Below are 57671 nucleotides of genomic sequence, written 5' to 3'. Positions count from 1 at the left end.
CGATCCTCTATGTAGTCAAGGATATCGCGCAGGTCATCAATAGCCCGACTGTCCCACCGAATGCGCATCAGGAATGCTTGTCTGCAAAACGTTGCTCAAAAGTGGCAAGCACATCTTCATGATCAATCAATGTTGCGCGACCCTCGGCAATGCTGCGCGCACGATCCGCAATCAGGTTCACTTGCCATTCCTGATGATCGGCGTATTGCCGAAGAGCATCATTGATGATGCTTGAACGTGTCTGCCCGAATGCATCAGCAAGCTTATCAAGCCGCTTGCGCAAATCTGCATCAACACGCACCGCCATTGTATCTTTGCTCATGACCGACCTTCCGATTGCGATGTAATACAACGTATTCTATCGCAATCGGAAGCAAATAAAAACCCCGCCAGCGAACTGGCGGGGTTTGGATCGAACCTGATCGGACGAGTGATCAGATATCGAATTTGATGCCCTGAGCCAGCGGCAGCTCGCGGGAATAGTTGATCGTGTTGGTCGCACGACGCATGTAACCTTTCCAGGCATCCGAACCCGATTCACGACCGCCACCGGTTTCTTTCTCGCCACCGAACGCACCGCCGATTTCTGCACCCGACGGGCCGATATTGACGTTGGCAATACCGCAATCGGAACCAACTGCCGACAGGAACAGTTCGGTTTCACGAACATCGGTCGAGAAGATGCAAGATGACAGGCCCTGCGGCACACCGTTCTGAAGCGCGATGGCTTCTTCCAGGGTTTCATAGGTCATGACATAAAGGATCGGAGCAAAGGTCTCGTTACGGACCGTCTCGGTCTGAGCCGGCATTTCAACCACAGACGGGCTGACATAGAAGGCGTTCGGATATTCAGATTCCAGCACGCGTTCGCCACCATGCACAACGCCACCATCTTTCTTGGCATTGGCAAGGGCAGTCTGCATGTTGTTGAAGCTGTCTTCATCGATCAGCGGACCAACAAGGGTGCCATCGGCAAGCGGATCACCGATTTTGACCGACTTGTAGGCAGCAACGATTTTCGGAAGCAGCTGATCCTTGATGTCCTTGTGAACGATCAGACGACGAAGCGAGGTGCAACGCTGACCACAGGTACCAACAGCCGAGAACACAACCGCGCGAACGGTCATATCAAGATCGGCCGACGGGGTTACGATCATGGCGTTGTTGCCGCCAAGTTCCAGAATGGTGCGGCCAAAACGTTCGGCAACACGCGGGGCAACTTCGCGGCCCATGCGGGTCGAACCGGTTGCCGAAACCAGTGCCACGTCGTGGCTGTCGGTCATGGCTTCGCCGATCTTGCGATCACCGATGACGATCTGATGCAGGCCTTCGGGCGCATCACCGAATTTCGCCAGTGCCTTTTCAAAGATTTTCTGGCAGGCAAGGGCGGTCAGCGGGGTCTTTTCCGACGGTTTCCAGATCACGGCGTTACCGCAAACCAGCGCAAGCGCGGTGTTCCAGGACCAGACCGCAACCGGGAAGTTGAACGCCGAAATCACGCCAACGACACCCAGCGGATGCCAGGTTTCCATCATTTTGTGGCCCGGACGTTCGGATGCGATGGTCAGACCATAAAGCTGACGCGACAGACCGACTGCGAAATCGCAGATATCGATCATTTCCTGAACTTCACCAAGACCTTCCTGATAGATCTTGCCGCATTCAAGCGACACCAGACGGCCCAGCGGTTCCTTGGCAGCGCGCAGTTCTTCGCCCAGAAGACGGGCCAGTTCACCGCGACGCGGACCCGGAACCTGACGCCATGCACCGAATGCCTTTTTGGCATTGCTGATGATGTCGGTCATCTCGGCCGGATCGGTTTCAGCAACAACCGCAATCTCGGACCCGTCAACCGGGGTCTGGACCTTAAGGGTGCCATTGGCGATCTCGGCGTCAGTCAGACCAAGCTCGGTCAGGATGGATTTGAAACTCACAGTAAAACTCCCTTCTTTTTAAACTTTCCGGTGATCACCACCGGCCATTCCGTTTGATATCGTTCCGCGATCTATGCGACTTGCGCCACCTTGGGCAGAAGCTTGGCGATGATGGCAAAGGCCTCATCAACCTGATCGAACGGAATGGTCAAAGGTGCCAGCAGGCGCACCACATTGGCGTGTTCACCACTTGGCATTAACAATAGCCCGCTTTCACGCGCCAGTTGCAACAGGCTTTGCAGACGATTGGGCGACGGTTTGCCATCATCTGCAATCATCTCGAAGGCGCGCATTGCGCCAATTCCGCGCATATTGCCGATCACATGCCCGCCGGGCAGATCGCGCAACCATGCGATATGGGTCGCGTATTTTTCGCCAAGCTGCTTGGCACGACCCAGAATGTTTTCAGCTTCGAGCACCTCGAACACACCGGTTGCAGCCGCGCAGGCAACCGGGTTACCCGAATATGTCCCGCCAAGACCGCCCGGTGCGAGTGCGTTCATCACATCCTCGGCCCCGGTGATCGCGGCCAGCGGGAAACCACCGCCAATCCCCTTGCCCATGACAAGGATATCGGGGGCCACACCGGCATGCTCGATGGCAAACATCTTGCCCGTGCGCGCAAACCCAGACTGGATTTCATCGGCAATCAGAACCATGCCGTTTTCATCACACAGACGACGCAACGCCACAAGGAATTCGCCGTCACAGGCGCGGAAACCGCCCTCACCCTGAACCGGTTCGATGACGATGGCCCCGACCGATTTGGGATCGGCAGAAACCGCAAACAGTTTGGCGATGGCATTCATCGCATCCTCAACCGATACACCGGTTTCCGGGCAAGGATATGGCAGATGCCAGACCGGCCCCGGAAGCGGCCCAAGACCGGTTTTATAGGGCTTTGTCTTGCCGGTCAGTGCAAGGGTCGCAAGGGTTCTGCCATGAAACGCCCCTTCAAAGGCGATCACCCCGGTCCGGCCGGTAAAGGCACGGGCCAGTTTCAGGGCGTTTTCCATGGCCTCGGCCCCGGAATTGGTCAGCATCGACTTTGCCGGGCCTTCAATCGGGCAGTTTTTCGCCAGCCAGTCGGTGACCGCGACATAGGGTTCATGGGGCAGCGCGTTAAAGCAGCTATGGGTAAAACGGTCGCACTGGGCGATCACACGATCCATCACAACCGGGTTGCGATGGCCAACAGTCAAAACACCGATCCCGCCAACGAAATCGATATAGCGATTGCCTTCGCTATCCCAGGCTTCAGCATTCAGTGCGCAGTCAAGATAGACAGGATGCACATTACGCACCCCGCTCGAAACCGAGACGGTCTGACGATCACGAATGGAAGCGCCAAGAGTTCCAGCAGTTTTGTTAGCATCATCACGGGGCATTGGGGCCTGCTCCGACCATTGGTTTAAGTATCTGATTTCGCATATTCGTTACGAAATCGAATTAAATAACGTTAAGTTCGAGAACCGGGGCATTATCCCGGATACGCTCATAGCCGAAGACCGACAGATCAAGGGTCTGATAGCCGCCCGTGGTGACGAGCTCGGCAATCCCGCGACCAACCGCCGGGCTTTGCTGCAACCCGTGGCCCGAGAAACCATTGGCAAAGACAAAGTTCTTCACATCGGTATGACGGCCAAGGATCGCGTTCTGATCAAGCAGGTTATAGGAATAGTGACCGGCCCAGGCATTGACGACCTTGATCGCCTCAAACCGTTCACAACGCTCATACAGGCCCGGCCAGATGATGTCGTCAAACAGGCTGTGATCGACTTCGAAATCCCAGCATTCCGGATCACGATCCTTGGGCGGGGCGATCCCGGTGATGAAAAACTCACCTTCAGGACGGACATAAAGCCCGCTCGGATCGATCAGCATCGGACAGGTCGCGGTAATGTCGGCAGCATCGCGGCAGTTAAATACGAAAATGCAGCGTTTGCGCGGTTCGACCGGAATTTCAAGACCAGCCATTTTTGCAACCCTGGACCCGCCGGTTCCGGCCGCATTGATCAGGGTGCCACAGCCAAACCGACGCCCGTCTTTCAGGACAACACCGGTAATCTGATCGCCTTCGCGGGTGACTTCAACGACTTCGCCGTCGATATATTCGGCACCGCGACTGCGGGCCTGTTTGCGGAAAGACTGCATCAGGGAATAGGCATCAAACCAGCCTTCGCCCGTGCGGCCCCAGCAGCCAGCCGACAGATCGGATGTATTCATCCACGGATATTTGGCGGCCAGTTCATCGGGTTCCATCCAGACGATATCAGCACCAAATTCGGTCTGGGTCGCGTGGTTCTGCTTGAGGATGTCACGGCCCTGATCGGTTGCCAGAATAAGATAGCCTTTTTCATGCAGGGCAATGTCGACTTCGGGATCAAGGTCGCGCTTCAGATTGCGCAAGAACTCGATGCCATAAGCCGACATTTCGATATTGACCGGGGTCGAAAATTGCTGACGGATCGACGCCGCCGAAAGGGTCGTCGAACAGAATTCGTAATTGGGATCTTTTTCGATCACCAGAACCCGGCCCTTGAAATCATCCCGGCCGGTCAAATGCCATGCGATGGAGCTGCCAATAACCGCACCACCGACAATGATCACATCATAATTTGCGTCAACAGAACCCATTCTCGCCTTCTACCCGATAAATTGTTGAAGCCTTCCGGCCACTTTCATCCCGGACATTTTATGGTTGGTGCGCTGGATGCGATCCCTGTCCGGAACGGGGAGACATCCTTCCGAAACATTACAAACTGATCACATTCCAGCGCGATGGCCCTTGGCCTGAACGCTTCATATGGTGGCGCGAGGAGGCTTGGAACCGTTTAAAACGTTACGCCTTGGCTGAACAGCAAACAAACGATATATTCGCACCATATCATTCCATTTTGTTATGAACCGGAATTTCCATGCGCCGCTTCCTGCCGTCCCTGACTGCCTTGCAATTCTTTGAAAGTTCGGCCCGTCATCTATCCTTTACCCGGGCGGCCGAGGAACTTAACGTCACGCAAAGCGCGATCAGCCGTCAGATCAGAACGCTTGAGGAATATCTGGGACGCGATCTGTTTCGCCGGGTCAAAAAACGCCTGAAACTGACTGCTGCGGGCGAAGCCTATGCAGCACAGGTGCGCGATCTTCTGGACCGGGCAGAGGCCGCAACGCTTCAGGTCATGGCCTATTCCGATGCGGGCGGGATGCTCAATGTCGGGACGTTGCCAACATTTGGTGCGCGCTGGCTTGTGCCACGTCTTGGCGATTTCAAGGCAACCTGGCCGGATATCCAGCTTAATCTGATCACCCAGACGCGCGAGTTCAATTTCGACCGCGAAGGCATCGATATCGCGATCCATTTCGGCGATGACAATCTGCCCGGATGCGTGTTTCACCGCCTGATGGGTGAAACCCTGATTGCGGTTTGCGCGCCCAAACTGCTTAAGGAAAATGATGATCTGCCGATTGCGCGCGAACGCGTGCGCAACTGCACACTTTTGCAACATTCCACCCGTCCACGCGCCTGGCAGGACTGGCTGGCAGCAACCGGCGTTGCCGTGGTCGACGAGCTTGCCGGACCAAGGTTTGAACATTTCCACATGGTCATTCAGGCCGCCGTTGCCGGGCTTGGATTGGCGCTATTGCCGGAATTTCTGGTGCGCGAAGAGCTTGAAAACGGGCGGCTCGTTGCCCCCTTTGATGTCTCGATCCCCAATCATCACGCCTATTACGTTGTCTATCCCAAGGAAAAGGAAAACAACTTTGCCGTCCGCGCCTTTCGCGACTGGCTGGTTGCGACCTGCAAGGCCGAACAGGAAGAACGCGGATCATCATCAGGCAACGCCGCCTGATCAGACCGCCTGACTGACCAGAACATGTCCGCCCTTGGGATCATCAATCGCGCGGATCGGACTTTTGAACACCGCTGACAGCAAGTCGGGCTGCATGACGTCTGCAACTTCTCCCTGTGCCACGATCTCGCCGGACTGCAAAACAGCGACCCGGTCGGCATAGGCCGTGACCTGATTGAAATCATGCAGGATCATCAAGACCCCGACATTGTTGTCGTGGGCTTCACGTCGTGCAACGGCCAGCAATGCGTGTTGATGGGAAACATCAAGCCCCGCTGTGGGCTCATCAAGCAAAAGGAACCGGTCAGAACCACACTGCGGGTCATGCACGGCATCTGATGTCACATCAAATCCACCCATTCCCCAGATTTGCACCAGGGCACGGGCCAGATGGACCCGCTGTTTTTCCCCGCCGGACAAGGCCGGATAGGGCCGATCTGCAAGATGATTGATATCGGCAACAGCAATCGCACGGGCCACCAGTTTCTGATCAAGCTGGCGCGTCGAGATTTTTCGAAACGGCGCACGGCCCAAGGCAACCACATCACGCACACCGAACGGAAATGTCATTGAGGCGGCTTGCGGCATCACCGCCCGCCTTTGCGCAAGGTTCAGGGCCGACAAGCTGGATATATCCTGCCCATTTTGCATGACGCACCCTTTGGCTGGTTGGTATTCACCTGCCAGCACACGCAGCAATGTGGATTTCCCGGCACCATTGGGGCCCAGAATTGCCAATACTTCCCCCGGCGCCAAAGCCAGCGAAATATCACGCAGCAAATGGCGGCCACGCGCCACAAAGCTCACGTCCTTTGCCATCAGGCTCATAATCTGCGCCTTTTCTTTTCACGCATCAGCAATCCAAGGAAGAACGGCCCGCCAACGATCCCCGTTACCAGACCAATCGGCAATTCTGCCGGCAATACAATGATACGGGCCACAGCATCCGCCCCGGTCAGCATGATCGCCCCGCAAATTGCAGATGCAGGCAACACATACCGGTTATCCGGCCCGGTCACTAGCCGCACCAGATGCGGGGCCACCAACCCGACAAACCCGATAATGCCCGACACAGCAACCGCTGCACCCACAACCAATGCCGTGGCAACGGTTGCCCGGCGTTTAAGATGTTCGACCTCGACACCAAGATGGCGTGCCTCGGCCTCGCCCAGCAAAAACAGATTAAGCGGTGTTCCCAGCGTCAGCAAATAAACGATGCCCAGGGTCATAATGATCATGGCGGGCATATCGGTCGGGCCGTTTCCGGCAAGCGCCCCCATCTGCCAGAATGTCAGACTGCGCAACTGCGCATCATCGGCCATATAGGTAAAGACACCAACACCGGCAAATGCCATGGCATTGATCGCCACCCCGATCAGCAACATGATTGCGGCATCGGTTTGTCCATCCTGGCGGGACAGAACCCGAATAACCGCCGTTGCAATGACCGCACCGCCAAATGCGGCAACCGGCACACCATAAGGCCCGATCACCGTATAGAAACTGCCCAAAATGATGTGACCGGCAACAATCATGGCCACCGCCCCCAAAGCAGCGCTGGCAGACACCCCGATGATACCCGGATCGGCAATGGGATTGCGAAACAGGCTTTGCATCACCGCCCCGGCAAGACCAAGCCCCCCGCCAATCACAATGGCCCGCAGAATACGGGGCAAGCGCAAGGTATCAAGAACACGGGCATCAAATGCATCAATACCAATGCCGGAAATACCGATGCGATGGGCCAGATGCGCAAGCACATCGCCCGACGCGATCGGCGCACCACCAATCCCGAGTGAAATCAGGACCACACTTGCCAGCACCAACATCATGAGGACAAGAACCACCACAGGTCGACGAACCGGCCCGAACTGCCGCAGCGATGATGCCATCAGCTTCACCGTTTTCATCGACCTTGTTCTTGCTTGTGCAGAAATGCCGCCACATCGCGGATTTCAGACGCGGATTCAGGCCCGAACCCGAGTATCGTTGACGATGAAACTGTCAGAACCCTGCCATTTGCCACGGCCTTGTTCAGCCCCAGAACCGGATCGGTTTTAAGGCCTTCGAAGCCGCCATATTGATCAACGGTTGATTGCGGCAGCAATACATAATCAGACTGATCTGCGGCGATGACTTCGGCTGATACCGGTTTGAAACCGTCAAACTCTGCCATCGGATTTCGACCGCCAACCAGATCAATGATTTCTGCAGCTGTCGTATGGTTCCCGGCCGAAAGCGGCTTACCATGACCAACAGCCATCAGGAATATGATACTTGGGCGGTTCGGCTCGACTACGGCCCCCAGATCGGCAATATCGGCACGAATCTTTTGTGCAAGTGTTTGCGCCTCGACAACACGCCCCAGTGCCGCGCCCGCAATGGCAATCGCATCGGGCAGATTTTTCATCTCGTCGAGTGATGGCAGTTTGACAATCGGTATCCCCAGATCACCCAGTTCCTGCAACACATTTTCCGGACCTGATTTCTCAACAGCGACAATCAGATCGGGCTTCAGGCTGATGATCCCCTCGGACGCCAGTTGGCGCATATAACCAACCTTTGGCAGGGCTTCGACCACCTCCGGTCGGGTACTGGTGGTATCGGTTGCAATAACGCTGTCACCGGCACCAAGCGCAAAGACAATTTCGGTCGCCGGGGCCCCGACCGTGATTACACGGCCGGGACGCTCGGTGCCATTGGCATTCGCACCAAGCATGGTGAAGCTGAAAATGGCACATAGAATTGTGGTAAATCTGCGCATCATCTACCCCGCGAGAGCATGCTCTTTGGCGTTAAAACGCGGCAGATCTTCTGCAAGCTTCTGCCATTCCGGATTCTCGGGATCCTTGGGTGCACGTTCGCCGCAGAAGATCGCAAAGTTGTTGAGATCTGCGTCATAAAGCTCGACCGTGGTGATCACACCTTCACGGACAGGTTTACGGACAATCCATGCCTCGGCAATCATGTCCATACGCAGATGCAGGGTGAAACGCGGGTCCATGACATTGATCCAGTCCCCCATCTCGCGGATGGTTTTGACCGGACCGGTATGGATCTGTATGGCACCGGCATTGCCAACAAACACCATGATCGGCAAACCGCTTTCCGATGCTGATTCCAGCATGGTCTTAAGCGCATCATTGCTCAGCCGTTCGGCAAATTCTGTCCCGACAAGACGCAGTCCCTGCTGTCGTCCGACATTGAAATCTTTCAGCAACCCGTGGAACTGATGCACATCGGTCATCTTGCGCCAATGGGCACGAAGATTATCCACATCGACCTCTTCATCCTTGCGCGTCACGGCTTTGGGCAACGGCGCCAGGGTTTCGATCCCCGGTTCCTGATTTTCCGCTCGGAATTCATCTACCAGCGCATCATATCCGGCTTCGTTCGATTTGGCGGTCAGGAAGATCTTGTGAATCGCCTGGCCTTCATGATCAAAAAACTGCAGGCTGCGACGGCGTCCTGCGCGCGGATTGTTGGTTTCTACCGCAAATCCATGGCCCCAACGCCCCAGAAACAGGCGAAGGTCTACATCACCATTCAGCACCAGTCCCATTTCACCATTGATGCTGACCGCCCCGAACGTTCCGATCTTTTCATGAACCACACTTGGATTGCGGGTCAGAATCTTGACCTCGCCCAGTTCTTCAAGACGTTTGATCAGGTCACCCCAATCCACATCCAGACGAATAACGTTTTTCCCGGTACCGGCTGCAACCAGTTCACCCTCGGTCAAACCAAGTTCTGATGCGATATCGACGGCATATCCTTTGGCTTCTCCGGCAGAAAAGGCCGCCCAGGCTTCCTGTGGTGTTTTGAAATTGTTTTCATTCATGGCGTTTTTATACCTCCTGAAAGATCAGACGATGCAAGACACGCATCGTCTGATCCTCGTGCGTTAGAATTTCATGCTTGCGGAAATTTTGAAGTTGCGGCCCGGCTCATAAAGCCCCTGATCAGCAACCTGATAATTGTGATCAAACAGGTTATCGATCCCGGCATTGACCGTCAGACCCGGAACGGTTTCGCTTGCATCCCAGCGGGCAAACAGATCGAAGGTTGCATAACCGGGAACTTCGCTGCCCGAAGCAATGCGGGTCAGGCGATCAACCATATTGGCGCGGCCGCCAAGTTCGACACCGTAATCCTCGAAGCGATACCCGCCCGATACAGCAACCTTGTCGGCCGGAATATTGGCAAGATTTTCACCGGTACGGGTGTTTTCCCCACGCAAACGCGATGCGGCCAAACCGGCAAAGACAACACCGGTGTCATAACTTAGCTCTGCTTCGAAACCTTTGATTTCAGCTTCGGGAACGTTGACACTTTTGGTTTCGGAACTACCGAAAGTCGCACCTTGCTGTTCGATGTAGTCTTCGATTTCGTTATGGAAATAGGCAACTTTGGCGCGGAAAGCGTCGCCCGCCGTCAGAAGGTTGTCAGACTTGAAGTTTGTCCCGAATTCCCAGGTCTTGGCCTTTTCAGCTTCCAGATCGGGGTTGGCGACAAAATTGTTGCCCGGGAAGTGATAACCGCTGGCATACATTTCGGTCATGGCCGGAGCACGGAACGCTTCGGCATAACTGACATAGGGCTGCATCCAGGACGTCACACGGTAGCTTGCCGAGAAGCGCGGGGAAATCGCGCTGTCCTCACGCGACCGCTGACCTTCCGCCGACAGGTCATAGGAGTCAAACCGCACACCTGCGGTCAGATCAAGCGCGTCGGTAACTGCAAAGGCATTATCGACATAAACGCCATAGATAGTCATTTCCGCATCGGGAAACAGGTTGGCTACAGCAACGCCGTTACGACGGCCTTCCTGTGAATCCTGATAAAGCTCCCCGCCAACCGTTACTGCCAGTTCACGACCGGCCAGATCAAAGCGCGACGTGTTGTTGCCATCAATGCCGATGGTATCAAGTGTGCGTTCATCATGACGACCGTCGCTGACACGCTTTTCATCCAGATCCGTACGCATGCCATAGGCATTTACGTTTGCATCAATCCAGTCGTTACCCAAATCGTGATAGCTGTATCCCAGGACCAGCGAGGATTCTTCGCTTTCGCGATCCACAAGATAGTTGCTGGTGCTGTTTACAGCTGCACCACTATCCGGGGCAGCAGGCAACTGGTGATCATCGCTATAGCGCTGAACGCTCAGCGTCAGACGGCTCGCATCATTGATGTCGATCCCGCCCTTGAACATGCCATTGATGTAATCATCATCGGTATATTGCTGCTTTACGCCATCACCGGATTCAAAATTACCCGTGCTTTCGCGGGTGACGCTGACCAGAATGTCGGTATTGTCGGTCGGGCGACCATAGGCCATGCCATTTGTCGTCAAACCGTGATCAACAGACGCATATCCAACCTTGACCCGCGCACCAATTTTCTGGCCCGGATCAAGCAGATCATTGGCGTCCTTGGTAGTGAGTGCAATGACACCCCCCAATGCACCGGTGCCCTGCATGGTCGATGCCGCACCACGATAGACTTCAACCGATTTAAGAACTTCCGGATCGAAGAAGAAACGACCTTTGTGGCCAACACTCATATTGGCGCGGGCACCGTCAACACGCACAACCACACGGTCACCGGTCAAACCGCGAATGATCGGCTCCTGAACCGTGCTGCGCGGGCCACCATAAATCTCGACACCGGGCATTCCGCGCAAGATGTCGCTCAGATCGGATGGCTGACGTCGTTCCAGTTCTTCTTCATCGACAACCGAAATTGATGCCGGTGCGTCGATGACCGATGTTTCAAGCTTGTTGGCGGTAATCGTGATTGCATCAAGTGCAATGCTGTTTTCGGCAATCAGGACCGGTTGGTCGGTGGTTGCAGATACATCTGCGGCATCGGTGCCCGATATATTCGTAGCATCTTGCGCATATGCAGCAGTGCCAAGCGCAAATGTTGATACTGTCGCCATAAGCAAGCGCACAGACTTGTTGAAAGCCATAATTTTCCCCTGTAAGGCAGCTTTGGTACCGATTTCGGCTGGCTGGCTGGCTTGTGCGGGGCACTGGCGCGCTGGCTGGCAAATCTGGTCAGATTTGATTGTGTGGCGTTAGTTAGACGCCTTATTTCGTCAGGATTAGCTTGTTGTTCGACGTCATACGAAGGCGGTATTCGTCTCCCTGATGGATAATAATGACCTCGCGGTCAGTTCCCATCAGTTCTTCCACCTGAATATGTTTCGCCTGAGCTGGGACGCCCGTTTTTTCAATCCTGCCTGTGATGTCAGGCATCACAAACTCCTTGTTTATGCACCGACTATATTAATAATGATTTGCATTCCTATATTCAATTGCGAATGAAAGTCAACTGCGCAGTTGCGCCAAAACATGAATGCGGGTCAATTACCGTCCCATTATGTGACAAAGGCCACATTTCCGGGTTGGAAATATGGCCTTTTGCATAAGGACCCTGAACTGATGGCGGTGAGGGAATACTACCTAGTTGCTGACGCCGATCTTCTCGGACGAACCGGCACGCATTGCAGCGACAAGCTGCACTGCAACCATGATGAACAGGAAATAAAGCGCGACCTGCCAGTCGCCCAGAAGATCATGAAGGGCGCCAAACAATACCGGACCAATCGCCGCAAACAGATAGCCGACGGATTGCGCCATCCCTGAAAGACGGGCGGAAGTTTGCGGATCAGCCCCGCGCATCCCCACCAGCGTCAAGGCAATGCTGATCATGCTGCCCTGACCCAGACCAAGGCATACCGCCCAAAGATAGGGAAGCTCGGTCGTGGCAAACACAAAGCCCGGAATCGCAATGATCAGCGGGATATGCAGCACCAGCATCGCCAGTTTCTTGTTGGCAATTTTCGAATAGATCAGCGGTGCCGCAAAGGCTGCAGGAATACCAAAGACGTTAAAGATCGACAAAAGTGTTGCGGCCTCGGCCTCGGTAATGCCGTGATCGATGAAAACCTTCGCAAGCCAGGCAACCCCTGTGTAAAACATCAGCGACTGACAGCCAAAGAACAGCGCCAGCCACCATGCTTCGGTATTTTTCCAAAGCGATATTTTGGCATTCATCGCCGGTGCCGGGGCCTTGTGGCGATAGCGCAGCATCGGCAACCAGCAGACAAAGGCAATGGCTGCAAATACCGCCCACACACCCAGTGACCAGCGCCAGTCCCCATCTGCGGCATTTCGTATCGGAATAGAAATGAATGCGGCAATGGTCGCGCCACTCGACATGGTAAAGGTGTAAAGGGCGGTCACAAAGGCAACATGGGTCGGGAAGCTGCGCCGCACCAGCGACGGAGTCAGCACATTCATCACTGCAATCGCAGCACCCAGAATGATCGTCCCTATCACCATGATGTCATAGGCTCCGCTGGCACGAAGCCCCTGCCCAAGGGCAATAAACAGCAACATCGTAAGAAGCGTTGCCTCAAGCCCGAATTTTTGTCCCAGTCGCGGTGCAAAAATCGACAGAACCCCGAAACTCAGAACCGGCAATGTGGTCAAAAGACCAAGCTGGGTTCCCGACAGCGACAAATCCGTTCCGATGATCTCAGCCAACGGACCAAGCCCGACAATACTGCCACGCATATTTGCGGCCAGAAGCAAAATGGCAAACAAAAAGCCGATATGCGCGCCAAGCCGGTGAAATCCGCGCCCGGCGTCGCTGTTCTGGTCGGTTGATGGGGCCGTCTTGTCAGTCATCGGAAAACTCCGTCTGGATCAGTCATGATCCGGGTTACGTCGTGATGGTAGCACGATCAGAATACGTAAATTCAGGAATGCATCAGACCGCCCTTATACAAAAGCGGTCACCCCCCACAGAACCCGAAGGGCAATCAGAACAAACAGAATGGCAATGATACGCTCGATCCAGGACGCGTGATCGCGCAACCAGGGCAAGACCGCCCCGTGCGATAACCCGATCGCCACAAGGCAATACCACGCCGCATCAATTGCTGCGGCGGTAAAGGCCAGAATGAACTTGCCGCTCCATTCAAATTCAGGCGACACGAACTGGCTGAACAGCGCAAGAAAGAACAGGGCAATCTTGGGATTAAGGAAGGCGATCATAAAGCCGTCACGTGCAGCCTGCCCGACCGAGCCGGAAAGCGCACCGGCACCCTCGACATTGAACTTCTCGCCCGATCCCGCTGCCCGCCATGCCTTGATCGCAAGCCAGATCAGATAAAGCGCGCCAAGAATACTGACCGCATTGTGAAAGACCGGCACTGTCTGAAACAGGATGCCAAGGCCGGTCATGGTGATCACGGCATAAAAGCCGATGCCCAGTCCATGTGCCAATGCACAGGCAAAACCCGCCTGACGCGATTGCCCGACAGAATAGCGCAGAACAACTGCCAGGCTTGGACCCGGCGTCATCGCACCCAGAACACAAATGGTTGCAACAGACAACCAGGCGGCAAAGCTCATGACGTTTCCCTTTGGTGGCGCAGGTTTCAAACCCGCCTCGTTTAGCTGCAAAGCTAGCGGCTTGCCAGAACCGTTTCAACGGAAATGAACTATCGCTATGATGGCGCCCTGCGTCACCTCGCATATGGTTGAACAATTCCCGCAAATCACGGTTTTAAATGATGTTTCTGCTGCTCAAGAACGCCAATGTTTTCGCCCCTGCCCCGATGGGCATCAATGATATCCTGATCTGTAACGATAAAATCATCGCCATCGCCCCGGATCTGGTTGTGTCGGTTCCGGGCGAAATCAAAACCATTGATCTTGGCGGCAAGCTAACAGTTCCGGGCTTTATTGACGGTCACGCCCATCTGATCGGGGGTGGCGGCGAAGGCGGATTTGCGACCAGAACCCCCGAAGTCGCGATTGGCAACCTGATCGAAGCGGGCATTACATCAATCTGTGGCCTGCTGGGCACTGATGCCGCCACCCGCCATATCGCATCGCTTTATGCCAAAACCAAAGCCCTTCGAACCGAGGGTATCTCGGCTTGGTTCTTTACCGGGGGCTATCGGGTGCCGTCCCCGACCCTGACCGGGAATATCGGCGATGACGTGACTTTCCTTGATGCCTGTATCGGCCTTAAGACGGCAATTTCCGATCATCGCAGCAGCCAAAGCACCATCAAGGAGCTTGCCCGGATCGCATCACAGTCGCGCATCGGCGGCATGACGTCGGGCAAGGCCGGGTCGGTTGTGGTCCATCTTGGCGATGGTGACGGGCATTTTGATCCTTTGATTGGCGTGATTGAAGATACTGAAATCCCGATTGCCCAGTTCATCCCGACCCATGTCAACCGCAAGCGCGCCTTGCTTGATGCCGCCAGGGACTGGGCAAAGCGGGGTGGCAACATCGATTTCACCACCGGGATTGATGCCGAACCCGATCCTGCCGGATCCGTTAAAACATCGACCGGCATTGCCGAGTGCCTTGCCGATGGCGTGCCCCTTGATCGCATTTCGATGACCTCGGATGGCAATGGATCGCTTCCCGATTTTGATGCGCAAGGCAATATGATCGGCCTGACCGTTGCCGGATTTGATACCATACCGCGCGAATTTGCCGATCTTGTCGAACGCGAAAAGCTTGATATCACCACCGCACTTGCACCGATCACGCTCAATCCAGCCCGCATGCTGGGGCTCGATGGCTTCAAGGGACAGCTCAAGACCGGCTTTGATGCCGACATTCTTGTTCTCGACGATGCCCTGGCACCTGAGACGGTGATTGCACGTGGCAAACCAGCAATGATCAGCAAGGAACGCCTGATCAAGGGCACGTTCGAGGCTTAAACACTGATATTTCATTGAATTTGACTGTAAAAAGGCATCGAAACCGGCATATCCCCCCCGGAGCGGTGCCTTTTTCTTGTCATATATGCCCGAATTAACGCGCAATAAGGTCAAACCCCGCTCGTATTTACCCGTCAAGCTTTTGCCAAGACACAGGCAAACCAATGACCTGTGCCAAAATGACGGAAAGGACACGAGAGATGCGACAGACAGCCGTTACTCTGGCCGTTGCAAGCGCATTGGGGCTTTCAGCTTGTAGCGGATTGAATGACCGTAATCAGAAGATGCTCAGCGGTGCTGCAATTGGCGCCGGTGTTGGTGCTGTTGGCACCGTCATTACAGGTGGCTGCGTCACCTGTGGTGCCGTGATCGGCGGTGCCATCGGCACAGGTGCCGGTTACATCATGCATGAAAACGAGCAGGCCCGAAAATGATCAGAAAAATTATCCTTTTGACCGCAGCGCTCGGTCTTGCAGCGCCAATCGGCATTTCCACCCCGGCAAAGGCCGATCCACCACCATGGGCACCAGCCCATGGCTATCGCGCCAAGCAACATAAACACCATGGCGACAAGCACCGCTATAACTACCGGCCACGCGAAGATATCTTTGTCTCGAATGGAAGCTTCCTGCGCTGCAACCGTGACACAATCGGCGCACTGATCGGTGCCGGATCGGGTGCTGCACTCGGTTCGACCATCGGCAAAGGTGATGGACGGACTGCGGCGATGATCGGTGGTGCCATTCTGGGCATGCTGGGTGGCTATAGTATCGGCCAAAGCCTTGATCAAAGTGATCTGGCCTGTACCGGTTATACCTTGCAAAATGTACCGGACGGACGGTCTGTGCGCTGGATCAATCCGGATTCGGGCAACAGCTATAATGTTATGCCCACCCGCAGCTGGCAAAACACCAGCGGACGCTATTGCCGTGAATATAGCGCAACCGCCGATATCGGCGGAAGACAGCGCGAAACATACGGCACCGCATGCCGTCAGCCCGATGGATCCTGGCAAATTGTGTCATAAAGACGCGTCTTTACGTCGATAGATCAATTGGGAATTTCTCCCGTGAAAGCCCGGCACAGCCGGGCTTTTTTCATACTTTTCATCCAATTTTTGCATCTTAAAGTCACTTGAAATCAATGCCTTATTCGTCGCGCATATACCCTTTTCGTAATTTGATTTACGTTAACGTCACTTTGTATTACAGTCAGACAACAAACATAAAAAAATACAATCAAATATGAGGGAGGCGTTCGTGGATGACATCCTCGACACCGTAAAGGAAAAGCTGCCACAGCTGCGCGGTCTTAATGCCGTTGTTGCGTTTGACTGCGGCGATGACGGACATATCGTTGTCGATGCCACCGGTGATGAGCCGGTGATCAGCGACGATGATCTGTCGGATGCGGACTGCATTCTGAAAATCAAGAAAGCCAACCTCGAAAAACTGATCGCCGGAAAACTCGATCCGATGCTTGCCTTCACTTTGGGCAAACTCAAGATCAAGGGATCCATGGGAGTAGCGGCAAAACTGTCATCCATGCTGGACTGACAAGGGCCGAAACGATCCGTTCTGCGGGGGAAACATGCGGCAACGCATCTGGAAACGTAGCGTATCAGCTTTGATCACGGGTATTTTCACCCAATGTGCCGTTCTTTCGATGGCATCTGCGGGGGAAGTCCTGAATTTCCGCGTTCTCAAGGACGGGGAACCCATCGGCTATGAAAAAGTCGAAATCACGCCGACAGCATCTGGTCGCACCGTCAGGGTTGAGACTCTGACCGACGTCAGCGTGCTGTTTCTGAAATTCCATTATGACCACCAGCGCACCGAGCAATGGCACGATGACAAGCTGGTTTCGGTCGAAATCACCACCAATGATGACGGCACACACTACACCTGGCAGGCAAGCTATGATGAAGACTGCTATCAGCTCGCTGGCAAAGGTGTCGGGAAACGGAATGCCTGTGATGGTGCCTGGCCACTCAGCCTGTGGTCCGAGGACATCACGGTAAAAACCGATCTCTATAGCGTCATCAATGCCGAACCTTACGGGGTTCAAACCCGAAAGGTCGGTACAGAAAATGTGACGGTCGAAAACCGGGAAACACCGGCGACCCATTACATCATGTCGGGCGATATCGAGCGTGACCTTTGGTATGGTCCCGACGGGAAACTTCTGAAAACAAGCTTTAAAAGAAAGGGTTACGACATCGACTTTATCCGGGTTGATGCGATGACCCTTCAACAATAAAAGCGGGCGTTTTGAATCAAGAATTTGAAGCGTTAAAAGATTAAGGGAGAAACAAATGTCTAAGCTCAAGATGAGCTGCCTTGCGGGGGCAGCTTCGGGTACAGCAATTCTTTGTGCACTGGCGACCATCGGTACTGCACATGCATCGGGTTTTCAGGTCCGCGAAACCAGCGGCACCCTGCAAGGCTCAAGCTTTGCAGGCATGACAACCCTGTCAACCGATGCCTCGACCATGTCCTACAATCCCGGCACCGTCGGCCAGTATGATGAAACGACCTATAGCGCCGGTGTCACGGTTATCCGCCCGGTTGCCAAGGCGAAAAACACCCTTGCAACTGACGGGTCAAGAACAAGCATTGCCCAGACAGGTGGCGGCTACAAGGATATGGCACAGGATGCCGCAGTGCCAAACGCACATGCCGTCTGGAAACTGAATGAGAATATCAATCTTGGTGTTTCCATTACCTCTCCCTGGGGGTTGGTCACTGACAACGATTCCGATTTCAGCGGACGTTTCTTTGGGACAACTTCGAAGATCAAGACCGTCAATATCAAGCCCGTCGTCGCATACCGGTTTGACAATGGCCTGAGCATCGGTGCCGGTCCGCAAATCCAGCGTTTCGAAGCCCGTTTGGACAAGGCTGTTGCCTCACTTGCTGGTGCAAAAACAGAAGGCAACTCATCACTTAAGGGCGATGATGTCGGCTATGGCTGGACAGCTGGTTTGAACTGGGAACTGACCGAAGCCACCCGTCTTGGCCTGTCCTATAACTCCGAGGTCGAGCACAAGCTTGAAGGCACGATCAAGTTTGACAGTGCCGCCAAGGGTCTTTTGACCCCCTATACGGACCGTAATGCCACAGCCAAAATCACAACCCCGGAAGCCGTCGCATTCGGGATGTCTCACGATCTCAATGATCAGTGGACTTTGATGGGTGATGTACAATGGACCAACTGGAACTCGGTCGGCGAACTGGTGTTCAACTATGATGGTCTGATCAACAGCAACCTCGCCACAAGCGGCAGCACCACCGAATATTACAACTGGGGTACGTCCTGGTTCGGGGCACTTGGTGCGCGGTACCAGTATGATGAAAACTGGGCCTTTACCGGCGGTGTTGCCTATGACGAAACCCCGATCAAGACCCGCAACCGCAATGTGCGCCTGCCGGATTCCAATCGCTACTGGGTATCGTTTGGCACCAGCTACAAGGTTGCTGACTGGGTCGCTTTCAATCTTGGCTACACGCATATCTTCGCTGATACGGCACGCGTCGATCATACCTCGGCAGCACTTGGTAATTATGCGGCCGATTACGAGGCCAGCGTCGATATCATCGCTCTGCAGGCGAATTTCAAATTCTGATCTGCTATAATGCTTGGCACGGGGTGGCAGTTGCCACCCCGACCGGGCTGCTTTTTTTTGCCCGCAAAGTGACGTTAACGTAATGGAGTTAACGCAAGTGAACAAAGTAAACGTCCAAGAAGCTCCCATCCTGATGAATGGCGTTGATATCAGCACGCCAGTTCACACACGTCGGGTCCACGAAATTTTTGATAGTGCCGCGGCGCGTTTTCCGCTGCGGCCCTGCCTGGATTTTCTGGGCCGGATTTATGATTACAAAACCATCGCCGATCAGATCGATCGCGCTGCCGAAGGTTTCAAGCAGCTCGGCGTGCGCAAGGGGGACAAGGTTGGTCTTTGTCTGCCCAACACGCCTTATTATGTCGTGTGTTATTATGCGATCCTGAAATGCGGCGGCGTGGTGGTAAATTTCAATCCGCTTTATGCCAAACGCGAGATTGCCTATCAGATCGAGGATTCCGGCTGTCGCCTGATGGTAACGCTGAACCTTAAACAGATCTATCCCAAGGTCGCGGCATGCCTTGATGAAACCTGCCTCAAACGCATCGTTGTTTGCGAAATGAGCAGCATCCTGCCACCGGTTAAAAGCGTTCTGTTTTCGCTGTTCAAACGCAGTGAACTGGCCGACGTACCGACCGACTTGCGTCACATCCCCTATGACCGGGTGATTGGCTGCAAGCCGATTGATACGGTGGTTGACGTCGCAGTCAATGACCTGGCTGTTCTGCAATATACCGGCGGCACCACCGGACGCCCCAAGGGCGCGATGCTGACCCACGCCAATCTCAGTGCCAATGTCGATCAGCTGACACGCTGGATGCCGGACGCCAATCCGGGACATGAAGTCACCCTGTGTGTTTTGCCGTTCTTCCATGTTTTTGCCATGACCGTGGCGCTGAATACATCAATCAATCTGGGGGCAGAGCTTGTTCTGCATCCCCGGTTTGAACTGGGAGCCCTTCTGAAATCGCTTGATAAAAAAAGAGCGACAATCTTTCCCGGCGTGCCAACCATCTATACCGCGATCAATAATTCGCCCGAGACCCCAAAGCACGATCTGTCTCATATTCGTTGTTGTATCTCAGGGGGTGCGCCCCTTCCGGTCGAGGTCAAACACCGGTTTGAAGAAATCACCGGGTCAAAGGTGGTCGAGGGATATGGCCTGTCTGAAGCAAGCCCGGTTTGCACCTGTAACCCGGTCAAAGGGGAAAACAAGGAAGGCTCTATCGGGCTTCCAATGCCCTGCACCGAGATCGAAATCCGTTCTCTTGCCAGCCCGGAACTGGCCATGCCTTTTGGTGAAAAAGGCGAGGTTTGCATCCGCGGACCACAGGTCATGCCCGGTTACTGGCAAAACGAAACAGCAACCCGTGAAACCTTTATCGATGGCTGGTTGCGGACCGGTGATGTCGGTTATCAGGATGATCAGGGATATACATTCCTTGTTGATCGCCTGAAGGATGTCATTCTGTGCAGCGGATACAATGTCTATCCGCGCGCCATCGAAGAAGCACTTTATCTGCATGACCAGATTGCCGAAGTCACCTGCATCGGCGTGCCGGACAAATATCGCGGACAAGCCCCCAAGGCTTTTGTTCGCCTGAAAGACGGTGTCACCGGGATTACCCCCGATGATCTCCGCGCGTTTCTGGACGACAAGATTTCAAGAATCGAAATGCCACGCGAAATCGAAATTCGCGAAGAGCTTCCAAAAACCATGGTCGGCAAACTGTCGAAAAAGGAACTGGTCGAAGAAGAACGTCTGAAGAGAGAGGGGAAAACGTCTTGAAAACAATGCGTTAACGTCGCATCACACACAACGGAAAAAATCCATGTGACGTTAACGTAAACTAATTGACGTTAAGATAAAAATATATACGATAAGGGGCGAAAGATGACCAAACTTGATGACCGGTTTTATACCGTTCCCGAACTGGCGAAGGATTTGGGGATTACGCCGCGCACCATCCGGTTTTACGAGCAAAAAGGCCTTGTAAATCCGCAACGTGCAGGTGCCACCCGGATCTATACCCGCCAGGACCGCGCAAAACTGTTGATCATTCTGCGTGGCAAGCGACTGGGCTTCAGCCTCAATGAGATCGCTGATTACCTTGATCTCTATGGGGCAGACCCGACACAGGCAGAACAGATCAAAATGCTGCTTGGGCGCGTCCGGGAACGGATTTCTGATCTGGAAGAACAACGCCAGGCACTGGACATCACGTTGGATGAATTGCGCGATATCGAACAACAATCGATTGATGCGCTTGAAGAAAAAGGAATCGATCCGGTTTCGTAACAAGTTCCCCGGATCAGAGGACAGCTCAGGAAGGAAGACATAGCCATGACCAACGCCGTTATTGCCGGATATGTCCGGTCGCCCTTTACCCCGGCCCGCAAAGGGGCCCTTGCCAAGGTTCGTCCCGATGATCTGGCGGCACAGGTCGTTAAAGGTCTGGTGGAAAAGACCGGCATTGATCCCAATGCCATTGAGGACCTTATTCTTGGCTGTGCTTTTCCCGAAGGCGAACAGGGTTTCAACGTTGCCCGCCTGATTACCTTTATTGCCGGTCTTCCGCGCTCGGTCGCGGGTGTCACCGTCAACCGTTTCTGCGGGTCATCCATGCAGTCGATCCATCAGGCCGCCGGTGCAATCGCCATCGGTGCCGGTGATGCATTTATCTGTGCCGGTGTCGAAAGCATGACACGCGTTCCGATGATGGGCTTCAACCCGCTGCCGAACCCTGAACTTTATAAAGCCATGCCAGAAGCCTATATGGGCATGGGCGATACGGCTGAAAATGTCGCGGCAAAATACAGCCTGACACGCGCCGATCAGGAAGCCTTCGCCGTTGAAAGCCACAAGCGCGCCGCAGCGGCACAGGCTACTGGCAAGTTCGTTGATGAAATCATCCCGATTCAGACCAGAGACGGTGTTGTCTCCGAAGACGGCTGTATTCGTGGTGAAACCACCGCCGAAAGCCTTGCCGAACTCAAACCGGCCTTCCGTGCCGATGGTATCGTCACTGCGGGCACATCTTCGCCGCTAACCGATGGCGCATCTGCGGTGCTGGTATGCTCCGAAGAATTCGCTGCCAAAAACGGCCTGACCCCGATTGCACGTATCAAATCGGTTGCCGTTGACGGCTGCCTGCCAGAAATCATGGGCATTGGTCCGGTGGGGGCCTCGAAAAAGGCGCTGGCCCGTGCAGGCCTGACCTCTGCTGATATCGACGTGACCGAACTGAACGAAGCGTTCTCATCGCAGGCAATAGCAAGCATTTCCGATCTCGGTCTTGATGCTGCCAAGGTCAATATTGATGGCGGTGCGCTGGCCATCGGTCATCCGCTGGGTGCTACCGGTGCACGTATTGTCGGCAAGGCCGCAGCCATCCTGAAACGTGATGGCGGCAAATATGCGCTGGCCTCGCAATGCATTGGCGGGGGTCAGGGGATCGCGACCATTCTGGAGGCGATGTAATGACCACCATCAAACAGGTCGCCGTTATCGGCGCCGGCGTGATGGGCGCGGGGATCGCTGCCCATATCGCCAATTCAGGGACTCCTGTCCTGTTGCTTGATATCGTTCCCGAAGGTGCCAAAAACCGCAATGCGGTTGCCGAGGGTGCGGTTGCCAAGATGCTTAAAACCGACCCGGCACCGTTCATGTCGAAACGGATCGCCAAGCTGATCACCTGCGGCAATATCGAGGATGACCTTGATAAGATCGCCAAATGTGACTGGATCATCGAAGCCGTCATCGAACGCCTTGATATCAAGCAGGACCTTTATCGCAAGATTGATGCGGTCCGTGCCCGTGGATCGGTTGTGTCGTCGAACACCTCGACCATTCCGCTGGCCACCCTGATTGGCGGCATGGATGACAGCTTTGCGCAGGATTTCATCATCACCCATTTCTTCAACCCGCCGCGCTATATGCGTCTGCTGGAACTGGTTGGATCGGGTGTCACCCGTGATGGCGTGATTGACATGGTTGCCGATTTTGCTGATCGCAAACTGGGCAAGACCTGTGTCACCTGCCATGACGAACCGGGCTTCATTGCCAACCGTCTGGGCGTTTACTGGATTCAGGCCGCCATGGTCGAGGCCATGGACCGCCAACTGACCGTCGAAGAAGCCGACAGCGTGATCGGTCGCCCGTTTGGCATTCCCAAGACCGGCGTGTTTGGCCTGATGGATCTGGTTGGTCTTGATCTGATGCCCCATGTGCAATCAAGCATGGCGGGCCTTCTTGATAAGTCCGATCCGTTCCACACCATTTATCGCGAAAGCGCGCTGGTCAGCAAACTGATCGCCGATGGCTATACCGGTCGCAAGGGCAAAGGTGGTTTTTACCGCCTGAACCGTGAAGGCGGGGAAAAGGTCAAGGAGTCAGTTGATCTTCAGTCTGGTGAATTCTCCAGGTCCGAAAAGGCCCGCTTGGGTAGCGTTCGTACCGCTGGCAAGGACCCGCGCAAGATGATGGAAGCCGATGACAAGGGCGGCCAGTATGGGCGCGCTGTCATGGGCAAGACCCTTGCTTATGCTGCTTTCATTGCCGAGGCAGCAGCCAATTCCATCGTCGATGTCGATGATGCGATGAAGCTGGGTTATGCATGGAAAACCGGCCCGTTCGAGCTGATCGACGCCATTGGGGTTGATGCCCTGATTTCGATGCTTGAAGAAGACGGTGTTGAAGTCCCGGCATTGCTCAAAAAGGCTTCTGGCAAATCGTTCTACAAGGTCGAGGATGGTGATCTTTACTATCTTGGCTTTGATGGCAACTACGCCAAGGTTACCCGCCCGGATGGGGTTCTTCTGCTTGAAGACATCAAACGCAAATCCGAACCGGTTGCCGGTAACCGTGCTGCATCGCTTTGGGATATTGGCGATGGCGTCGCCTGCCTTGAATTCCATACCAAGATGAATGCCCTTGATGCCGATGTTCTGGGCGCCATCAAAACGTCTATCCGGACTGTCAAAAAGCAGTTCAAGGCGATGGTGATCTATAACGAGGCCAGCAATTTCTCGGCCGGTGCAAATCTTGGTCTGGCCTTGTTTGCGGCCAATATCGCCGCATGGCCGGAGATCGAGAACCTTGTTGAAACCGGTCAGGAAACCTACAAGGCGCTGAAATATTCGCCGTTCCCGGTCGTGGGCGCACCAAGTGGTCTTGCCCTTGGCGGCGGATGTGAAGTTCTGCTTCATTGCGATGCAGTTCAGGCACATGGTGAAACCTATATCGGGCTGGTTGAACCCGGTGTCGGTCTGATCCCGGCTTGGGGCGGATGCAAGGAAATGATCCGTCGCTGGGCCGAGAACCCGAAATTCGTCAAGGGTCCGATGGCTCCGAGTGCCAAGGCATTCGAGATCATCTCGGTTGCAACCGTTGCCAAATCGGCGATGGAAGCCAAGGAAAACCTGTTCTTCCGCGAAACGGACGGCATCACCATGAACCGCAACCGTTTGCTGGCTGATGCCAAGGAACGGGCACTTTCGATGGTCGATGGTTACGAAGCCCCCGAAGAATTCACCTATCGCCTGCCGGGCGAAGCAGCCCGTGTCGCCTTTGAAATGGCGGTCGATGGTTTCCATCGTCTGGGCAAGGCAACCGATTATGACCGTGTGGTTGCCGGTGAACTGGCGCGGGTTCTTGCCGGTGGTGACACCGACGTAACCGAAGAACTTTCCGAAGACGATATTCTTGAACTGGAACGCGAAGGCTTCATGCGTCTGGTCCGTAACGAAGGCACCATGGCCCGGGTAGAGCATATGCTTCTGACCGGCAAGCCGTTGCGCAACTAGGCAGGTCCAGGAGGAAACAGAAATGGCTGAATATAAAGCACCCCTGCGCGATATGCGCTTCGTCCTGACCGAGCTGTTTGATTACAACGACATCAATCAGATGCCCGGTTGCGAGGATTTCACCCCCGACGTCGTTGACGCGGTTCTCCAGGAGGCCGCCAAGGTCTGCGAGGAGGTCCTGTTCCCGATCAACCGTTCGGGCGACGAGGAAGGCTGCACCTGGGATGACGGGGTTGTCACCACCCCCAAAGGTTTCAAGGAAGCCTATCAGACCTTTGCCGAAGGCGGCTGGACCGGCATTGCCTGTGATCCGACCTATGGCGGTCAGGGCGCACCAAAATCCATCAATGCCTTGGTCGAGGAAATGATCTGTTCGACCAACCTGTCCTTCGGGATGTATCCGGGCCTGTCGTTTGGTGCCTATGCCGCCCTGCATAGCCACGCTTCGGACGAACTCAAGAACAAGTATCTTCCAAAAATGGTCGAAGGCACCTGGTCGGGCACCATGTGTCTGACTGAACCGCATTGCGGTACCGATCTTGGCATCATCAAGACCAAGGCCGAACCGCTTGATGACGGGTCCTATGCGATTTCCGGCACCAAGATCTTCATCTCGGCGGGTGAACACGACCTGACGGAAAACATCATCCATCTGGTTCTGGCAAAACTGCCCGACGCCCCCAAGGGCACCAAGGGTATTTCCCTGTTCCTTGTCCCGAAATTCATGGTGGGCGATGACGGATCGCTGGGGGATCGCAACGCGGTGAAATGCGGTTCCATCGAACACAAGATGGGCATCAAGGCATCATCGACCTGTGTCATGAACTTTGACGGTGCCATCGGTTATCTGGTCGGCGAACCCCATCAAGGGATGCCCGCCATGTTCACCATGATGAACCAGGAACGTTTGTCGGTTGGCATTCAGGGTCTTGGACTTGGCGAAGCGGCCTATCAGGGCGCACGCGCCTATGCTAAGGATCGCCTTCAGGGCCGCGCACTTACAGGTGCGAAATCCCCCGACAAGGCAGCGGACCCGATCATCGTACATCCCGATGTGCGTCGCATGCTTCTGACCGCCAAGGCCACCAATGAAGGCTGTCGCGCGATGGGCATGTGGGTTGCCCGCGCCCTTGATACGGCCAAGCATCACGCCGACCCGGTCAAACGTGAAGAGGCCGACGAGTTCGTTCAGCTGATGACGCCAATCGTCAAGGCACTGTTCACCGATTGGGGCTTTGATAACACCAACCTTGGTGTGCAGGTCTTTGGCGGTCACGGTTACATCCGTGAATGGGGCATGGAACAATATGTTCGCGACGCCCGCATTGCCCAGATTTACGAGGGCACGAACGGCATTCAGGCCCTTGACCTTGTCGGCCGCAAAATGCCGACCAAGGCCGGGCGTTACCTGCGCCGCTTCTTCCATCCGGTTCAGGAATATATCGAAGCCAATGTGTCCAAGGACGGGCTTGGCGACTTTGTCCAGCCACTGGCAAAGGCCTTCATGCGTCTGCAACAGGCCACTGGCGAACTGGCGCAACGCGGCATGAAAAACCCGAATGAAGCCGGTGCCGCTGCAACCGAATTCCTGCGTCTGTTCGGTCTGGTGGCCGTCGGCTTTATGTGGGCCCGCATGGCCGAGATCGCATTGGCCAAGCAGGATGATGACCCGGAAGGCTTCTATAAGGCCAAGCTGATCACGGCAAAGTTCTACATGGAACGCATTTTGCCGCAATCCGGTGCCCTGTTCAGTCAGATGATGTCGGGTTCCTCGACCATGATGGCATTGGACGAGGAGCTGTTCTGATCATGGCACCGGGCCGCACATATCGTCAGATCGCATCACTGGACGGAGCAGCGTCGTGAACCTGATTTTCCGACTGATCCGTGTTGTGATCCTGTCCTTGTTGCGGCCCCGCCTTTATCCGCTTGATCCGTCGAGCTTGCAGTTTCGCGCCTGGCCGCTGGACCTTGATATCAATGTCCATATGACCAATTCGCGGTATTTCGCCCTGATGGATCTGGGCCGGACCGAACTGATTGTGCGCAATGGTATCGCCAAGCAGGTGTTCAAGCACAAATGGCAACCGGTTGTTTCGGGCACCACCATGCGGTTCAAACGCGCGATCAAGCCGTTTCAGAAATTCTCGCTCGAAACCCGGGCACTCTATTGGGATGACAAGGGTTTCTATCTGGAACAACGCTTTGTCGCCAAGGGCAAGACACTCGCCCTTGGTGTCGTAAAGGCCGTCTTTGTTGGCCCCCAGGGCATCATCCCGCCCGAGGAAGTCTGTCGTCGGGTCGGTGCGGATCAAACCTCACCGATCATGCCCGACTGGCTATCCGGATGGCCGGATATGGAAAGTGCAATCGAAGCCCGACTTGCGATCTAAGGCACGCGACCAATAAAGCGGAAAACACCGCGGGAGGAAGTCACATGACGTCAAATGAAGCTGTATTGCTGAATATGTCCGACGAGATCGCAACGATCACACTGAACCGGCCGGACCGGATGAATGCCCTTGATCAGTCGATGGTCCAAGGATTGTCCGACGCCCTTGATCAGATCGAAGCCGGGATTTCGCAAATCGGTGCGGTGATCATCGAAGGATCGGGGGGCACCTTCATGGCGGGCGGTGATGTGAAATTCTTCCATCAGATGTCCCAATCCCCCGCCAACGAAGCCCGGCCAGTCATCGAAGCCATGATCAATCGCGTTCATGACATCATCACCCGCATCAACGCCCTTCCCTGCCCGGTTATCGCCAAGCTTGAAGGGGCGGTTGCCGGGTTTGGCATCAGCCTGATGAATGCCTGTGATCTTGCGGTCGCCGCCGAGGAAACGGTTTTCACCCTTGCCTATATCCATATCGGCACCTCGCCCGACGGCGGATCAACCCATTCACTGACCCGTCTGGTCGGCATGAAAAAGGCCAAGGAAATTGCCCTTCTTGGGGATCGTTTCAGTGCAGACGAAGCCCATGATTGCGGCCTGATCAACAAGGTTGTACCCGCCGATCTGCTGGCATCGGCAACAGCAAAATATGCAACCCGTCTGGCATCCGGCCCGCGTGGTGCGATTGCCCGGACCAAGGCACTTCTTAATGCCGCCCCCGAGGCCGGTCTTGCCGATCAGCTCGCAGCCGAAGCCAAAGCCTTCGCCGATTGCGCCATAAGCAACGATTTCCGCGAAGGCGTCACCGCCTTTGTCGAAAAACGTCAGCCCCGCTTTGGCAAATCATAAAAAGAATTCAGGGAACAGAAGTAATGGCCACACTTAAAGGCAAAACACTTTTCATCACCGGTGCATCGCGTGGCATCGGCAAGGAAATCGCCCTTCGTGCAGCGCGCGACGGGGCCAATGTCGCCATCATTGCCAAAACCGATGAACCGCATCCGAAACTGCCCGGCACCATCCATAGTGCCGCTGCCGAGATTGAGGAAGCCGGTGGCAAGGCGCTCCCGCTTAAGACCGATATCCGCGAAGAAGACCAGATTGCCGAGGCCGTTGCCAAAACTGTCGAAACATTCGGCGGCATCGATATCCTGATCAACAATGCCAGCGCGATCAATCTGACGCCGACTTTGCAGACACCGATGAAACGCTTTGATCTGATGCATCAGGTCAATACGCGGGCAACCTTTGCCTGCGCGCAGGCCTGCCTGCCGCATCTGTTGAAATCGGATAACCCGCATATCCTGACCATGTCGCCACCGCCGAACCTGTCACCGCAATGGTTTGCCAATCACACGGCCTATACCATTTCGAAATACGGCATGAGTCTGGTCACCCTGGGTCTGGCCGCCGAATTTGCCGATGAAGGCGTTGCTGTGAACTCTCTTTGGCCCGTCACGGTGATTGAAACAGCAGCGCTAAACATGATCCCCGGTCTGGAACAGGGCCGCGCACGCACGCCGCAAATTCTGTCCGATGCGGCGCATGCGATCCTGACGGCACCGTCACGGGATGTGACTGGCGGGTTCTTTACCGATGAGTCCGTCCTTGAAGCCATCGGCATTACCGATTTTGAACCTTACAACCTGACGCCGGGCAAAGCGCCCTATCCGGACTTCTTCCTTGAGCTTGATCGCAATGGAAAGAACGACCCGCAGGTTGCCAGACTTCTGACGAAACTGGGCAGTTTTCACAAGGCTGCCTGACGATTTGGCGTCGGGGAAGTGTGTGCCCCGACGTCTGGTAGGGGCCTGATTTGACGAGCGTGGATGATCCACACGGAAAATCGGGCTCTCTCGCCCGCTGAACTAAACCCGCCCTTTGGGCGGGTTCTTTTTTGGGAAAATGCCGTCAGCCACACATAAAGACACCGCCACATGACGGGCGGTGCCTACCTTCGCAGAAACGCATTAACGTTGAGGGTAAAGATGAAAAAGCGTAAGGCGCGAAGGATTTACCGGGTTACGAAGCCCGGCGTTCAAGTGCCCGCTTTTCCAGAGATTGGCGCGGCATCTCGCAAGCCTTAAGACTTGGTGTCGGCAACATCATCTGTACCGAAAGAGCCATGGCAAGATCACGATGATCACTGTCCTGATCAAGGAACCGGCTTGACCAGATGCCATCACGGTTGGCCGAAAGAAACGCACAGCGCAACATCGAAAACGACGCCGAACCATAGCAATCCTGCTGACCGGTCACACGTGCCAGCCAGTCGGCAATCGCGTCATGTGCTGCCTGATCAAGAATATCCTGCATATTTGCCCGATCATGGGCCGCAACGCTGTCAGCCGCCAGTGCTTCGCGCAAGGCATTGATCATGCGCTGATTGGCCTGTGCGTCGGACAATCCGAAAGACCGAAGCCAGGCGCGCGCGGTGTCTTCAATCAGACGGGTCATCGCCGCCGACTCAAATGCGGCATAGGAAAAACCCTGTGATGCAACGGTCATGTCGGTCATGTATTCGGCCCTCCGGGCAGTAAACGATCATCGGCAATTAACGCTTCGTTAAGAATAAGCTTCGCCGAAAAAACGCGGGATAATTTGCTCGAATCTGGGCGTTTTTGTGGCGCACAAGATTCCATTAAAACAATTACTTGGTCGGACTGTTGGTCCGTTCAGGGCCCGTTGACATCCCGCCCTGCCATGATCTGGTCCAACGGCTTGACCGGCCAGGACAGGATCAGGATTTTTTCATCCCGGGTCAGGCTTTCAATCCCCAGACGCGCAAGTTTTTCATAGATGATCCCGATTTCAATCGTCGTGCGCGCATCCGGTTTGCGCACCGGAAGCAATGCCGAATGCAGCGCATTGGCATAAGGATCCTCGATCAGGCGCATCAGGCCGTCCTTGACGTCACCCCCGGCAAGCTCCGAACCGATCCGGGCAAGTGCGCGCAGCTCATCTGGGCTGTCATATTCTTCCGGTGTCAGGAAAAGCTTCATCCGGCGTGCCAGCTTGCCAATCGCAAGGCTGCTTGAATAATGGGTCAGCCAGGGCGACAGAACCAGACCGGCCAGAATGGGCGACAGCCACCAGAAAAACGCCGTGTCGACAAATACCGCGATCGCCCCCCAGATGAGACCGATCACAATGATCGTCCGATGGGTTTTAAGGGCCGCTTTGAATGGCACACCGGCATCATCGCGTTCCTGCGCATCCCAGCCAACCTGATTGCCGGTCAAAACCGAAAACACGAACTGAGAATGCAGCATCATCATGATCGGCGCTTGCAAGGCGGAATAGACGGTTTCCAGCAACCCACTGACCAAAACCATGACGCCACCATACTTTTTGCGGTCCCGTCCCAGACATACCATCAGGATCGAGATGATCTTGGGCAGAACCAGCATGCCAATGGTAAAGATCAGCAGCACCAGCATTTCAAACGACCGGTCCACCGGCCATTGCGGGAACATGGTGAAATGCCCCGGGAAGAAGCTATAGGTCAGTTGCGTGTTTTGCAGGGTCGCAATGGTCGAGCTGAGCAACAAAAGCAGCCAGAGCGGCGATGAAACAAAGCTCATCACCCCCATAAAGAAATGCAAACGGCTGAGCGGTTTGAATCCGTGCGCCACCATCAGGCGCGCATGCTGCATATTGCCCTGACACCAGCGGCGGTCGCGAATGGCAAAGTCAATCAGGTTCGGCGGCAGTTCTTCCCAGCTGCCTTCAAGCTGCGGGATCAGCCAGCACCGCCATCCGGCCTTGCGCATAAAGGCGGCCTCGACAAAATCATGGCTCAGGATATGACCACCCATTGGCGGTTTGCCCGACAGAACCGGAAGACCACAGCATTCGATAAAGGCCTTGGTGCGAATGATCGCATTATGGCCCCAATAGTTCGAACTGCCCATGCACCAGAATGACAAACCCGCCGACATGGTCGGCCCATGCACGCGCGAAATGAACTGCAAAATGCGCGCAAACAGGGTCTGGCGTCCGGTCGGCTGCGGCGGACTTTGAATGATCCCCGCATCGGGGTTGTTTTCCATCAGATAGGCCATATTCACCATGGCCTCGCCCGACATCACACTATCGGCGTCAAACACGATCATGTGATCGTAATTGGTCGCATAGGTTTCACAGAATTCCTTGAGATTTCCGGATTTGCGTTCGGTATTCTCGGTCCGGCGGCGGAAGAATATCTTGCCGCGCGCATTCAGGTCAGTACAAGCCTTCGCCCATGCCAGTTCCTCGGCAATCCAGATATCGGGATCACGGGTATCAGACAAAACAAAGAAATCAAACGCATCAATTTCGCCGGTCTCGGCCAGACTTTCGTAACTGGCGCGAAGCCCTGCAAAAACGCGATTGGGGTCTTCGTTATAGACCGGGATGACGACAACGTTTTTGGATCGCAGTGACCCTTTGCGCACAATCGGTTTAAGCCGCTTGAGCGTAATCGCATCAAGCTTCAGACCACGCAGGATCAATCCGACAATCCCGGTAAAGAAGGACAACGAAATCCAGGCAAAGTTGATGGTAAAGAACGCCACCACCACCATTTCCATGATGGTCAGCTGATCCGCACCCAGAACATCGGCCATCAACCATGCGGCATAGGCCGTTGCGGCAATCGAGGCCCCGAACAAAAACAGACGTCGTTGACCAACGCCCGGTCCACGCAACTGGACGGTCGGATCACATATGGTTGTCTGGGTCTTGTCATTTGCCGGGTCAGAAATCTGACTCATCTGCATTTACCTGATTGTCGAGTCATTCATAAAGGCACGGGATCACGGGCGGGCCGGTTCTGGTTTAAAAGACCCAGGGCATGGTCCATGTTTCGCTCAGGACCTTGTCCTTGTGCAAAAGGAACACCCGCAAATTGCTTGATGCGGCATCACTGTCATCGACCAGATCAAAGAACACGCGCACACCGCCATTTTCGGGGTCCGGCATCACGCGGATATTCTCAAGCCTGCCTTCCGATGCGCTGACATCAGCGTGCAGGTTCTTGGTATCCTTGATGAAATAATCCAGATCACCACCGGCAAAATTCAAGACGAACCGCGCCCGGCCCGCGTCATCATCGCCTTGCGATGCAATCCGCATCAGGCGCGTGTCGGTGGCCTGTGCCAGATCATGCAATCCACCACCGTCGCGCATTGCGGTGATGCTGTATTCCATTGTCATCTCGCCGCCTGCAACCGGTTTGGTTTCAGGCACCCAATAGGCAACGATATTATCGTTGGTTTCAGACGGGCTGGGAATTTCGACCAGTTCGACATGGCCCTTGCCCCATTTGCCCCTGGGCTTTACCCAATATCCGGGCTGGCGATCAAACCGGCGATCAAGGTCCTGATAATGGTCAAAATTCCGGTCTCGCTGCAAAAGTCCGAACCCGATGGGATTTTCATCCAGAAACGAGCTCATCTGAAGATGAACCGGGTTATCAAGCGGTCGCCACAACCATTCGCCGCGCCCGTTATTGATCAGAAGCCCGTCACTTGAATGCACCTCGCCACGATAGTCATCAAACGACCGGCGACGCTGTTCACCAAACAGGAACATGCCATTAAGCGGCGCAATGCCGATCTTTTCCACACCATCGCGGAAAAACAGATTGGCTTTCACATCGGCCTGACTGCGCGTACCCGGTTTGATATCAAACCGGAAGGCACCGGTAACGCGTGCACTGTCGAGAAGGCCATAGACCGTGATCGTCTGATCGCCCTTTTTGGGTTCGACGATCCAGAATTCCTTGAAGACCGGGATTTCCTCGCCGGTTGGTCCGGCAAGATCAATCGCAAGGCCGCGCGCCATCTGGCCAATAGACTGTCCTTCGCCCTGAAGGCGGAAATAGGACGCGCCAAGGAACCGGGTCAGTTCATCGCTGCTATCAACGTTGGATAACGGATAGCGCAGACGGAAACCGGCATAGCCCTGTGTCGAGAAATCATTGCCCGACAGGCCCGTCTTGCCGAAATCAAACAGACCGGCCGAAAACGGAATGACCTGTACTTCGCCGTCGCGCACCAGATTGATCGCAACCGGCACATCATACATGTTGCCCGGATGGAACAGCTCGAGCGAGAAATCCGAATTATCGGGATTAAAGAAGGCGCGCTGCGACTTGAAGCGGATCTGGTCGTAATCATCAGAACCCAGATTGGCCAGAACATCGGGCAATTCGCGATGCGGATTTTCAAACGGTGCCTTGGCCAGATTACGTGCCCGATCAATCACCATTTCCGGATCAAACATGACCGGTGCGCTCACCACAGGTTTTTGCTCATCCTCGGGCTGTGGCGTGCCCGGTGCTGCATCATTTTCCTGGCTATCGGTTACGGTTACGGTTACGGCTTCATCGCCCGCATTCTGCGGTGCTGCTGTTTCCGGCGCTGCAGCGGGTGCAACAGGCCCGGACGCGTCTGATACCGATGCTGCCGCCGGATCAGTCGTTACGGCTGCAGGGTCATTGGCCTGTGCATATGCCGGCAATGACGCGCCAAGCAAAACAGTTCCGGACGCCAAAGCAACCAGAAAAACATGTTTTAGGGCCAGCGCTGTGCGCTGAGGAAAATATTGCGTCATACCTGTATACGCTACCAACCATTGGATTTTTTCGATTTGTTGATTGTGCTTGTGCACAAAAAACAGGGCAGGAATGTGTCGCCATCAGGGAAAGAATCCGCAAAGCCCGAACTGGCACTCCGCCATGACAGAATGCTCTATACCCGGATGTCGATTGCACGAAACGCCATTTTTGCATGGGCTATCCCCCTGAAATGCGGTGATTTGCATCTTGACAGAATCCGGAAATCCTCAGGTGCCCTTTGGCCTGACTCGCAACAGTTCCAAAAAGAAAAGGCCGGCCCATTTCTGGGCCGGCCGGGTATTCAGATGACTGCGAATGCCGATCTGAAAATCTGTTCTGTAATCAGTAGCCAACCGCGCAACCATCCTTGCGCGGATCAGAACCAGCCACATATCCGGCATCGGTCCTGGCAATCAGCTGTGCGCCCCCAAAACCGAAATTGGTGCTGTCAGGTGCCTCGACCTTGATCGCATGCCCCTTGGCCTTCAGGGCCTCGATCACATCAGCACCGACCGAGGCTTCAACAGCGACCTCAAGCCCCGAAAGAGCCTGCCAGCGCGGTGCATCAACAGCCGTTTGCGGATCCTGTCCCCAAAGCTGGGTGCGCAAGGTCATTTGCAAATGCCCCTGTGCCTGCATCGGTCCGCCCATGACGCCAAAGCTCATGACCGGGTTGCCGTCATCGCCCATCAAAAAGGCCGGAATGATGGTCTGGAACGGACGTTTTCCACCTTTGACGAAGTTGGGGTGACCATCTTTAAGGGTGAAACCGTGACCCCGGTTCTGCAGACTGATCGAGGTTCCCGGTACCACAACACCGGACCCGAAGCCCATATAGTTCGACTGGATGAAGGACACCATCATGCCGCTTTCATCCGCCGCGGTAACATAGACCGTCCCGCCATGCTTTGGTGCACCGGCTTTGAAATCCTGGGCCTTGTTGGCATCAATCAGGGCGGCACGGGATTTCAGATAGTCATCGGACAAAAGATGTTCGACCGTGACGTCGGTCATGTAGTCAAGATCGGCGACATAGGCCCGCATATCGGCAAAGGCCAGTTTCATCGCTTCGATTTCAAGATGCAGCGCCTCGGTGGAATCGGGTTCATAATCTGCGATATTGGTATGACGCAGGATCCCCAGCGCGATCAGGGCTGAAATCCCCTGCCCGTTTGGCGGAATTTCATGCAGCTTCACCTTGCCAAACGATTGCGAGATCGTCCCGACCCAGTCAGCCTGATGATTGCCAAGATCCTCTTCGGACAAGGCTGCACCATTTTCACGGGCAAAAGCCGCAATTTTCGATGCAAGCTTGCCGCGATAGAAACTCTCGCCCTTGGTTTCGGCGATATCGATCAGGCTTTCAGCAGCAGCCTTGTTGACAAACAGCTCGCCCGCCTTGGGGGCCTTGCCACCGGGCAGGAAGGCCTCGGCAAAGCCCGGCTGCTTGCCCAAAAGATCACCACCCTTTTCCCAAAGGGTCGCGATGATGGGGGATACTGCAAAGCCACGCGATGCATATTCGATGGCCGGTTCGAACAGCTTTTCAAACGGAAGCTTGCCGAATTTCTCGGAAATCGCACGCCATGAAGATACAGCCCCCGGTGTGGTGACCGATTCCCATCCGCGCTGTGGCATCGTGTCCTGGCCTGCAAAGCGTTCCGGGTTCCAGGCCGCAGGGGCCCGACCCGACGCATTCAGACCATGCAGTTCCTTGCCATCCCAGATGATGGCATAGGCATCGGAACCAAGCCCGTTGCCGGTCGGCTCGACCACGGTCAGGGCAATGGCCGAGGCCAGCGCCGCATCGGCAGCATTCCCGCCCGCCAGCAACATGCGAAGACCGGCCTGTGCCGCAAGCGGCTGGGATGTGGAAACCATGTTGCGCGCCAGAACCGGTGACCGGCGTGAGGCATAAAGCGCGTCGTGACGAAGTTTCATTGGAGTCTCCTGATCGTGGGCTTAATCGCCGTCTTGTTCATCGGTGGCAGGACGGTCTTTTTTACGCATCTTCAGAACCGAGCGAACGCTGAAGATAACAGACAGCAGGGCAGCAGCCAGCAAGACCGCCGAAATCGGACGGGTAAAGAATACAGTCCAGTCACCGTCACTCATCAGCGCGCGACGCAGGTTGGTCTCGGCGATCGGACCAAGGATCACACCAAGCACCAGCGGTGCCAGCGGGTAATCAAGCGACTTCAACCCGTAACCGACCAGACCGATCGCACCAAGCAGATAAAGGTCAGACACCCGGTTATTGAGCGCAAAGGCCCCGATCACACAGCAAATCATCACTGTCGGCACAATGAACTGCTTGGGAATGTCGGTCACGCGCAGGAACAGACGCATCGACAGCACACAAACCACCAGCATCATCAGCGAAGCCACAATCATCGCAACGAACATGCCATAGGCCAGATCCGCATTATCCATGATCAGACGCGGACCCACCGAGATGCCATGCACCATAAGAGCCGCCATCAGGATCGCATCAACCGCCGATCCCGGAATACCCAGGGCAATCATCGGGATCAGTCCGCCACCCGCCGTGGCAGAGTTTCCAGCCTCGGATGCGATCACGCCGTCCGGGTTGCCCTTGCCAAATTCCTCAGGCGTTTTGGAGCTGCGCTTGGCCTGGTCATAAGCCAGCAGGTTGGCAATTGATCCACCGGCACCCGGCAAGGCACCAATAAACACACCGATCAGCGACGAACGCACCAGATTGACCGGATGCATCAGAACTTCGCGCATCACAGCCCAGGTCTTGAATTCGATCACGTCGGGGATCAGTGCCCCCTTGGTGTCTTTTTTGCCGTGATCCTCAACCTCGCCCATCAGCTGGCTGATGGCAAAAATACCGATCAGGACAATCAGGAACGGCAGACCCGGCATCAGGATGTCGGACTCAAATGTAAGACGCGGGCGCCCCATCATCGGATCCGGCCCGATGGTCGCAAGACCAAGACCAATGACACCGGCAATCAGACCACGCATCAACGAGTTGCCCACAAGGCTTGCAACAATCGTCAGGGCAAACACGATCAGCGAGAAATATTCCCACGGACCAAGTTTAACCGCGATCAGCGCCAACGGCGGGGCGGCTACAATCAGGATGATGGTGGAAATCACTGTCCCGAAAAACGAAGCCCAGACACCAAGTGAAAGGGCGCGTCCCGGCTCCCCGCCGCGTGCCATCGGAAAGGCATCAAAGGTCGTGGCAACCGAACTTGGCGTTCCGGGAATACCCAGAAGAGCCGCACTGATCAGACCCCCGGTATAACCCCCGACATAAACCGACAACATCACCGAAACCCCCTGAAGCGGGTCCATGGTAAAGGTCAGCGGCAATGTCAGGATGATGGCCATGGTCACGGTAAAGCCGGGAATGGCGGCTGCGACGATCCCGGCCACGGAACCGATCAGCATGTAAATCAGGGTATCGAATGCGAAAACCTGATGGGCACCGGCAAGAAATGCATCCAACATGATCGTAAACTTCTGTTAGCCCGCGAACAGCACGCCGCGCGGGAGAAATACGTTAAAGACTTCTGCAAACAGCAGGTTCAAGCCAACCGAGAAAATCAGGGCGGCGACCACGGACTGAATGAAGGTCTTTTTCGAAATGCCTGCGATCATCAGCTGGGTGATCAGCAGAAAGACAAATGTCGCCAGCGAGAAACCGGCAAACGGCAAGACGGCAAGGTAGGCAACCAGCAAGCCGAACAGGGCGAAGGAGATCCTGCGAACCTTGACCCAGCCACAAAGTGCTGCGGCAAGACCATCAAGCTGTCCGGCCTTGCGAATGTCCATGACCGCGCGAATCGCTGAAATCAGGCACAGGCCTGCCAGAACGGCAAAGACCAGTTGCGGGAATGACCCGGCCCCCAGCGGTTCCCAGCGTGACGTCGGCAACTCACCCGCGCGCATCGACAAATAGACCGAACCAAGCCCGAAAACGACGTAGGAAACCAGCCGTGCAAATTCGGTCCTAGCACGAGAAGCAGCGGGTGCAAGTGCACCCGCTGCTGCTGATTTCTCAGACCCGCTCGTCATCCTGCGAGCTTGCCAACCAGACGATCAACCGTCTCGGACAGTTTGCCGAGATAGGCTTTGTAAGCGTCCTGACCAAGGAAAACAGCTTCGGAGCCGACATTCTTGATTTTGGTGCGAACGTCTTCGTTCTGCATGACTTTTTCAAGGTGGGCTTCAAGAGCGTCAGCAACATCCTGCGGGGTGCCCTTGGGCAGAACAACACCACGGGTCACAGCCAGATCAAGATCATGGCCCAGTTCCTTGAAGGTGCGAACATTCGGCTCGTCTGCGGTACGTTCCGGCATACCGACGGCAGCAAAGATCAGATCGCCATTTTCAACAAACTGACCGGCAGAGGATACGTCACCGATGGCAACATCAATGTTACCGCCAACCAGTGCACGGATACGCTGACCGGTACCTTCGTAACCGACATAGGAGAACTGGATGTCGAACGCATCTTCGATCATCGCCATGTGAAGATGCGGAACACCGGCAAGGGTCACACCGGCGCGAACCGCACCCGGATGATCCTTGGCAAAGGCGACCATTTCTTCAAAGGTCGAGAAGTTCTCGTTCTTGGAGAAGGTCAGATACTGCGGCGACGAGGTCACCAGCGCGATCGGCATGAAGCTGTCCCAGTTCAGGTCGGTGATGCCTGTACCATTGGAAATCAGCAAACCTTCATGGATCTGGGAAATGGTATAACCATCTGCCGGGCGTTTGGCGAATTCGGCCAAACCGATATTACCACCAACACCGGGCATGTTGATGACAGGCACTGCCTGACCAGTTTCCTCAGCAAGACCCTGTGCGACAAGGCGCATCAACGTGTCGCTACCGCCACCCGGGCCCCACGGAACAATGAATTCGATCGGTTTTTCGGGATAGTCCTGTGCCTGCGCTGGGCCTGCAATGGCGGCTGCCATCAGACCGGCGGCAACGGCAATCTTGCGGAACATCTCAGTGCCTCCTGATAAATGAACTGGATCAATCGAAACCAATTATTTTTTGGTTCCTTCATTTTGTCGACATATTGTTGTCATCGTAACTTTGTCTTCGCAACCCCAAAAACGCTAAACCACGCATTTTTCGCCTTATACGTGGCTTTTTTACGCAAAATCGTTGCCAAACAGTCCCGTCTGGCGTTAGTACAAATAGCAAATAACCGCAAAAATTGGTTTGGATTGGTTCGAAATGATTGAAATCGAAGGCACCATGAGCCTCTATCTGGTCTGGGGCGCTGCAATGCTGTTTGCCGGCGTTGTTGGCGGCATTATGGCGGGCTTGCTGGGCGTAGGCGGCGGGATTGTTATTGTCCCGGTGCTCTATCACTTTTTGACAACCATGGGTGTTGACGAGTCGCTCCGCATGCAGGTTGCGGTCGCCACCTCGCTGACGACAATCATCGCAACCGCCATTTCCTCGACCCGCAGCCATTACAAAAAAGGCTCGGTCGATATTGCCCTGTTGAAACATTGGGGCCCGGCCATTGTTGTCGGCGTCATCATCGGTACGGCCATTGGCGGCCTTGCCGATGGCCGGGTTCTGACCATTGTCTTTGCCGTTGTGGCTCTGCTGGTTGCCGCCAACATGATACTGGTCAAGGACCGTGAAACCGACGAGGCGAAAAACCCGCCCAAATCTGTCTGGGCGGTTCTTGGCGTTCTGGCGGGCAGCCTGTCTGCCATGATGGGGATTGGTGGCGGTACCATTTGCGTCCCCGTCCTGAATTTCCTCGGCTATGACATCCGCCGTGCGGTCGGAACGGCGGCGGCAATCGGCCTGATCATCGCCCTGCCCGGTACAATCGGATATGCCATGTCAGGTATCGGCGTAGACGGACGCCCGCCCTTCTCGATCGGTTATGTGAACGTTCTGGCAGCGGCCCTTCTGATCCCGATGACGGTTCTGTGCGCCCCGATTGGTGCGCGCATCGCACATACCATCCCGAGACGGGCACTGCGCATGTGTTTCGGCCTGTTTCTGGCGGTAACCTCTTTGCGGATGTTCTACGATCTGCTTAACTGACATCCAGTATCAAGACTTTGGATCCGAACCAGTCCTCTGGGAAATGGCACCTCGCAAGAATAGGTGCGGATTGGTTCGGAAACAGGGAACGCCATAAAAAAAGAATAGTGACCATGAATGACCTTGCGACCCACGGATTGGCTGAAAAGCTTAAATCCGGTTTTGCCCGCGGTGAATATGTCAAAGACGGCCGGGTAATCGCCGAACGCAATCTGGCCGAACAGCTTGACGTCGGACGCCGGGCGCTGCGCAAGGCGCTTGATCTTCTGGAAGCAGAAGGCCTGATCTGGCGTCGACAGGGACAAGGGACTTTCGTCGGCACCCCGCCAACCCCGCGGCTGCGCAAGCTTGAAGGCATTGCCACCAAAACCAGCCCGTTTGAAATCATGGAAGTCCGCCAGGAAATCGAACCATCCATGGCACGCTTTGCCGCCCTGCGGGCATCGCAGGCCGATATTGATGCGATGCGGATCATGGTAGATAACGCCGCCCGCGCCACCACTCAGGGCGAATATGAAAAGTGGGACGCAGCTTTCCATCAGAAACTGGCGGAATCGGTTAAAAACACCCTGTTTCTGGCCGTGTTCGAAGCCGTCAATGCCGTGCGGCGTGATGCGGCATGGGCACGACTGCGCGAAAGCAGCCATTCCGACAGCCTGATCAACGATCTGAGCGCCCAACATCGCGATATTGTCGACGCCATCGAACAGCGTGACCCCAAATCAGCCGAAGACGCGATGCGCCGCCATCTGGCACAGGTCGAACAGGCCCTTAAGCAAAGCTAGGCCCCAAGGCGACATTGATCCCCCCCCCCCAAAAAAAAACAGGCCCGCAATTTTGACGGGCCTGTCTGATTTACAATCCGGGCTGGCTCAGGGCTGCGGTGCAAAGCCCGCAAAAATGCCGTGATAACTTTTGCCCGGTGGCTTGGCATAGGCCCCTGCCTTGCTGGTCCGCAATCCCAGCATCGCCATGGCTTCGATCATTTTGACCGCCGCACTGACCCCGTCAATAACCGGCACACCAAGTTCCGCATGCAGGCGATCTGCAATGTCGGTCATACCCGCACAGCCCAGAACAATCGCCTCGGCATAGTCATGACGAAGGCAAAGCTCCGCCTGTTTTTTAAGCGCGTCATAGGCCACAGCCGCATTTGCACCCTCGAAATCAAGGGTTCTGACACCGGCCGCCCGCACCACGCATTGCGATACCGCCCCGTATTTCGACACCAGATGTTCAAGCGGACGCACCGAAACCGGCATCGGGGTCACAATCGCAAATCGTGACGCCACAGCGGCCGCCATACGAAGGGCTGCCTCGCACAATCCCATGACCGGCGCTGTCGTCAGGCATCGGGCGGCATCCACCCCCGTATCGTCAAAGCAGGCCACCACATATCCGCCAACCGGATCGGTCAGTTGTTCGGGTGCTGCTTCCAGATCACGGATCACGGAAAGCAATCCGACACTGGCAAAGGCCTCGTCGTAATATCCTTCGATGCTGTCGGGGCCAAATTGCGGATTAAGGGCAATGATACCGGTCTGTGCTGCCACAATCCTTTGCGCCTGATCGCCGACCTTTTTGGTAAATCCCGCCGAAAGGTTGGGATTGATAACAGCGATACGGCTCATGCTTTTTGCCCTTTGCGACGACGCATCAAAAGCACCGATCCCAACGCAATCCCGATCACCAGGAACGAGAATCCGGTTGTCACCGTGCCCAGCGCATAAAGAACCGGCGTGGTCACGTTTGTCGTCATGCCATAAATCTCAAGCGGCAGGGTATTAAGCGACCCGGCCGTCATCAGGGTGCGGGCAAACTCGTCATAGGAAAGCGTGAACGAGAACATCGCAACGCCAATCAGGCTCGGCCCGACCATCGGCAGCACCACATACTGGATCGTCTGCCAGTTGCTTGCCCCAAGATCGCGCGCGGCTTCCTCATAAGACGGATCGAACCGGTTAAATACCGCAAACATGATCAGAAGCCCGAACGGGAAGGTCCATGTCAGATGCGCCCCAAGGGCGGATGTGAACCATTGCGGTTGCCATTCAACGATATTGAACAGCAATCCGATCCCCAGCGAAATCAGGATCGATGGCACAATCAGACTGGCAATCGCCAGATAGAAAATGATGCTGTCACCCCGGAACCGGCGACGAAATGCCAGACCAGCCATGAATGAAACCACGACAGTCACAATCATGACAATCAGGCCGAGTTTGAGCGATCTGGTAAAGGATCCGCCAAAATCGCCCACCGCCTGCCGTTCAAACAGGTTGCCAAACCAGTGGAATGAAAAACCGTTCATCGGGAAGGTCAGACCACCATTCTCCCCCTGGAAGGACAGAATGAAAATGGTCAGCATCGGCCCATAAAGGAACAGGACGAACAGGGTGAAAAAGGCTGCCAGAAAATAGAAACTTGTCGGACGCCGTTCACGCGTTTTGGCCATGATCACAGCTCCTTCCGGATATCAACAAGGCGCAAAAGCCCGACCACAATCAGCAATACCGTAATCAGGAGCACGACCGCACTGGCCGCCGCTGCGGGATATTGCAAAAGCCCGATCTCGTTGGAAATCTGCAAACCGACCGACGCACTTTGCCCGCCACTCATCAAACGGACCGTGATGAAATCGCCCATCACCACCGTGATCACAAAGATTGATCCGATGGCAATGCCCGGCTTGGACAGCGGCACAATCACCGAACGCAGGGTTTCAAACCCGCTGGCACCGGCATCACGCGCCGCCTCAATCAGGGAACGATCAATACGCATCATGGAATTGAAAATCGGCACAACCATGAACAGGGTATAGAGATGCACATCTGCCAGCACGACTGCGAAATCGGAAAACAGAAGGAACTCAAGCGGTTGATCGACAATTCCCAGATTGAGCAGTGCCGAATTCAAAAGACCATTGCGGCCAAGGAACGGAATCCACGAAATCATGCGGATGATGTTTGATGTCCAGAACGGGATCGTGCACAGCATGAAAAGCACGATCTGCCAGGTCAGACTGCGCACATGGAACGCCAGAAAATAGGCAACCGTAAAGCCGATCGACAGGGTAAAGACCCAGGTCAGCGCGGCATATTTCAAAGTATTGAGATAAATCTTCCAGGTCACGGAAGACCCCAGCAAATAGCTGTAATTATCCAAAATGAAGTCGGGCAGGATCCGGTATTCGTCATAGTCCCAGAAACTGACAATCACGATGGTCAGCAACGGAATGACAAGAAAGATCGCAAAGATCGCCGCCATTGGCGTGATCAGAAAATAGGACGATCGTTTGGACGTATCAAAAGCCATTGCCTGTCCCTAAAAGCTCTGTCCCTGAAAACCTGCCGCATGAACGGAATAGTCGGGCAACTGAAATTTATTAACCGGGGGTGCCGGGCGCGGCCAGAACCGCGCCCGATCAATGTCTTTTCTCGCGCGCTTAGGCAGCGATGAATTCGTTCCACTTGCGGACCATGTGCTTGTTCTCGTCCATGACAGAGTTCCAGCACGCGACCGAGCTCATACGCTCTTCATAGGAACCGCCATCGCGAACCGCGCCGGCTTTCTCCATAACCTTGCCTTCGGGGCTGAGGATATCGCCCTGTGCAGCCTTGCCTTCCATCCAGAAGCCCCATTCGTCTTCGGACATGAACTTCTTCGCGGTTGCCGGTGCGGCGCTGTAGTAACCCTGACGGTTAAGATACGCACCAACCCAGCCCGACAGATACCAGTCGATATATTCGTAAGCAGCTTCAAGCTCGAGACCCGAAAGATGCTTGGCAAGACCGATGCCGCCGCCCCATGCACGATAGCCTTCCTTAAGCGGCTGATAGGTGCATGCGATGCCTTTGGAACGCACGGCGGCAACTGCCGGGGACCACATGGACTGAATGACAACCTCGCCAGACGCCATCAGGTTGACCGACTCATCGAAGCTCTTCCAGAAGGCGCGGAACTGACCGGCTTTCTTGGCATCGATCATGACTGCAATGGTCTTGTCGATTTCTTCCTGGGTCATGTTGCCCTTGTCGCCATAGGTGACTTCGCCCATGGCTTCACACACCATCGCCGCATCCATGATGCCAATCGACGGAATGTTGAGGATCGATGCCTTGCCCTTGAATTCCGGGTCAAGCAGATCGGCCCAGCTGGTGATCGGACGACTGATCAGGTCCGGACGAATGCCAAGCGTATCGGCATTGTAAATGGTCGGGATCAGGGTCATCCACTGGGTCGGAGCCGACGCAAATTTGACGCTGTCTGCACCTTCGACAAAGCCGACGGTATGCGGGGCAGTACCCTGTGCAATTTCTGAATCCGGGGTCAGCTTGCCATCGATGAACAGCTTGGAAATATATTCGTAGTTTTTCAGCTTGGTGGTGTCCATCGGCTGCATGGTGCCAGCCGGGAAGACCTTCTTACAAATCCAGTATTCGATATCGGCGATATCAAACGAGTTCGGCTGGGTGACCGCACGCTGGGCAACGGCATCCGAATCAAGGGCGGTCATCTGAAGGGTGAAACCAAGGTCTTCCTTGACCTTGTCGGCAACCGCGTTGATGTTCGAAACGCCCGTACCGAACTGGCGCAGGGTCACATTCTTGATGTTCTGCGCCCAGATGGTCGGGAAACCGGTGATGGCACCAGAACCGATGGCTGCACCCGTAACAGCGGCTGCACCCTTAACAAAACCGCGGCGCGATACACCGGTATCGCTCAGCAAATTCTTCCTGGATTTCTTGGTCTCGATCGTCATGTGAAGCACTCCTGATAGATTGTTTTGGTTTGGTTGGTTATTTAGGCCAGAACATGTGCATGTTCGGGCTTCCAATAGGCGATGAATTTGTCCTGTCGCCTGACTGGCGCCTGCCGAAATTCGCTTTCGGTCTTCATCAGGGTTATTTCCTTGCCGTCGCTTGTGGTAGCAACGATCCTTACCCAAAGGCCGAGATACTCGACCGTGGTGATCTCGACAGGGATTTGCCCGTTTTGGGCCTCTTGCGGGGCCGTTTCATCCAGACCGATCAGGTCGGTACGGATGGTAAATTCAAGTTCCTCGCCCGCCTTGCCATCGGCAAAGCCCGGCAGGAAAAAGCTGTCTGGTCCACGCGCAAGCAGGGTTCCCGCCGGACCGGATTCAGAAACGGTGCCTTTGAAGATGTTCTGCCCGCCCATGAAATTGGCAATGAAGCGCGACCGCGGCTGATTGAAGATTTCCTGCGGTGTGCCTTTCTGGCGGATGATGCCGTCTTCCATCACGACAACCATGTCCGACAACGCAAGCGCCTCGTCCTGGGCGTGCGTGACATGGACAAAGGTAATGCCCAGTTCCTGCTGAAGGCGGCGCAACTCGTCGCGCATCCGTGCCCGCAGGAACGGATCAAGGGCCGAAAGCGGCTCATCAAGCAGCAAAACAGACGGTTCGGTAATCAGCGAACGGGCAAGCGCAATGCGCTGCTGCTGACCACCAGAGAGCTGGTCGGGCTTGCGATCTGCAAATTGCTCCATCTGGACCCGGGCCAGCATCTCTTTGGCCCGATCTTTACGATCCGATGGGGAGACACCTTGCATCTTGAGGCCAAAGGCAACGTTCTCCGCACAGGTCATGTGCGGGAAAAGCGCATAATTCTGAAACATCATTGCGGTGCCGCGTTTGACCGGCGGCAGTTCGGTCACATTGCGGTCCCCGATCAGAAGATCGCCCTCGCTGATCACTTCGTGACCGGCAATCATGCGCAGCGTCGTCGACTTGCCACAGCCCGACGGGCCGATCAAACAGCAATACGCCCCTGCCGGAATTTGCAGGTCAATGGATTTGACCGCCTGCGTGCTGCCATAGAATTTACTGACAGCAATTAGTTCGATGGCTCCGTTGCCCTTCATCCGCTCACCCGTCACTGCATGCAAAATTGTTAACAATCCTGTTGTCGATTGCAGGCAAAATGCGTGCCAATTGTTTTTATTGGCAGTTTTATGCGGGAGTCACCGGTAATCGGGCTGTATAGGGCAGAGACGCTGCGTGTTTTATGCCCATTAATTGTTCAAATTTTACGCATACCGATTTTATTGGGCATTTTACATGCAATTATTTGGCAAGATCAAAATCCGTCGGACGCGATTTTCTGTTGTCTAGATCGTCAACAATTTTGTAGAAAGAAACCATCGCGCGAAAACATGAACGACGGAAAGCATCGTCACGATGGCCAAGGCCGAAGAAACCGGCACCTATAAAGGCAGCGGGAAGCTGCGCCCGGAGGAAATGATCTATCAGGAAATGCTCGACGCGATCCTTGATCGCCGTCTCGAACCGGGCATGAAACTGGTGGAAGAAGATCTGGCCCAGACCTTTGGCGTCAGCCGTGCGCGCATTCGTGCAACATTTCTTCAGCTGGCCCATGACAAGCTGATCAATCTTGTTCCCAATCGCGGTGCCTTTGTTTCCGAACCGACCATAGACGAAGCCATCGAAGTCTTTTCCGCCCGACGCATGATCGAGGACGGCGTTGCCCGCAAGGTTGCCCTTGGCATGACCGACGAACGCGCAGCCCAGATCAAAAGCCATCTTGATCGCGAACATGATGCCCATCATCGCGGCGATCACCGCGCCGCCATCATCCTGTCGGGCGAGTTCCATCTGCTTTTGGCCCGACTGACCGGCAATCTGGTGATCGAGGAATTTCTTGAACGCCTGATCCTGCGCACATCACTGATCATTGCGATGTATGAAAGCCCGCACCCCGTTGATTGCTCGCACACCGAACATGACGAACTGCTCAAGGCGCTGACAAGTGGTGATCCGGATGTTGCCGCAGCGGAAATGTCACGCCATCTTGATGCCATTCGTGACCGCCTGCAGCTTCAGCGCCCCAAACCGGGCAAGACCGATTTCGCCAGCATCTTTGGCCGCACGCCAAAATCCGCAGCCAGCTGACCACCAAAAGCCCGCCATCCCGATACTGTCACCGATTGCAGTGATCCACACCTGTCACGCGTCATTTGCGATGCGTATCAGGTGATTTCCTTTTCGACCTTGTTGGGTATTCCAGGTCCTAAGGTAAAAAGTCTGATGATTGGGAAAGGCGCGAAAATCCCGCCTTTCCCTGTCGCGGTCAGACCGCCCGTGACGTCTGCCAATAGGCATAAAGACCTTCGATGTCACCTGACGTCAAAAGCGTCATGGCCGCCCTGATCTGATCAAGATCCCAATGCCACCATGCCATTTCCAGAAGTTTTCTGATGTCGTCATCGGAAAATCGTTTGCGAATAACCCGCGCAGGATTGCCGCCAACAATGGAATATGGTTCGACATCCTTTGTTACCAAGGCGCGCGAACCAATCATGGCCCCGTCCCCGATCTTGACACCTGGCATGATCATCGCTTCTGCCCCGATCCAGACATCGTGGCCGATAACGGTATCACCGGCAGGCTGATAGGCACTTTGCGCATCGGAAAATGCAGGCTCTTCGTCCATAAAGAAGAATGGAAAGGTCGATATCCAGTCGTTCCGGTGCCCCTGATTACCCGCCATCATAAAGACAGCCCCCGTACCGATGGAACAGAAGCTGCCGACAATCAGTTTGTCGACATCATCGCGATCCGGCATCAGGTAGCGGGCACAATCATCAAAGCTGTGGCCATGGTAATAGCCGGAATAATAGCTGTAACGCCCAACGACAATATTCGGATTGGTAACCTGTTCGGATAGGAGCTTGCCCTTGAACGGGCTTTGAAAATAGTTCGTCATGATAAATCCATTTTACGCCAGCACTTGGCTGGCGATGTCGCCTGCGTGGACAGGCAGCACTGTGACCGACATAATGTCGGCCGCGAAAATGGAGCAGATTGCTGTGTTAACCGACTGAATTAATTATTACAAGTCGTATCGGCCATAAGATTGTATAAAATATTCGACGCACTCTCCGTGCTCTGTTAATGTCTGCCCATGCAGCTTCCGCAGCGGCGCCGCAGTATTATAATATTGTATGATGTTTACATCTGTGGTCCGGGAAACTAAGCTGCGCTCAGTTTATCAAGGCTGCGCCATTTGGCCTGTCCGTTCGAGGCAATCCACGCATAGGAGTCGCGGATTGGTTTCGATCATCCGGACAGGTCAAAGAGCATTGCGCACGCCCCGTCAGGCACAGGACATAACCCCACAGGAGACCCACATGCTTAGTGGACAGCATTATATCGCAGGCGAATGGATCAACGGCCCGGATGTCTTCCAGGCTGACAATCCGTCAACCGGCGAGAAGCTCCCGACCAAATTCCAGCACGGCACCGAAGAAATCGTCAATCAGGCGGTCGAGGCCGCACAGGCTTGCGCCGAAGAATTTGCTTCGATGCTGCCGGCAAAACGCGCAGAATTCCTGCGTGCGATTGCAGATGAAATTGATGCCCGTGGCGATGCCATCACCGAGATCGGCAATCTTGAATCTGCCCTGCCTGCTGCACGCCTGACCGGCGAGCGCGGCCGTACCGTTGGCCAGCTGCGTTTCTTTGCCGACTGGATCGAAGAAGGTTCATGGTTCGAAGCGCGTATTGAAACCGCACAGCCTGATCGTCAGCCGCTGCCAAAGCCTGACATCCGTGTGATGAACAAGGCGCTAGGACCGGTTGGCGTGTTTGGCGCGTCCAACTTCCCGCTGGCCTTTTCGACCGCAGGCGGTGATACCGCATCCGCCCTTGCTGCGGGTTGCCCGGTTGTTTTCAAAGGTCACGCCGCCCATCCCGGCACGTCCGAACTGGTTGCCAAGGCAATTGAAGCTGCCGTGATCAAAACCGGCATGCCCAAAGGTGTGTTCAGCCTGATCCATGGTGGCACGCGCAAGGTCGGTCAGGCACTGGTTGCCCATCCGCTGATCAAGGCCGTCGGCTTTACCGGTTCGACCGGTGGCGGCCGTGCGCTGTTTGACATCGCCGTTTCCCGCCCGGAACCGATCCCGTTCTATGGCGAACTTGGCTCGAACAACCCGGTCTTCCTTCTGCCCCAAGCCATGGGTGAAAAGGCTGCCGACATTGCCAAGGGCTGGGTCGGATCGCTGACCATGGGTGTTGGCCAGTTCTGCACCAATCCGGGTCTTCTTATCGCACTTAAGGGTGCTGATCTTGAAACATTCGTTGAAACCGCCGCAGCCGAACTTGGCCAGGTTGGCGGTGCGGCGATGCTGACGGATCGCGTCTCAAGCGCCTATCACGAAGTGACCGACGCCATGAGCAAACATGCCAGCGTCACCTGCCCGCTGAAACGTCGCGATAGCGATGGCAAATTCGAAGGCAGCCCGGCGATCTTCCGCACCACCGCTGCCAACTGGAAAGCCAATCCGGAACTGGCCGAGGAAATGTTTGGCCCGGCGGGTATCATTGTCGAATGTGACTCGGTTGCCGAAATGGTTGCTTTGTCAGCAACCCTGATCGGTCAGCTGACCGCCACCATCCACATGGTTGATGCCGATGCCGATACCGCAGCCGCTCTGCGTCCTGCACTTGAAAAATGTGCCGGTCGTATTCTGATCAATGGCTGGCCGACCGGTGTTGAGGTCTGCCATTCCATGGTTCATGGCGGCCCATACCCGGCAAGCACGGATTCGCGCGCAACCTCGGTCGGGTCGCTGGCGATCAAACGCTTTGTCCGTCCGGTTTCCTATCAGGCCTTCCCGGATGCATTGCTTCCGGCACCGATCAAGGATGCCAACCCGCTGAACATTCCGCGTCTGGTCAATGGCAAATGGCAGATGCCGAACTAGGCACCCGCTACCCACAAAACAAAAAAGGGCGCGTCCAGATCGGGCGCGCCCTTTTTCATTGATTAAACCCAACGATCAATCCGGGGGCTTGGCCAGCCGGTCACAAAATCAGCTATCGCGCGGAACGCCTTCGATGCCCTCGCTGCCACGGTGATATTTGAAGGTCCCGGTTGCCGTTCCGATCACTTCGCCATCAGCGTTATAGGCCTTGGCCTCGGTAAAGACGATCTTGCGTCCGCCGCCCTGTCTGGTCGCGACCACGCGCACCACACCCTTCTTTGCCATGCCAAGGAAATTGGTGGTCAGCGACAATGTCAGCGTCTTGCGGACATTGCCCGGCACCGAACAGAAGCAGACAGAATAGCCAGAAGCGGTATCAAGCAGGGTCATCAAAACACCCCCATGAAGAATACCGGCGCGGTTAAGATGGTGGTCTTGCAGCTCAAGCTCGATCACTGCATGATTTTCCGCCCATTCCACCAGCCGATAACCAAGATGGCCCTGCAAGCCGCTGCCATGGGCCTGTTCAAAGTCAAGATTTTCGTCAATTCCGGTCATGTGGCACTACCCTGTGATCAATTTATGCCAGCTATAGCAGATATACCTGTGATGCGAAAACCTGTCGGTGAGTCGCAGTGATATCGGTGGAAACCTGTCTTGAAAATGCCGCTGCAAGGTGATTTGCGCAATCTCATTGCGCAGTGCAACATTGAATAAGCATTCATTTACAATGCACTAACTACATCGTTCTCCAAACAAGAACGGGATAGCGGTGAAACGAGAATAGTGCGCGCATCCGCCGTTTGGTATCACTGAATTCATCGCAAAGACAGATGATGTCGCAAAGGATCAGAGCCATGACCACGATTGCTTACAAAGACGCAACCAGCATCGAACGTGAAGTCCGTACCGGCTGGTTCACCAGCTTCCTGCAGGCCCTTCAGGTTGCCGTAATCATGAAAGCATCCCATGCCAAAACCCACGCAGAACTGACTGCGGACTGGAACAAGGCATGGCGTCAGGTTCAGGGTTAATTACCCTGTTTGAGGCGGGTGCGACGATCTGCACATCACCGCACCCTATCATGCCTCTTGACGCTTCGGGCTGAACCACCGACAACGGTTCCATGCAAAAGTTTGATATTGTAACCATCCGGCTTTTCGTCGCCATCGTGCGTGCGGGAAGCATCAATGAAGCCGCCAGACGTGAACATATCGCGACGTCGGCTGTATCCCGACGCATTGGCGAACTTGAAGCCATGCTGGGTGTCAAACTGCTGCGCCGCTTGCCGCGCGGGGTCGAACCGACCGAAGAAGGCGCGATCTTCGCCCGATACGGCGAAAAGCTTCTGGGCGATCTGAACCATCTTTCCAACGAACTTCGCGACTTCAATGTCGGTGAAAAGGGCAAGATCTATCTTGCGGCTGTCACCTCGGCCATTCTGACCGGACTGCCGTCCTTTCTGGCCGATTTTGAACGTGACTTCCCCCACATCACGGTTGATGTCCGCGAACTGACATCGCGCGAAAGTGCCGAGGCCGTTCGTGAAGGCCGTGCCGATCTGGCGATTCTGGCCGATAACAGCCCGCTTGGCGATCTGGCCCATGATGTGTTTTGTGATGATCCGATCTGGGTCGTCACCCCAAAGGGCCATCCCCTTATTCCCGATACCGCCAATCCGAAACCGGTCAAATTCACCGAAGCCGCCAAATACGACATCATTTCCCTGCATGAAGGCGGGGTCATTGATGACCTGATTTCCGAGGCTGCCTCAAGGATGAAGATTGATATGCACCCCCATATCAAGGTGGTGCGTTTCGGGTCCCTACGACAGATGATTGCCGCAGGCCTTGGCATCGGATTTTTGCGCAAAAGTTCGGTCGCGGGCTATATCGGGCATATGAATATCGCCGGTGCCCCGATTGCCGATGACTGGGCCAAGCGCCAGTTGCTGATTGCCCATGACGGCGATGCGACACTGACCAGTGCTGCCCGCCTGTTCCGTGACTATCTTCTGAAAAAATCTGCGGAAACCAGTTTCAAACCGGTTCTGGGGTAAATCCCGATATCTCAGGCTGATCTGGCCATCCGTTCGGCCCAGATATCCCCGCCAGTCGGGCCAAGCGGCACCGCAAGGCCGCCAAATCGTGCTACATGACGCTTGGCCTCGGCCAGAACCAGATCCGGCAATTCCGCCCATTGACCGACCGGCGGCAGGATTTCAATTTCCTCGCCTGCACGGGCATTGATCAGTTCGGGCAAATCCTGGCGCGCATGTGTACCACCACCGGCCAGCATCGGGACAATCACCGCCTTTTTGCGCGATGCAATCGTCCGCCAGTCTGCAAGCGACGGATGGCCTTCGATATTGCCAATACAGATTTCGGCCCCACCGCACAAACGCCCGACCTGATCGCCAAAGCGAACTGTTTCAGGCAGGGCTGCTGTCAGCGTCTTAAGACCATGGGGCACCAGAAACACAGATGTTTCGCCTGATGCCCAACCACGTCTGGCCATTGCGACCATGGCTTTTTGTGCGACCAGATCATCAAATCCCGGCAGATTAAGCGCCGGCGGAAGAATGACCGCATCGCCAAGCCCGGCACGTTCAAGATCGCGCGGCAATTCTTCAAACACCAGATAGCCTTCGCTGAAAAACAGCGGAAAGACGATCAGGCGTTCGGCATTACCCGCATGCACAAGCCGGTCAAGCTGATCAGGAAGGGACGGCTGGCTGCGCATATAGCCATGCGTCACCGGACCATTCCAGTCAGGCGCGACTGATCGGGCAAGATCGCCTGCCGGATCACCGCCATTGCCGCTATTGCCGTGCGACACCATCATCAATGTTGGCATTTCAAAATCAGACATCTCGTCCAACCCGCTATGCGTCCTTATGGAAAACCTAATATCCCATACGCAAGATGCAAGCTTCCGGATTGCTACAAAATCGCAAACACCACCTAATTTTCGCAGTGTTACCTATTGCACCAGATCCCAGTGCGGCTGTCCGCCAAACCGGTCATGCATGAAATCCACGAGCAAACGGATGCGCGATGAAAGCTGTCTGCTGGGTGGATAAAGAAGATACAGAAAAATCTCGGGCGGAGTGTAGTCGCACAAAACTGTGACAAGACGGCCCGTCTGCAACTCCGCCCCGGCGATGAAAGTCGGCAACTCCACAAGCCCCAAGCCGGCAATCGCCGCATCACGGAGCACCTCGGCATTGTTACAGCAAAACACACCATTGACCTGCACGGATACCGGCCCGTTTGGTCCGGTCAGTTTCCAGGTCGATCCGGCGGGTAGATTGCCGTAATGCAAACAGGGCAAGGTCGCGAGGTCACTGATATCTGTTGGCTCGCCATTTTTGTGCAGAAAATCGGGTGATGCACAAATCACGCGCCGGATCGGGATGATTTCGTGATCAATCAGGGCCAGTGTTTCGGTTGGCCGACTGATGCGCACGGTCATATCAAAACCGTCTGCAACCGGATCAATAAAATGATCGTTCAAGGCCAGTTCGACACGGATTTCAGGATACATGCGCGCAAAATCGACAAGTGCAGGACCAAGATGCAGGGTTCCGAACGACATCGGCGCATTGATGCGAATATCACCTGCCGGTTTTTCCTGATTCTCGCGAATGGATTCCTCGGCCTCATCCAGATCGGTCAGAATGGCTTTGGCGCGCTGATAAAAGGCCCGACCACTTGGCGTGACCGATACGGTGCGTGTTGTGCGGTTCAGCAACTGCACACCAAGATCATCCTCAAGGGCGACCACCGCACGGTTGACCTGTGATCGTGATTGCCCGATGGCCCGTGCGGCTGCGGCGAAGCTTCCCTGCTCAACCACGCGAACAAAGCTTTGCAGACTGACCAGTTTATCCATGGATAATCTCTCTGTTCGGGGTCGTTACGGCACAGGTCGCGCACCACAATGGCATGCCAGATTGTCGCATATAGTGCAACACTGTGGGCATAATTACGTTAATTGTCTCATTTTATGAAAAGGGTAATCTGTCTCCAACAGCAAACAACCTCGTTGGAGGCAAACATGATTATCAAAGTAGATGCAAACACCCGTGGCCGCGCACAGTTTGGATGGCTTGATTCCAACCACACCTTTTCGTTCGGTCACTATTATGATCCCAATCGTATGGGTTGGGGACCGCTTCGGGTGATCAACGAAGACCGTGTGATTCCCGGTGCCGGTTTTGACACCCACGGCCACAAGGATATGGAAATCATTTCCTATGTTCTTGATGGCGCCCTTGAACACAAGGACAGTATCGGAAACGGATCGGTGATTCGTCCGGGTCGCCTGCAGCGCATGACCGCAGGTACCGGTATCCGTCATTCAGAATATAACCACTCCAAAACCGATCCGGTTCACTTCCTGCAAATCTGGGTTATCCCCGAAGCTGCCGGACTGGAGCCGGGCTACGAGGAAAAGGAAATCGCACGGCGCGATACCGGTTCGGGTCTGAGCCTGATTGGCAGCCGCGATGGTCGTGAGAATTCCATCACCATTCACCAGAATGTCGATCTGTATGTTGCGCACCTTAACGATGGCGAGACCGCACAGCACAGCATCGAAAAAGGCCGCATCGCCTGGATTCAGGTGGCCCGCGGCAGTCTTAAAGTAAATGGCGAAACCCTTAATGCCGGTGACGGTGCCGCAATCAAGGATGAAGACGAACTTGTCTTCTCTGATGCCGACAATGCCGAAGCCCTTGTTTTTGACATGGTGGCCTGAGCCGCGAAGACCGCGCTCCCCCATCCCCAGGAGAAGAATTATGACCTCGCTTACCAGTGACAAACCCCGTTCGATCATCCCTGCCATTGGCAATGTTACGTCCGCCCTTCAGCCGCTTGCCCCTGTGATTATCCGTGTAACCACCGGCCTTCTGATGGTTCCGCACGGCGCACAGAAACTGTTTGGTGCCTTTGGTGGCTACGGCCTTGAAGGAACGGCTGGCTGGCTTGAAAGCATCGGCTTTGCTCCGGGCTTCGTCTTTGCCCTTCTGATCGGCCTTCTTGAATTCGTTGGCGGCCTGATGCTGACAGTCGGTCTTCTGACCCGTCCGGTTGCTGCTGCTGTTCTGGTCTTTATGGCTGTTGCCGTTTCGACCCACCTGCCAGCCGGCTATTTCTGGAACAATGGCGGTTTTGAAATGCCGCTGATGTGGGGCTTGCTGGCCCTGACCGTTCTGATCCAGGGCGGTGGCAAATTCTCGATCGATCGCAAGATCGGCTACGAGTTCTAGGCCTCGTCTCCCTTAACTGCAGACTTCAAACGGGTTGCCTTGAAAGCAGCCCGTTTTTCTTTTTGATCCTCATATGGGGATATTGAAATTCTCGGAAACAGACAAAGATTAGGATCAACACATTTGGTCTTCATCACAGAGCATGTCAGCAACACTCATGAACACCGCCAGACAAAGCAATAGCCAGAATGACATCGAAATTGCCGACGGCCTGCAGCGATGCAAGGGGGACAACGCCCATCGCAAAGCCAATGACCAGAAACGTTTTCTGATCGTCGATGACAGCATCGAGGTGCGGTTTTCCATTCGCCGGATGTTGCGCAGTGCCGGGGCAACCCATGTGGATGTCGCCGAAAATGGCGAAGCGGCCCTGCAAATGATGACCCAGATGGCGCGCAAGCAATCCTCCTATGACGTCATAATTCTTGATTACATGATGCCGACCATGTCGGGCATTGAAACGCTCTATGAAATCAAGCGCCGCAACATCAAGAATTCCGATCAGACCCGCAAGATCATGCTGACCGGGTTTTATGATCAGGACGTGGTGCGCGAAGCCAAATCGGTTGGTGCTGCTTTTGTCCTGTGCAAACCTTGTGACGCTGCAAGCCTTACTGCCGCCATTTCATAATTCACCACGGACGCAACATGCCCGAAAACGCTTCGATAATATTTGTCGACGATGATCCCAATGTTCTGCGCGGATTGCGTCGACGCATGATGGGACAACGCCCGAGCTGGTCGCTGCGTTTTTATGAAAGTGCCGAACAGGCCTTGGCGGGTATGGATGAACAGGAAGCCGACGTGGTGATTTCCGACATGCGCATGCCATCGATGGATGGGGCCTAGTTCCTGCGCATTGTCTCCCGACGGTTCCCGCAAACATCGCGCATCTTGCTTTCTGGCTATGCCGATGAAGTCGCCATTCAGAATGGCACAGCCGCGACCCAGCATTTCCTGACCAAACCATGCAAGGATATCGACATCATCCATGCGGTCGAACGAGGCCTGATCATGCGGCGATATCTGCGTGATCCGTTGCTGGTTGACTTTCTGGGCCAGATTCCCGACGACCTTGTATGGCCTGCAACCTTTCAGCGTCTGCATACAATCTTGCAATTCACCGGCCCCAAAAGCCGCGACGAACTGACTGAATTTGCCTGTGATTTTCCGGTTCTGACCGCGCTTGGCCTTGAACTGGCGCGTCGCGAGAAACTTGTCGAACCCGACAGTTTCCCCGACCTGATCGGGCTTGTGAAACTACTGGGCATTGAAACCATCAAGGCACTTTGCATTCTGTGGTCCGAGCTTGGTCAGCCTGACAGTTTTGATCCAGATGAAATGGATATCGCGCTGCATCGACCGCTTGTTCTTGGTCAGATGGCCGCAAATATCGCCCGTTTGCAGAAACTGCCCTTTGAAACGGTCGATCAGGTCCGTGCCGCTGCCTTGCTATGCCATATCGGTGAAATCATCATTGAACGTGTCATGCCTGAGGGCTATCAGGCCAGCCGTGAGCGGGCCGATCGTGATGAATGCGACATCATTTCCGCCGAAATTGCCGAAATGGGGTTTGCCCATCCTGCTGTGTCGGCCTGTATCTGTGCCTATTGGGGTTTCCCGCATGAAGTCGTGGAAGAAATTGCTTTCCACCACCGCCCGGAAGCCGCACCAACCCGGAACTCACGGGCATTGCTGATTGTCTATGCGGCACAACATTTTGCCCGCATCGCAGGCGTGGACGGCGAAAAACGTGCACGTAAATATGATCTTGCCAGCACCTTCATATCCCGCTGTGGTGCCGAGAATATCTGGCCGATCTGGCAACAGGCCTGCATTGAAAACCACATCCCGCGCATTCACGACCTGTCGTAATCAGGATCCAGGGTAGCTGCCCCTGGATCCTCGTCACTCTCATGATATCAGTCTGATTAAAGAGGTGTGGGTGATCTAGCGCAGCAACGCGCTCAGATCACCCGGTCCCTGGGTATCGTTTGGTGCGGAATGCCCGACATAGGACGGATTGAACTTGGGCAACCGGATCACAAACTCTGCACCGTCGATATAGTCGTCGGACAATGTCAGATCGCCGCCGAAATCGTCCTGGATCAGCTTGCGGCAAATCGGAAGCCCCTGCCCGGTGCCAACCCCGCGCTCTTTGGTCGTAAAGAAATAGTCAAAGATGCGGTCGCGCAATTCTTCGGGAACACCCGTTCCGTTATCGCGCAGACGGATATAGACATTGTCTGCATCAGAGGTCACAGACAATTCAATCCTGCCCCTGCGCTGACCGGTTTCCCGAATCGCCTGCGATGCGTTGACAATCAGATTGATCAGCGCCTGAGACAGATGGTTGCGCCGCCCATTAACCTCGGTCACATCCGACTGGATGTTCACATCAAGATCGGCAATGTGTTTAACCTGGTTGCGCGTCAATGTGATGGCGGTTTCAATTTCCTCGGTGATGGAAATCAGTTCGATCACATCATTGGCCGGATGGGCAAATTTGCGAATGCCTCTGACAATTTCGGCAATCCGTTCCAGCCCCTGAATGCTTTCATCAATGGCAAGCGGCACTTCCTGTACCAGAAATTCGATCTTGTTTTCATCAT

56 protein-coding genes (2 of these 56 only partly in view) are annotated in these 57671 nt (G+C 55.0%); 26 read left to right on the top strand and 30 right to left on the bottom strand.

All coding sequences use genetic code 11. From position 1 onward, the window contains the following. The 5 genes from ACTU44_RS02925 to ACTU44_RS02905 all read right to left on the bottom strand — a co-directional run. On the bottom strand, positions 1 to 68 hold the 5' end (the start) of the coding sequence (locus ACTU44_RS02925; RefSeq protein WP_462096618.1) for a type II toxin-antitoxin system RelE/ParE family toxin. The gene continues 217 nt to the left of window position 1, outside the view; only the first 68 of its 285 coding nucleotides appear in the window; its start codon is at positions 66 to 68; the stop codon falls past the left edge of the window. After that, positions 68 to 322: a CopG family ribbon-helix-helix protein gene (locus tag ACTU44_RS02920; RefSeq protein WP_462096617.1), complete on the bottom strand. Its 255-nt coding sequence runs from the start codon at positions 320 to 322 to the stop codon at positions 68 to 70. The genes ACTU44_RS02925 and ACTU44_RS02920 overlap by 1 nt, the downstream gene beginning before the upstream one ends. A gap of 112 nt (positions 323 to 434) precedes the next feature. After that, positions 435 to 1934 (bottom strand): L-piperidine-6-carboxylate dehydrogenase, encoded by a 1500-nt coding sequence (gene amaB / locus ACTU44_RS02915; protein ID WP_181850138.1) that lies wholly within the window; start codon positions 1932 to 1934, stop codon positions 435 to 437. Between the two features lie 71 nt (positions 1935 to 2005). Further along, entirely contained in the window at positions 2006 to 3322 is a 1317-nt protein-coding gene (locus ACTU44_RS02910) for an aspartate aminotransferase family protein (protein WP_462096616.1), read from the bottom strand. 61 nt (positions 3323 to 3383) lie between these two features. Further along, positions 3384 to 4571 carry an NAD(P)/FAD-dependent oxidoreductase gene (locus tag ACTU44_RS02905; protein ID WP_114096531.1) on the bottom strand — a complete coding sequence of 396 codons (1188 nt, stop codon included), beginning with the start codon at positions 4569 to 4571 and terminating at the stop codon, positions 3384 to 3386. A gap of 281 nt (positions 4572 to 4852) precedes the next feature. Here ACTU44_RS02905 and gcvA point away from each other — a divergent pair, with 281 nt between their 5' ends. Then, positions 4853 to 5785: a transcriptional regulator GcvA gene (gene gcvA / locus ACTU44_RS02900; protein ID WP_114096530.1), complete on the top strand. Its 933-nt coding sequence runs from the start codon at positions 4853 to 4855 to the stop codon at positions 5783 to 5785. Here gcvA and ACTU44_RS02895 read toward each other — a convergent pair whose 3' ends face one another. The 8 genes from ACTU44_RS02895 to ACTU44_RS02860 all read right to left on the bottom strand — a co-directional run bounded on the left by ACTU44_RS02895 (position 5786) and on the right by ACTU44_RS02860 (position 14214). Beyond that, entirely contained in the window at positions 5786 to 6613 is an 828-nt protein-coding gene (locus ACTU44_RS02895; protein WP_462096615.1) for a heme ABC transporter ATP-binding protein, read from the bottom strand. It abuts the gene before it with no gap. Further along, positions 6610 to 7695 (bottom strand): FecCD family ABC transporter permease, encoded by a 1086-nt coding sequence (locus tag ACTU44_RS02890; RefSeq protein ID WP_462096614.1) that lies wholly within the window; start codon positions 7693 to 7695, stop codon positions 6610 to 6612. Before ACTU44_RS02890 ends, ACTU44_RS02895 begins: the two co-directional genes overlap by 4 nt. Beyond that, positions 7692 to 8549, bottom strand: coding sequence for a heme/hemin ABC transporter substrate-binding protein (locus tag ACTU44_RS02885; protein ID WP_462096613.1), 858 nt, complete (start codon positions 8547 to 8549; stop codon positions 7692 to 7694). Before ACTU44_RS02885 ends, ACTU44_RS02890 begins: the two co-directional genes overlap by 4 nt. 3 nt (positions 8550 to 8552) lie before the next feature. Continuing rightward, positions 8553 to 9626, bottom strand: coding sequence for a hemin-degrading factor (locus tag ACTU44_RS02880; protein ID WP_462096612.1), 1074 nt, complete (start codon positions 9624 to 9626; stop codon positions 8553 to 8555). Positions 9627 to 9689: 63 nt separating this feature from the next. Then, positions 9690 to 11759: a TonB-dependent hemoglobin/transferrin/lactoferrin family receptor gene (locus ACTU44_RS02875; RefSeq protein WP_336079889.1), complete on the bottom strand. Its 2070-nt coding sequence runs from the start codon at positions 11757 to 11759 to the stop codon at positions 9690 to 9692. 121 nt (positions 11760 to 11880) lie between these two features. Beyond that, positions 11881 to 12048, bottom strand: coding sequence for a hemin uptake protein HemP (gene hemP, locus ACTU44_RS02870; RefSeq protein WP_462096611.1), 168 nt, complete (start codon positions 12046 to 12048; stop codon positions 11881 to 11883). A 207-nt stretch (positions 12049 to 12255) separates the two neighbouring features. Continuing rightward, positions 12256 to 13485, bottom strand: coding sequence for a CynX/NimT family MFS transporter (locus ACTU44_RS02865; protein WP_462096610.1), 1230 nt, complete (start codon positions 13483 to 13485; stop codon positions 12256 to 12258). 93 nt (positions 13486 to 13578) lie between these two features. After that, positions 13579 to 14214, bottom strand: coding sequence for a LysE family translocator (locus ACTU44_RS02860; RefSeq protein ID WP_114096523.1), 636 nt, complete (start codon positions 14212 to 14214; stop codon positions 13579 to 13581). 158 nt (positions 14215 to 14372) lie between these two features. On the opposite strand from ACTU44_RS02860, the gene iadA reads away from it, so the two are divergent. The 14 genes from iadA (at position 14373) to ACTU44_RS02790 (ending at position 29136) form a co-directional block, all read left to right on the top strand. Then, complete coding sequence (gene iadA / locus ACTU44_RS02855; protein WP_462096609.1) at positions 14373 to 15545, top strand: beta-aspartyl-peptidase; 1173 nt, start codon at positions 14373 to 14375, stop codon at positions 15543 to 15545. 200 nt (positions 15546 to 15745) lie between these two features. After that, positions 15746 to 15979 carry a hypothetical protein gene (locus ACTU44_RS02850; RefSeq protein ID WP_114096878.1) on the top strand — a complete coding sequence of 78 codons (234 nt, stop codon included), beginning with the start codon at positions 15746 to 15748 and terminating at the stop codon, positions 15977 to 15979. Continuing rightward, positions 15976 to 16572, top strand: coding sequence for an RT0821/Lpp0805 family surface protein (locus tag ACTU44_RS02845; protein WP_462096608.1), 597 nt, complete (start codon positions 15976 to 15978; stop codon positions 16570 to 16572). The genes ACTU44_RS02850 and ACTU44_RS02845 overlap by 4 nt, the downstream gene beginning before the upstream one ends. A gap of 232 nt (positions 16573 to 16804) precedes the next feature. Further along, positions 16805 to 17101: an SCP2 sterol-binding domain-containing protein gene (locus ACTU44_RS02840; RefSeq protein ID WP_114096521.1), complete on the top strand. Its 297-nt coding sequence runs from the start codon at positions 16805 to 16807 to the stop codon at positions 17099 to 17101. Positions 17102 to 17135: 34 nt separating this feature from the next. After that, positions 17136 to 17804, top strand: a complete 669-nt coding sequence (locus ACTU44_RS02835; protein ID WP_114096520.1) for a DUF6134 family protein — start codon at positions 17136 to 17138, stop codon at positions 17802 to 17804. Between the two features lie 55 nt (positions 17805 to 17859). Continuing rightward, positions 17860 to 19170: an OmpP1/FadL family transporter gene (locus ACTU44_RS02830; protein WP_114096519.1), complete on the top strand. Its 1311-nt coding sequence runs from the start codon at positions 17860 to 17862 to the stop codon at positions 19168 to 19170. A gap of 97 nt (positions 19171 to 19267) precedes the next feature. After that, on the top strand, positions 19268 to 20959 hold the full coding sequence (locus tag ACTU44_RS02825; RefSeq protein ID WP_462096607.1) for a long-chain-fatty-acid--CoA ligase: 1692 nt from the start codon (positions 19268 to 19270) through the stop codon (positions 20957 to 20959). Positions 20960 to 21064: 105 nt separating this feature from the next. Then, positions 21065 to 21469: a MerR family transcriptional regulator gene (locus tag ACTU44_RS02820; RefSeq protein WP_114096518.1), complete on the top strand. Its 405-nt coding sequence runs from the start codon at positions 21065 to 21067 to the stop codon at positions 21467 to 21469. 45 nt (positions 21470 to 21514) lie between these two features. Further along, entirely contained in the window at positions 21515 to 22651 is a 1137-nt protein-coding gene (locus ACTU44_RS02815; RefSeq protein WP_462096606.1) for a thiolase family protein, read from the top strand. Continuing rightward, the gene (locus ACTU44_RS02810; protein ID WP_462096605.1) at positions 22651 to 24975 is read left to right on the top strand and encodes a 3-hydroxyacyl-CoA dehydrogenase/enoyl-CoA hydratase family protein; all 2325 of its coding nucleotides are present in this window, start codon (positions 22651 to 22653) and stop codon (positions 24973 to 24975) included. The genes ACTU44_RS02815 and ACTU44_RS02810 overlap by 1 nt, the downstream gene beginning before the upstream one ends. 22 nt (positions 24976 to 24997) lie before the next feature. Continuing rightward, the gene (locus tag ACTU44_RS02805; protein WP_462096604.1) at positions 24998 to 26782 is read left to right on the top strand and encodes an acyl-CoA dehydrogenase C-terminal domain-containing protein; all 1785 of its coding nucleotides are present in this window, start codon (positions 24998 to 25000) and stop codon (positions 26780 to 26782) included. A 55-nt stretch (positions 26783 to 26837) separates the two neighbouring features. Continuing rightward, positions 26838 to 27368, top strand: a complete 531-nt coding sequence (locus ACTU44_RS02800) for a thioesterase family protein (protein WP_114096514.1) — start codon at positions 26838 to 26840, stop codon at positions 27366 to 27368. A 44-nt stretch (positions 27369 to 27412) separates the two neighbouring features. Further along, positions 27413 to 28219, top strand: a complete 807-nt coding sequence (locus ACTU44_RS02795) for an enoyl-CoA hydratase/isomerase family protein (protein WP_336079867.1) — start codon at positions 27413 to 27415, stop codon at positions 28217 to 28219. Positions 28220 to 28242: 23 nt separating this feature from the next. Continuing rightward, positions 28243 to 29136, top strand: a complete 894-nt coding sequence (locus ACTU44_RS02790; protein ID WP_462096603.1) for an SDR family oxidoreductase — start codon at positions 28243 to 28245, stop codon at positions 29134 to 29136. Between the two features lie 256 nt (positions 29137 to 29392). Here ACTU44_RS02790 and ACTU44_RS02785 read toward each other — a convergent pair whose 3' ends face one another. From ACTU44_RS02785 to ACTU44_RS02755, 7 genes are all read right to left on the bottom strand, one after another. Then, a complete protein-coding gene (locus ACTU44_RS02785; protein ID WP_114096511.1) occupies positions 29393 to 29887 on the bottom strand; it encodes a hypothetical protein in 495 nt (164 codons plus the stop codon). Between the two features lie 158 nt (positions 29888 to 30045). Then, positions 30046 to 32124 (bottom strand): glucans biosynthesis glucosyltransferase MdoH, encoded by a 2079-nt coding sequence (gene mdoH, locus ACTU44_RS02780; RefSeq protein ID WP_462096602.1) that lies wholly within the window; start codon positions 32122 to 32124, stop codon positions 30046 to 30048. A 64-nt stretch (positions 32125 to 32188) separates the two neighbouring features. Continuing rightward, entirely contained in the window at positions 32189 to 33967 is a 1779-nt protein-coding gene (locus ACTU44_RS02775; protein ID WP_462096601.1) for an OpgD/OpgG family glucan biosynthesis protein, read from the bottom strand. Positions 33968 to 34313: 346 nt separating this feature from the next. Beyond that, a complete protein-coding gene (locus ACTU44_RS02770) occupies positions 34314 to 35912 on the bottom strand; it encodes a gamma-glutamyltransferase family protein (protein ID WP_462096600.1) in 1599 nt (532 codons plus the stop codon). A 21-nt stretch (positions 35913 to 35933) separates the two neighbouring features. Beyond that, positions 35934 to 37457 carry a tripartite tricarboxylate transporter permease gene (locus tag ACTU44_RS02765; RefSeq protein WP_114096508.1) on the bottom strand — a complete coding sequence of 508 codons (1524 nt, stop codon included), beginning with the start codon at positions 37455 to 37457 and terminating at the stop codon, positions 35934 to 35936. 15 nt (positions 37458 to 37472) lie between these two features. Further along, positions 37473 to 38024, bottom strand: a complete 552-nt coding sequence (locus tag ACTU44_RS02760) for a tripartite tricarboxylate transporter TctB family protein (RefSeq protein WP_114096507.1) — start codon at positions 38022 to 38024, stop codon at positions 37473 to 37475. Next, positions 38021 to 38965 carry a tripartite tricarboxylate transporter substrate binding protein gene (locus tag ACTU44_RS02755; protein WP_114096506.1) on the bottom strand — a complete coding sequence of 315 codons (945 nt, stop codon included), beginning with the start codon at positions 38963 to 38965 and terminating at the stop codon, positions 38021 to 38023. Before ACTU44_RS02755 ends, ACTU44_RS02760 begins: the two co-directional genes overlap by 4 nt. A gap of 235 nt (positions 38966 to 39200) precedes the next feature. Between ACTU44_RS02755 and ACTU44_RS02750 the strand changes: the two genes are divergently transcribed. Continuing rightward, positions 39201 to 40034, top strand: a complete 834-nt coding sequence (locus ACTU44_RS02750) for a sulfite exporter TauE/SafE family protein (protein ID WP_114096505.1) — start codon at positions 39201 to 39203, stop codon at positions 40032 to 40034. Between the two features lie 113 nt (positions 40035 to 40147). Continuing rightward, positions 40148 to 40819, top strand: a complete 672-nt coding sequence (locus ACTU44_RS02745) for a FadR/GntR family transcriptional regulator (RefSeq protein WP_114096875.1) — start codon at positions 40148 to 40150, stop codon at positions 40817 to 40819. Between the two features lie 87 nt (positions 40820 to 40906). Here the strand turns inward: ACTU44_RS02745 and ACTU44_RS02740 are convergent, their stop codons facing one another. The 5 genes from ACTU44_RS02740 to ACTU44_RS02720 form a co-directional block, all read right to left on the bottom strand. Continuing rightward, complete coding sequence (locus tag ACTU44_RS02740; RefSeq protein ID WP_462096599.1) at positions 40907 to 41665, bottom strand: aspartate/glutamate racemase family protein; 759 nt, start codon at positions 41663 to 41665, stop codon at positions 40907 to 40909. After that, complete coding sequence (locus ACTU44_RS02735) at positions 41662 to 42489, bottom strand: ABC transporter permease (protein WP_114096503.1); 828 nt, start codon at positions 42487 to 42489, stop codon at positions 41662 to 41664. The genes ACTU44_RS02740 and ACTU44_RS02735 overlap by 4 nt, the downstream gene beginning before the upstream one ends. A 2-nt stretch (positions 42490 to 42491) precedes the next feature. Further along, positions 42492 to 43349, bottom strand: coding sequence for an ABC transporter permease (locus ACTU44_RS02730; protein ID WP_114096502.1), 858 nt, complete (start codon positions 43347 to 43349; stop codon positions 42492 to 42494). 130 nt (positions 43350 to 43479) lie between these two features. Then, a complete protein-coding gene (locus ACTU44_RS02725) occupies positions 43480 to 44796 on the bottom strand; it encodes an ABC transporter substrate-binding protein (RefSeq protein WP_462096598.1) in 1317 nt (438 codons plus the stop codon). 41 nt (positions 44797 to 44837) lie between these two features. Beyond that, positions 44838 to 45923 (bottom strand): ABC transporter ATP-binding protein, encoded by a 1086-nt coding sequence (locus ACTU44_RS02720; RefSeq protein ID WP_114096500.1) that lies wholly within the window; start codon positions 45921 to 45923, stop codon positions 44838 to 44840. A 316-nt stretch (positions 45924 to 46239) separates the two neighbouring features. On the opposite strand from ACTU44_RS02720, the gene ACTU44_RS02715 reads away from it, so the two are divergent. Further along, positions 46240 to 46971 (top strand): GntR family transcriptional regulator, encoded by a 732-nt coding sequence (locus ACTU44_RS02715; protein ID WP_462096597.1) that lies wholly within the window; start codon positions 46240 to 46242, stop codon positions 46969 to 46971. 178 nt (positions 46972 to 47149) lie between these two features. On the opposite strand, the gene catB is transcribed toward ACTU44_RS02715, so the two are convergent. Continuing rightward, the gene (gene catB / locus ACTU44_RS02710) at positions 47150 to 47785 is read right to left on the bottom strand and encodes a type B chloramphenicol O-acetyltransferase (protein ID WP_462096596.1); all 636 of its coding nucleotides are present in this window, start codon (positions 47783 to 47785) and stop codon (positions 47150 to 47152) included. Between the two features lie 424 nt (positions 47786 to 48209). On the opposite strand from catB, the gene ACTU44_RS02705 reads away from it, so the two are divergent. Continuing rightward, positions 48210 to 49787 (top strand): aldehyde dehydrogenase (NADP(+)), encoded by a 1578-nt coding sequence (locus ACTU44_RS02705; RefSeq protein WP_114096497.1) that lies wholly within the window; start codon positions 48210 to 48212, stop codon positions 49785 to 49787. A 108-nt stretch (positions 49788 to 49895) separates the two neighbouring features. Here the strand turns inward: ACTU44_RS02705 and ACTU44_RS02700 are convergent, their stop codons facing one another. Further along, the gene (locus tag ACTU44_RS02700; protein ID WP_336079850.1) at positions 49896 to 50345 is read right to left on the bottom strand and encodes a PaaI family thioesterase; all 450 of its coding nucleotides are present in this window, start codon (positions 50343 to 50345) and stop codon (positions 49896 to 49898) included. 299 nt (positions 50346 to 50644) lie between these two features. On the opposite strand from ACTU44_RS02700, the gene ACTU44_RS02695 reads away from it, so the two are divergent. Both ACTU44_RS02695 and ACTU44_RS02690 read left to right on the top strand, forming a co-directional pair. Then, positions 50645 to 50821 (top strand): hypothetical protein, encoded by a 177-nt coding sequence (locus tag ACTU44_RS02695; protein WP_181850136.1) that lies wholly within the window; start codon positions 50645 to 50647, stop codon positions 50819 to 50821. Between the two features lie 92 nt (positions 50822 to 50913). Continuing rightward, positions 50914 to 51846: a LysR family transcriptional regulator gene (locus tag ACTU44_RS02690; RefSeq protein WP_462096595.1), complete on the top strand. Its 933-nt coding sequence runs from the start codon at positions 50914 to 50916 to the stop codon at positions 51844 to 51846. 11 nt (positions 51847 to 51857) lie between these two features. On the opposite strand, the gene ACTU44_RS02685 is transcribed toward ACTU44_RS02690, so the two are convergent. After that, positions 51858 to 52658 carry a sirohydrochlorin chelatase gene (locus ACTU44_RS02685; RefSeq protein ID WP_462096594.1) on the bottom strand — a complete coding sequence of 267 codons (801 nt, stop codon included), beginning with the start codon at positions 52656 to 52658 and terminating at the stop codon, positions 51858 to 51860. Positions 52659 to 52769: 111 nt separating this feature from the next. Further along, the gene (locus ACTU44_RS02680; RefSeq protein ID WP_336079846.1) at positions 52770 to 53681 is read right to left on the bottom strand and encodes a LysR family transcriptional regulator; all 912 of its coding nucleotides are present in this window, start codon (positions 53679 to 53681) and stop codon (positions 52770 to 52772) included. Between the two features lie 165 nt (positions 53682 to 53846). Here ACTU44_RS02680 and ACTU44_RS02675 point away from each other — a divergent pair, with 165 nt between their 5' ends. The 5 genes from ACTU44_RS02675 (at position 53847) to ACTU44_RS02655 (ending at position 56934) form a co-directional block, all read left to right on the top strand. Next, positions 53847 to 54548 (top strand): pirin family protein, encoded by a 702-nt coding sequence (locus ACTU44_RS02675; RefSeq protein WP_114096874.1) that lies wholly within the window; start codon positions 53847 to 53849, stop codon positions 54546 to 54548. Between the two features lie 40 nt (positions 54549 to 54588). Further along, positions 54589 to 55059 (top strand): DoxX family protein, encoded by a 471-nt coding sequence (locus ACTU44_RS02670; protein ID WP_114096492.1) that lies wholly within the window; start codon positions 54589 to 54591, stop codon positions 55057 to 55059. Between the two features lie 157 nt (positions 55060 to 55216). Next, positions 55217 to 55690, top strand: a complete 474-nt coding sequence (locus ACTU44_RS02665; RefSeq protein WP_114096491.1) for a response regulator — start codon at positions 55217 to 55219, stop codon at positions 55688 to 55690. 17 nt (positions 55691 to 55707) lie between these two features. Continuing rightward, positions 55708 to 55908, top strand: coding sequence for a response regulator (locus tag ACTU44_RS02660; protein WP_462096593.1), 201 nt, complete (start codon positions 55708 to 55710; stop codon positions 55906 to 55908). A 45-nt stretch (positions 55909 to 55953) separates the two neighbouring features. After that, positions 55954 to 56934 carry an HDOD domain-containing protein gene (locus ACTU44_RS02655; RefSeq protein ID WP_462096592.1) on the top strand — a complete coding sequence of 327 codons (981 nt, stop codon included), beginning with the start codon at positions 55954 to 55956 and terminating at the stop codon, positions 56932 to 56934. A 75-nt stretch (positions 56935 to 57009) separates the two neighbouring features. Here the strand turns inward: ACTU44_RS02655 and ACTU44_RS02650 are convergent, their stop codons facing one another. Then, positions 57010 to 57671, bottom strand: partial view of a sensor histidine kinase gene (locus ACTU44_RS02650; RefSeq protein WP_114096489.1) — the final stretch only. It continues 814 nt past the right edge of the window; 662 of the gene's 1476 nt are visible here — the last part of the coding sequence; its start codon lies beyond the right edge, outside the window; the stop codon is at positions 57010 to 57012.

The sequence above is a fragment of the Thalassospira sp. SM2505 genome (assembly GCF_054901115.1).
The sequence above is the reverse complement of the archived record's forward strand: the minus strand, read 5'-3'. Positions and strand labels throughout refer to the sequence as shown.

What these genes read in the sequence shown, in the direction of transcription:
- ACTU44_RS02920 (WP_462096617.1), bottom strand. Translation starts at nt 322, where the DNA reads ATGAGCAAAGATACAATGGCGGTGCGTGTTGATGCAGATTTGCGCAAG.
- ACTU44_RS02910 (WP_462096616.1), bottom strand. Translation starts at nt 3,322, where the DNA reads ATGCCCCGTGATGATGCTAACAAAACTGCTGGAACTCTTGGCGCTTCC.
- ACTU44_RS02905 (WP_114096531.1), bottom strand. Translation starts at nt 4,571, where the DNA reads ATGGGTTCTGTTGACGCAAATTATGATGTGATCATTGTCGGTGGTGCG.
- gcvA (WP_114096530.1), top strand. Translation starts at nt 4,853, where the DNA reads ATGCGCCGCTTCCTGCCGTCCCTGACTGCCTTGCAATTCTTTGAAAGT.
- ACTU44_RS02895 (WP_462096615.1), bottom strand. Translation starts at nt 6,613, where the DNA reads ATGAGCCTGATGGCAAAGGACGTGAGCTTTGTGGCGCGTGGCCGCCAT.
- ACTU44_RS02890 (WP_462096614.1), bottom strand. Translation starts at nt 7,695, where the DNA reads ATGAAAACGGTGAAGCTGATGGCATCATCGCTGCGGCAGTTCGGGCCG.
- ACTU44_RS02885 (WP_462096613.1), bottom strand. Translation starts at nt 8,549, where the DNA reads ATGCGCAGATTTACCACAATTCTATGTGCCATTTTCAGCTTCACCATG.
- ACTU44_RS02880 (WP_462096612.1), bottom strand. Translation starts at nt 9,626, where the DNA reads ATGAATGAAAACAATTTCAAAACACCACAGGAAGCCTGGGCGGCCTTT.
- ACTU44_RS02875 (WP_336079889.1), bottom strand. Translation starts at nt 11,759, where the DNA reads ATGGCTTTCAACAAGTCTGTGCGCTTGCTTATGGCGACAGTATCAACA.
- hemP (WP_462096611.1), bottom strand. Translation starts at nt 12,048, where the DNA reads ATGCCTGACATCACAGGCAGGATTGAAAAAACGGGCGTCCCAGCTCAG.
- ACTU44_RS02865 (WP_462096610.1), bottom strand. Translation starts at nt 13,485, where the DNA reads ATGACTGACAAGACGGCCCCATCAACCGACCAGAACAGCGACGCCGGG.
- ACTU44_RS02860 (WP_114096523.1), bottom strand. Translation starts at nt 14,214, where the DNA reads ATGAGCTTTGCCGCCTGGTTGTCTGTTGCAACCATTTGTGTTCTGGGT.
- iadA (WP_462096609.1), top strand. Translation starts at nt 14,373, where the DNA reads ATGATGTTTCTGCTGCTCAAGAACGCCAATGTTTTCGCCCCTGCCCCG.
- ACTU44_RS02850 (WP_114096878.1), top strand. Translation starts at nt 15,746, where the DNA reads ATGCGACAGACAGCCGTTACTCTGGCCGTTGCAAGCGCATTGGGGCTT.
- ACTU44_RS02845 (WP_462096608.1), top strand. Translation starts at nt 15,976, where the DNA reads ATGATCAGAAAAATTATCCTTTTGACCGCAGCGCTCGGTCTTGCAGCG.
- ACTU44_RS02835 (WP_114096520.1), top strand. Translation starts at nt 17,136, where the DNA reads ATGCGGCAACGCATCTGGAAACGTAGCGTATCAGCTTTGATCACGGGT.
- ACTU44_RS02830 (WP_114096519.1), top strand. Translation starts at nt 17,860, where the DNA reads ATGTCTAAGCTCAAGATGAGCTGCCTTGCGGGGGCAGCTTCGGGTACA.
- ACTU44_RS02820 (WP_114096518.1), top strand. Translation starts at nt 21,065, where the DNA reads ATGACCAAACTTGATGACCGGTTTTATACCGTTCCCGAACTGGCGAAG.
- ACTU44_RS02815 (WP_462096606.1), top strand. Translation starts at nt 21,515, where the DNA reads ATGACCAACGCCGTTATTGCCGGATATGTCCGGTCGCCCTTTACCCCG.
- ACTU44_RS02810 (WP_462096605.1), top strand. Translation starts at nt 22,651, where the DNA reads ATGACCACCATCAAACAGGTCGCCGTTATCGGCGCCGGCGTGATGGGC.
- ACTU44_RS02805 (WP_462096604.1), top strand. Translation starts at nt 24,998, where the DNA reads ATGGCTGAATATAAAGCACCCCTGCGCGATATGCGCTTCGTCCTGACC.
- ACTU44_RS02795 (WP_336079867.1), top strand. Translation starts at nt 27,413, where the DNA reads ATGACGTCAAATGAAGCTGTATTGCTGAATATGTCCGACGAGATCGCA.
- ACTU44_RS02790 (WP_462096603.1), top strand. Translation starts at nt 28,243, where the DNA reads ATGGCCACACTTAAAGGCAAAACACTTTTCATCACCGGTGCATCGCGT.
- ACTU44_RS02785 (WP_114096511.1), bottom strand. Translation starts at nt 29,887, where the DNA reads ATGACCGACATGACCGTTGCATCACAGGGTTTTTCCTATGCCGCATTT.
- mdoH (WP_462096602.1), bottom strand. Translation starts at nt 32,124, where the DNA reads ATGAGTCAGATTTCTGACCCGGCAAATGACAAGACCCAGACAACCATA.
- ACTU44_RS02775 (WP_462096601.1), bottom strand. Translation starts at nt 33,967, where the DNA reads ATGACGCAATATTTTCCTCAGCGCACAGCGCTGGCCCTAAAACATGTT.
- ACTU44_RS02770 (WP_462096600.1), bottom strand. Translation starts at nt 35,912, where the DNA reads ATGAAACTTCGTCACGACGCGCTTTATGCCTCACGCCGGTCACCGGTT.
- ACTU44_RS02765 (WP_114096508.1), bottom strand. Translation starts at nt 37,457, where the DNA reads ATGTTGGATGCATTTCTTGCCGGTGCCCATCAGGTTTTCGCATTCGAT.
- ACTU44_RS02760 (WP_114096507.1), bottom strand. Translation starts at nt 38,024, where the DNA reads ATGACGAGCGGGTCTGAGAAATCAGCAGCAGCGGGTGCACTTGCACCC.
- ACTU44_RS02755 (WP_114096506.1), bottom strand. Translation starts at nt 38,965, where the DNA reads ATGTTCCGCAAGATTGCCGTTGCCGCCGGTCTGATGGCAGCCGCCATT.
- ACTU44_RS02750 (WP_114096505.1), top strand. Translation starts at nt 39,201, where the DNA reads ATGATTGAAATCGAAGGCACCATGAGCCTCTATCTGGTCTGGGGCGCT.
- ACTU44_RS02745 (WP_114096875.1), top strand. Translation starts at nt 40,148, where the DNA reads ATGAATGACCTTGCGACCCACGGATTGGCTGAAAAGCTTAAATCCGGT.
- ACTU44_RS02740 (WP_462096599.1), bottom strand. Translation starts at nt 41,665, where the DNA reads ATGAGCCGTATCGCTGTTATCAATCCCAACCTTTCGGCGGGATTTACC.
- ACTU44_RS02735 (WP_114096503.1), bottom strand. Translation starts at nt 42,489, where the DNA reads ATGGCCAAAACGCGTGAACGGCGTCCGACAAGTTTCTATTTTCTGGCA.
- ACTU44_RS02730 (WP_114096502.1), bottom strand. Translation starts at nt 43,349, where the DNA reads ATGGCTTTTGATACGTCCAAACGATCGTCCTATTTTCTGATCACGCCA.
- ACTU44_RS02725 (WP_462096598.1), bottom strand. Translation starts at nt 44,796, where the DNA reads ATGACGATCGAGACCAAGAAATCCAGGAAGAATTTGCTGAGCGATACC.
- ACTU44_RS02720 (WP_114096500.1), bottom strand. Translation starts at nt 45,923, where the DNA reads ATGAAGGGCAACGGAGCCATCGAACTAATTGCTGTCAGTAAATTCTAT.
- ACTU44_RS02715 (WP_462096597.1), top strand. Translation starts at nt 46,240, where the DNA reads ATGGCCAAGGCCGAAGAAACCGGCACCTATAAAGGCAGCGGGAAGCTG.
- catB (WP_462096596.1), bottom strand. Translation starts at nt 47,785, where the DNA reads ATGACGAACTATTTTCAAAGCCCGTTCAAGGGCAAGCTCCTATCCGAA.
- ACTU44_RS02705 (WP_114096497.1), top strand. Translation starts at nt 48,210, where the DNA reads ATGCTTAGTGGACAGCATTATATCGCAGGCGAATGGATCAACGGCCCG.
- ACTU44_RS02700 (WP_336079850.1), bottom strand. Translation starts at nt 50,345, where the DNA reads ATGACCGGAATTGACGAAAATCTTGACTTTGAACAGGCCCATGGCAGC.
- ACTU44_RS02695 (WP_181850136.1), top strand. Translation starts at nt 50,645, where the DNA reads ATGACCACGATTGCTTACAAAGACGCAACCAGCATCGAACGTGAAGTC.
- ACTU44_RS02690 (WP_462096595.1), top strand. Translation starts at nt 50,914, where the DNA reads ATGCAAAAGTTTGATATTGTAACCATCCGGCTTTTCGTCGCCATCGTG.
- ACTU44_RS02685 (WP_462096594.1), bottom strand. Translation starts at nt 52,658, where the DNA reads ATGTCTGATTTTGAAATGCCAACATTGATGATGGTGTCGCACGGCAAT.
- ACTU44_RS02680 (WP_336079846.1), bottom strand. Translation starts at nt 53,681, where the DNA reads ATGGATAAACTGGTCAGTCTGCAAAGCTTTGTTCGCGTGGTTGAGCAG.
- ACTU44_RS02675 (WP_114096874.1), top strand. Translation starts at nt 53,847, where the DNA reads ATGATTATCAAAGTAGATGCAAACACCCGTGGCCGCGCACAGTTTGGA.
- ACTU44_RS02670 (WP_114096492.1), top strand. Translation starts at nt 54,589, where the DNA reads ATGACCTCGCTTACCAGTGACAAACCCCGTTCGATCATCCCTGCCATT.
- ACTU44_RS02665 (WP_114096491.1), top strand. Translation starts at nt 55,217, where the DNA reads ATGAACACCGCCAGACAAAGCAATAGCCAGAATGACATCGAAATTGCC.
- ACTU44_RS02660 (WP_462096593.1), top strand. Translation starts at nt 55,708, where the DNA reads ATGCCCGAAAACGCTTCGATAATATTTGTCGACGATGATCCCAATGTT.